We start from the raw sequence: 50,127 nt of genomic DNA, 5'->3' as shown, positions 1-50,127 counted from the left end.
TTAGTATATCAAAACCAGAAGCGTTTGTCAAGAACTTTTTTCGATTTATTTTTCAATCAATTTTCGTTCATCGACTCGATTCTATTTTGACCGCTGTCGAAACAGCTTATTCAGAATACCAAACTTTTCACCGTTTGTCAAGAACTTTTTTCAAATTCTTTTTGGTACGCTGAACCGCTGTTTGAAAACAACCTATTTAGAATACCATCGTCCCCCTGTTTTGTCAATAACTATTTTTCATTTTTCTGCATTTTATGCAAACCCTTGAGATACCGCCGTAAATCTGCTATACTGAATATATTATATAAAGATTTGTGAAGAGAAAAAGGAGGTGTCGGCTTGCCTATCAAGATAGCCGACAGTCTGCCGGCACGCGCCGTATTGGAAAGCGAAAACATTTTCGTTATGACCGAACACCGTGCCGCGACACAGGACATTCGTCCTCTTCGCATCGGTTTACTCAACCTGATGCCATTGAAAATCATTACCGAAACCCAGATCCTGCGCTGTTTATCCAACACGCCGATCCAGATCGAGGTCGATCTGATCCAGACCGAAACGTACCATTCCAAAAATACGCCGGAGGATCATCTTCTCACCTTCTACAAGACGTTCGACGATATCCGCGACCAGAAATATGACGGTTTTATCATCACCGGTGCGCCGGTAGAGACCATGCCGTTTGAGGAAGTCGAATACTGGAAGGAACTGACCGAGATCATGGACTGGACTAAAACGCACGTTCATTCCACGCTGCACATCTGCTGGGGGGCGCAGGCCGGTCTGTATTATCACTACGGTATTCCGAAGTACATGCTGCCCGAAAAAATGTCCGGTATTTTCAAGCACCATGTTCTGCTGCCGAAGGAGCCGCTGCTGCGCGGCTTTGATGATATCTTCTGCGCACCGCACTCGCGCCACACCGAGGTGCGTGCCGCCGACATCCGCAAAAACGATCGTCTGACCATTCTCGCGGAGTCGCACGAAGCCGGTGTGCACATCGTAGAGGCAATGAACGGCCGTCAGATCTTTGTGCTGGGCCACGGCGAGTACGACGCCGACACGCTCAAAAAGGAGTATGAGCGTGATCTGGCTAAGGGCATGAACCCGGAGGTGCCGCGCCATTACTTCCGCAACGATGATCCCAACGAGGACGTACTGGTGACCTGGAAGGCACATGCCAACCTGTTTTACACCAACTGGGTCAACTACTATGTGTACCAGACAACACCGTATTATCTGGACAAAATGTAACACAAAAGCCGCTCATCCATTGGATAGCGGCTTTTTCGCACAAAAAGGGAGTATCAAAAGATACTCCCTTTCGTTTTACAGGTTCTGCTCTCTTTCCTCGTCTGCTGCGCCGACCAGATGGCACAGTGTCATCAGGCTGTCCGATAGATGCACGTTTTCGACCGGAACGCCCAGTCCCTCCAAATGAAGGTCCTCGCCGGTGAAATTCCACAGACCGCGGATACCGCGCTCTACCAGACCGTGTGCGATACGCGGGGCATCTCCGCGCGGAATGGTGAGCACCGCCACATCCGGCTTGTTGCGCTCAATAAACTCCGCAAGCGTATCCGCGCTGCGTACCTCATGGCCGCCAAAGCGCTGACCGATGAGCTGCGGATTTGCGTCAAACGCACACAGCAGCTCAAAGCCGCTGGCAGAAAAGTTAAAGTTATTAAGCAGTGCACGACCGAGGTTGCCGGCACCCAGCAGAATCGCCGTGCGGCCGGTCCGCAGACCCATGATCGCACCCAGCTCCTCCTGCAGTTTGTCGATATTATAACCGTAGCCCTGCTGACCAAAGCCGCCGAAGCAGTTAAAGTCCTGACGAATCTGCGAAGCGGTCAGTCCCATGCGCTCTGCCAGTGCTTTGGAGGAGATACGCTGCTCCCCTTCAGCCTTCAGCTCACAAATATTCCGATAATAGCGAGGCAATCGCTGAATTACCGCTTTGGAAACCTCTTGCTTGTGTTCCACAGACCCTCTCCCTCTCTCAAATTCTATTTCTCGTGTAAATTACAGCTTAGCGATGGTATCCAGCACATAATCGGTAAATTCCTGTGCGGTTGCACCGGTATCACGACCGGTAACAACAACCTTGTGCTCCTCTACCATGCAGATATCAAGTGCGCGGTCGAGCTTCTTTGCCAGTTCGATTTCACCGATGTGCTCAAGCAGCATAACAGCTGCACGCAGTACGGAGGACGGATCCGCGTACTTTGCACGGCCTTCCTGTACCATACGCGGCGCAGAGCCATGAATTGCCTCGAACATCGCATAGCGCTTGCCGATATTGGCAGAGCCTGCCGTGCCGACACCACCCTGGATCTCAGCGGCCTCGTCGGTGATGATGTCGCCGTACAGGTTCGGCAGTACAACGACCTTAAAGTCACGGCGGCGCTTGTCGTCGAGCAGCTTTGCGGTCATGATGTCGATGTACCAGTCATCAAACTGTACTTCCGGATACTCCTTAGCTACCTTCTGGCAGGTATCGAGGAACTTGCCGTCGGTGGTTTTGATGATATTCGCCTTGGTGACGCAGGAAACACGATTCTTGCCGGTCTTGCGTGCATAGTCGAAGGCCAGACGAGCGATACGCTCGCAGCCCTGCGAGGTAGCTACGGTAAAGTCGATGAACAGATCGTCGTCGATCTGTACTCCCTGCGAACCGACAGCATAGCCGCCCTCGGTGTTCTCGCGGTAGAACGTCCAGTCGATACCCAGCTCAGGCACCTTTACCGGGCGCACGTTGGCAAACAGGTCGAGACCCTTACGCATTGCAACGTTCGCGGACTCTACGTTCGGCCACGGATCACCCTTGCGCGGAGTCGTGGTGGGGCCCTTCAGGATAACGTGGCACTTCTTCAGCTCTTCCATAACGTCGGGCGGGATTGCGCAGCCGAGCTCGGCACGGCGCTCGATGGTCAGACCGTCGATCACGCGGAACTCCACCTTGCCGGCCTTTACCTTGTCTGCCAGCAGAACCTCCAGCGCATGCTGGGCCATGCCGGTGATCATCGGGCCGATGCCGTCGCCGCCGCACACGCCGATGATCAGCTTGTCCAGCTTGGAGTAATCAATAAAATCGTCCTGCTCCTTCATATCCATGATACGCTTGCGCTGGCTCTCTACAACTGCCTCAAATTTATCCAGAACAGACTGGTCGATAGACATGGTTTTGTCCTCCTACACCATTGATATTATTTTAACAAAAGAAAATATGCCTGTCAAGTCCGACCAGAGAACCCGCTTGGCTCTCCGGCCGGCATAACGTCTTGACTTACTTGCTCTGCTGACGTGCGTACAGCAGCGTACCGCCTGCAAGCAGTGCGTGACGCTGGCGCTCGGAAACCTCACAGTCGGCCTTGAAGGTCTTGCCGCCGCAAACAACGGTGACCTGCTTGCCGTTCTTCACTTCCTCGAGCACGTTCGGCAGAGAGATTTCATCCAGCAGATTGATTGCATCGTAATCCGCCGGATCGGCAAAGGTCAGCGGGATGATACCGGAGTTGACCAGATTTGCCTTGTGAATTCGTGCGAAGGACTTGCACAGTACGGCCTTTACGCCCAGATACAGCGGAACGAGCGCTGCATGCTCACGGGACGAGCCCTGACCGTAGTTTGCGCCGCCGACAATCACGCCGCCGCCCTGCTCCTTGCAGCGGGACGGGAACTCCGGATCGACGTTGATGAAGCAGTAGTTGGAGTAGTACGGCACGTTCGAGCGGTACGGCAGCAGCTTTGCACCGGCCGGCAGGATGTGGTCGGTGGTGATGTTGTCCTCGGTCTTGAGAACGACCTTGCCGGTGTAGGATGCCTCGAGCGCCTTGCCCAGCGGGAACGGCTTGATGTTCGGACCGCGAACGACCTCAACCTCAGCCGGATTCTCGGCCGGCTTTACGATCATGTTATCATTGATGGTGAAATGCTCGGGCATTTCGATCTCCGGCATCTCACCGAGGGTGCGCGGATCGGTCAGCACACCGGTCAGTGCCGACGCTGCTGCAACCTCCGGAGATACGAGGAAGATCTGTGCATCCTGGGTGCCGGAACGGCCCTCAAAGTTGCGGTTGAAGGTACGCAGCGATACGCCGCCAGACTCCGGCGACTGACCCATGCCAATGCAGGGACCGCATGCGCACTCCAGGATACGAGCGCCTGCAGAGATGATATCTGCCAGAGCGCCGTTCTGCGCCAGCATATTGAATACCTGCTTGGAACCGGGGCTGATGGTCAGCGAAACCTCCGGGCTTACGGTCTTGCCCTTGAGGATGGAAGCGACCTTCATCATGTCGTAGTAGGAGGAGTTGGTGCACGAACCGATGCAGCACTGGTTTACCTTGATCTCGCCGATCTCGGATACCTTCTTGACGTTATCCGGCATGTGCGGCATAGCTGCCAGCGGCTCGAGTGCGGACAGGTCTACGGTGTACTCCTCGTCATACTCTGCGTCCGGGTCGGAGGACAGCGGTACCCATACGTCGCCGCGGCCCTGTGCTTCGAGGAACTTCTTGGTTGCCTCGTCGGACGGGAAGATCGAGGTGGTAGCACCCAGCTCAGCGCCCATATTGGTGATGGTGGCGCGCTCCGGTACGGACAGGGTCTTTACGCCCTCGCCTGCGTACTCTACGATCTTGCCGACACCGCCCTTGACGGTCATCTGGCGCAGTACGTCCAAGATAACGTCCTTCGCAGATACCCACGGCGACAGCTTGCCGGTCAGGTTGACGCGGACCATCTTCGGCATCGGGATGTAGTACGCGCCGCCGCCCATTGCGACTGCAACGTCCAGGCCGCCGGCACCGAACGCCAGCATGCCGATGCCGCCGCCGGTCGGCGTATGGCTGTCCGAGCCGATCAGGGTCTTGCCCGGTGCGCCGAAGCGCTCCAGATGCACCTGATGGCAGATGCCGTTGCCTGCCTTCGAATAGTAGATACCGTGCTTCTTAGCGACAGAACCGATATATTTGTGGTCGTCCGCATTCTCGAAGCCGGACTGCAGGGTATTGTGGTCAATGTAAGCGACCGAGCGCTCGGTCTTGACCTGATCGACGCCCATCGCCTCAAACTGGAGATAAGCCATCGTGCCGGTGGCATCCTGCGTCAGCGTCTGATCGATCTTAAGGCCGATCTCCTGACCCAGTGCCATTTCGCCGTCTACCAAGTGCGCTTTCAAAATCTTCTGCGCGATTGTCATACCCATGTGTGTTTCCTTCGCTCCTTTATGTCCCGACGCGAAAGTCTTTCGCTTTCGCGCCCCATTCTCGTCAGAATGGGTGGTTGCGGCTTCCACAGCCTTCTCCACGGTGCAGCTCGCACCGTGCCCCAAAAAACAAAAATAGAAGTGGTGTTCGCATACACGAAACCACTTCTATTTTACAACATTCTATCGGTTTTGCAAAGCACTTTTCACCGCAGTGATTTGAAAAAGTTCAAGCCTTTTTCTGCGTTTTTTCAGCAGAATTACTGTTTTCGTCAGAAAGTCACTTGTATTTGTCGAAAAAGCGGTTTCGCAGCAGCTCAACTCACTTGTTCTCCTGCCATGTACCTTCCTCGGTCACTTCGATGACGCTGCTGGTCATATCCAGCTTGCGGTTTTCAAACGCTTCGCGGTTGTTCTCGTAGATGAGACGCAGACCCTCGAGCGTCAGGTTCGGGTCCACATCGTCGATGAGGTCGCAGTATTCCGCCATCATGCGGCCCATGCCGCCGGTAGCGACTACTCTTGCCTTGCCGCCCAGTTCCTTCTGGATATCCGTGATGATGCCGGTCAGCGCGCCGACATAGCCGCGCACCGCACCGGACTGCATGGACTGCACAGTGGTCTTGCCGATGGCATTCTCCGGCCGCTCAATGTCCACGCGCGGCAGCTTGGAGGCCTTGAGGAACAGCGCTTCCATCGCCACCTTCAGACCCGGGAAAATCGCGCCGCCCTGATACGCGCCGTTCTCGTCGATGGCGTCAAAGGTGGTCGCCGTGCCGATATCCACGATGATGAGCGGCTTGCCGTACTTGCGAACCGCAGAAACCGCGTTGACCAGTCGGTCCGCACCGACCTCGCGCGGGTTGGCATAGCAGTTTTCAATGCCGATATCCGCATCGCGGCCCGCAATGACCGGCTGCACAAACAGATACTTGCGGATGGCATTGATCAGCGTATACATCACCGGCGGCACGACCGACGCGATAACGACCGCAGTCGTATCCGCACAGGCGATATCGTGGAAGTGATAATACTGCGCGATCAGCATGCCCAGCTCATCCGAGGTGCGCTCAGAATTGGTGGAAATGCGGAACGAGCCGCGCAGCTTGTCTCCGTCATATAAACCGAACACCATGTTGGTGTTGCCTACGTCGATTGCTAAAAGCATAATGTTCTCCTAATTTTCTATTTCTCTTACAGACGCTCTTTTCGCAGCAGACTGCCGTCCTCATCGACCAGCTCGAGCAGCGTAGCCCGTCCGTTCTCGACAGTCAGCCGAGCATAGCTGGCCGGACCGCCGCGCGGCAGACTGATGCTGCCCGGATTGCATACCCACACGCCGTTCTCCCGCTCGAGCATCATGCGGTGCGTATGCCCGAAAAAAGCAAGCGCGCAGTGCTCCTCGTAAGCCCGCTGCGGCACAATGCCGCTCGACAGCATGCCGACACGCTCACGGTGGCCGTGCGTGATATAAATCCGCACGCCGCCCGGTGTCACAACCGCATTCAGCGGCACATCGGGGTCAAAATCGTTGTTGCCCCGCACGCGGTAGATCGGCATGGCCGGGAACACGCGCTCGATCTCGCGAGCATCCTCGGCATGATCGCCTAAGTGAATGACCGCATCCGGTTCTTCCCTGTCTACCGCAAAGGCCATTGCCATGTTATAGCCGTGGGAATCTGCAAATATCAGCACTTTCATGTTGTTCCCTCTCTCTGCGCCGCACATATAGCTGTATTTTACACCGAGTATCCCGCGATGTAAAGTAATTTTCTTGCGATCAGCCACAATTTATTTCCCTGTGCACACACTTCTCCCCCCGGCGGCATATACTGTCATGAAACAACTTCTTATGAGAGAGGACGGGACGCGAATGAATCAGAACGAACTGCTCCGCAGACTTGCGGCACAGGCCGGTGGAGACGCGGCGCTCGAACGGCTTTCCGGTGCGCTCGGCACCGCAGACGGCAGACGTGCGGTCGAGCAGCTGTCCGCACAGCATGCCGCTGAGCTGGAACAGGCCGCAAAAGCCGCGCAAAGAGGTGACATGCGCAGCGCAGCACAGGCAGCGCAAAAACTCATGCAGACACCCGAGGGTGCGCGGCTTGCTGCTCAGCTGCGGCACATTTTCGGCAAATAAGGAGGCGTTTGGATGGAAAACGATATGCTTTCCTCGCTGCTGAGCGACCCGGAGACACTGCAAAACGCGATGAAAACCGTGTCCGATCTGCTCGGCGGTCAGCCGTCCGCACAGGCAGAGCCGCAGAGCACCTACGATCCGGCCTCCGAAATGATGCAGAAGGCGCTTCCGGTCATCGGCGCGATCGCGCAGAGCGGACAGAATGCCGTAAAACCGGAAAAACGCGCACTGCTCGGTGCGCTCAAGCCGTTCGTCGCCGAGGAGGTTTCCGGCCAGTTCGACCGTGCCCTCCGTCTCGTCAGCATGGCTCGGATGGCTCGAGCGGCGCTCGGACAGGTGAACCGCTCTGCAGACGATACCGCGCCGCGAGCCTTATAGGAGGTGCTGACCCATGTATAACCGCTATCTTGCTGCCGCAGAGCAGACCGCACCGGAAACAAACGAGCCGCCGCAGAGCAGCACCTTTTCCGGTCTCGGACGCACGCTGAATGAGCGTCTGCAGGGTGTCCGGCTGGATATGGATACTATGATCGCCCTGCTCATCGTGTGGTTCCTGCTAATGGACGATGACGGCGTGGTGGATTGGGAACAGTTTCTGCTCACCGCCGCCCTGCTCCTGTTTGGGCTGTGAGTACATGAAAAAAACTGCCGCACGGTTGATGTGCAGCAGTTTTTTATTGCATTCGCGTGCTATAATTGAGAATGAGCGCTATCCTTGCGCAAGTTCCGTCCGCGCTGCCGAGATTTCTTGCAATACGGCAAGTATTGCAAGAAACCGTGCCTCATCAGTACGCAGAATTTATTCGCAAATCGCTCTTGTTCCATTATGCGGTATTGCCTTAATCCGCGCCTTCGGTGCGCACATTCATTTTCCATTCTCCATTTTCAATTACAAAATAGGTCCCGACCCATCATCCTTCTCCTTGGTGATGGACTTGATCACAACGGTATAGCTGTCGCCCTCCTCAGTGGTGACATCCACCTGGTCACCGACCTTTTTGCCGAGCACCGCCTTACCGAGCGGTGCTTTGCAGCTGATTCTGCCGTTCAGTGGATCACACCGCACGGTCGTTACCACCTGAATGGTATCCGTGTCATCATCGTCCTCAAACAGCAGCTCCACCTTATCGAACAGACCGACCTCATCCGCGCCCGCTTTATCCTCAATCACATGCGCGGATTTAATCATGCGCTCCAGATAGCGGATGCGGCTGCGGTTGCGGTTCTGCGCCTGCTTGGCGGCTTTGTATTCAAAATTTTCACTCAGGTCACCGAACGCGCGTGTGCGCTTGACCTCCTCGATCAGCTCGGGCATCAGCTCCAGCTTGCGATGGTCCAGTTCCTTCTGCATCATTTCAATGTCCTGTGCGGTCAGATCGTCATGCATAGCTTTTCATTTCCTTTCATGCTTCCATGCTCATGCCTTAGATTATATGCTGTTTAGCGGAATTTTGCAACGCCTGTCCTCCCGTCAAATTTCCGCATGGTCAACTTCACGTGTTAACCGCGTAGAATGTTCAACATTTTGCACAATTTTCTATTTTTCTGCCATTTTTATTTGCTGTATCGTTTTCTATATGATATACTGTTGCTATACGCCTGTACACCACAAAGCAGGGTGCTGACGTTTTCCGTTGGCCGCCCTGCTTTTTTGCTGTGTACGGGAGAATCACGAAAAGGGGAATAAAAACATCATGGGAACTGCATTTTTGCGGCAGCTTCAGCAGGAATTCAAGGGCTACAACGGGCAAAAGCTGGCCAAGGACCTGATGGCTGGTCTGACCGTTGCGGCAGTGGCGCTGCCTCTGGCACTGGCGTTCGGCGTATCGGCCGGTGCAACAGCGGCCTGCGGCCTGGTTACGGCGATTGTTTCCGGTCTTATCATTTCGGCGCTGACCGGCGGCTATTATCAGATTTCCGGTCCGACCGGTGCGATGGCAGCCATTCTCGGCTCGCTGATCGCGACCTACGGCATGCAGGGCATGTTCGTGGCAACCTTTCTCGCCGGTGCGCTGCTCATCCTTGCGGCTGTGCTGCACCTCGGCAACCTGACCGCCTTCGTACCCGCGCCGGTTATCACCGGTTTTACCTCGGGTATTGCGGTCATCATCGCAATGGGGCAGATCGACAACTTCTTCGGCACGCACTCGGAAGGGGCCAGTGCGATTGCGAAGATCATCTCGTATAAGGATCTCGGCTTTCATCCGGATATTGCTACCACGCTGATCGCGCTTTTTGTCGTTCTGCTGATGGTGTTCTTCCCGAAAAAGTGGAACGCGGTCGTACCGGCCTCGCTCATCGGCATTATCATCGCAACTGCGGCAACGATGATTCTGAAACTCGATATAGCAACCGTCGGCGAGATTCCGAAAACGCTCATGCTGCCGGATCGTCTGTCTCCGGCACAGATTGACTGGAACACGGTTCCTGCTCTGCTGGCACCGGCATTCTCCATCGCGGTGCTGAACATGCTCGAAAGCCTGCTGTGCGGTGCGTCTGCCGGCCGCGCGACCGGCGTCAAGCTCAACAACGATCAGGAGCTGTTCGCACAGGGCGTCGGCAACATGGTGCTGCCGATGTTCGGCGGCATTCCGGCGACTGCCGCTCTGGCGCGTACCTCGGTAGCGGTTCGCTCGGGTGCGCAGACCCGTCTGACCGGCATCTTCCATGCGGTCGGTCTGCTGATCATGATGTTTCTGCTCGCGCCGGTCATTCAGAATGTGCCGCTGGCCGGTCTGGCAGGCGTGCTGATGGTCACTGCATGGCGCATGAACGAGTGGCACGCCATCAAGTACATGTTCAGCCACCGTTTCAAGGGTGCCATGGCGAAATTTATCGTCACCATGATCTGCACCATCGTATTCGATCTGACGGTTGCGATCGTAGTCGGTGTCGGTCTCGGCCTGATCCTGATGGTTGCCCGTCTATCCAAGCTGCAGATCAACTACGAGCGTGTTGACATGTCTCGTATCAAGAACAACGACGAGGCGCTGAGTGAACGTTACCGCAACGCAATGGTCGCTTACATCACCGGTCCGCTGATCTTCGCCAACATCGATACCATCGAGCAGCTGACCGAGCGTGTCGGCACCTGTGATACGCTGCTGCTGTCCATGCGCGGCGTGCCGTATATTGATATTTCGGCGGCACAGGCGCTGATGGATATTCTTCGTTCGCTGCACGAAAACGGCGTGGATATCGTACTGTGCGGCCTGCCGAGCAGTGCCATGAATATGATGCACCGCTCCGGTATTTATGATATGGTCGGTGAACAGGGCTTCTACTGGAGTGTGGAACGTGCTCTGCTGGATCTTCGTCCGTATACTGGCAAAAAGTAACAATGCACAAGGCGTATGTTTGAGGCATACGCCTTTTCTTTTATGGATATTGCATAAATTCTTTTCACTGTTTTAATGCAATATAACGAAATTGCGTCTTGCGTTTTTTCTGAAATGCGCTATACTAATATCGTAATCAGAAAGAACAGAAAAAATGTTAGCAGCACCCGTCAGAAGACGGATTAAAGGAGGCTCATTATCATGACTAAGAAGAATTACATCCGCACGCTCGGTACGATCGCTGAATCCATGTTTATGCAGAACCCCAGCTACTCCTGGAGAGGCAGCACGGCTTGCCGCGATTTCTCCAAGACCCGCAAGTAAAATAAACAATAGAAAGACCGCTGTATGATTGTACAGCGGTCTGAGGCTGTCGAAAAACTAACGTTTTCCGAGCAGCCTCTCGATCGAAACCACGCTTTCGATCGAATTTCGAAGAAAAACCGCGCCTTGCAGGCACATTTTTTCTTCCCTTGTATAAATTCCGAGGTACACGCCCCCGGAATTTATGAATTTGCTCCGCAAATTCTATTTTATGCGTGCTGCCGCACAAAGCACAAGAGTTGAAATGCTGCTTTTTCGACAGACTGAGACCGCTGTATGATTGTACAGCGGTCTTTTTTCCGGTTTGGGCGGTGAAAACACCACGTATTCCCCGTCCGGACACTTGACAAAAGTCCGTCAGACCTTTACAATAATACTGTTGTCTGCAGGGTTAGTTCATCGGTAGAACGGTCGCTTCCCAAGCCACAGAGGCGGGTTCGATTCCCGTACCCTGCTCCAAAAAACACAGCCATCCAAATGGATGGCTGTGTTTTTTTATATAACGGATGCCGAATCAAACGCACGGTTTCGCCCAAAGAGCAAGAGAAGCTCCTCGGAGAGACCCGTGTCACGCCGCTCGTTGATGCGAAAGCTGTCCTCAGCTTTATGTACTTAGCCTTTGCGGATATCCTTAATGAGCTTTTCCTTCTCCTTGGCTTCCTTCTTTTCTTCCTTGAGGCGCTTTTTCTCCGACTCATACTCCTTACTCGGACACTTGCCGCAGTAATGAACCTCATATCGCTCGATACATTCCTTGATCACCTTGACCGCTACCGAGCGCGTCAGCGCGTCCGATGTTGCGGTGTACTTGTGCTCCAGACTCTTGTAAATCTCGAAGAAATGCGCGATCTCGTTGCCGTGATGCGGCGGCAGCTGGTCGATATCATGATAATAGTTCCAGTTCGGATCCTCGAACGGAATGGCGATGATCTTATCGTCGATCTCATCATCATCAATCATGCGGATCACGCCGATCGGATAGCAGTCCACCTCGACCATCGGGTCAAGCGTTTCACTGCACAGCACGAGCACATCCAGCGGATCGCCGTCACCCGCATAAGTGCGCGGAATAAAGCCGTAATTTGCCGGATAATGCGTTGAAGTATACAGAATACGATCCAGCCGCAGCAGACCGGTCTGCTTGTCCAGCTCATACTTTTTCTTGCTGCCTGCCGGAATTTCAATGACTGCCGTAAAGCTCTCCGGCGTTACGCGACTCGGATCAATGTCATGCCAGATGTTGATCATATCTGATTTTCTCCCTCTTTCTTCTTATTTTATATCCAGTATAACAGAGCTTTTCATTTCCCGCAAGACCTGCGGACGAAAGAAACTTTTATACATTTTACATGAAACACATTGTTCCTTTACAAAAGCGCAGTATAATAGTAACTATAAAATGACGGCATATGCCAGCACGAAGGGGGATATGATATGACACAGAAGATTTGGGAACAAGGCTACACCCAGAACCGTGAGCTTTCGTGGCTGCAGTTCAACGCCCGCGTGCTCGCCGAGGCGGAGGATGAGAACGTGCCTCTGCTCGAGCGTTTCAAATTCCTCGCAATCTTTACCAGTAATCTGGATGAGTTCTTCATGATCCGTGTCGGCAGCCTGTGCGACATGGCCGCCGTGGACAAGGAGCATACCGACAGTAAATCCGGTCTGACCGCCAAAGAGCAGCTGCATCTGATCTACAAGGCGGTTGTGCCGCTCTATGCACGTCGTGATGCGGCGTTCTCCGATGTGGACAGCAAACTGAGTGTGATCGGTCTGCGCCGACTGACAATGGATTCGCTTGCGCCGGACGAACAGAAATACATCAAGCGGTATTTCAAGGATATCATTGCGCCGGTTCTCTCGCCGCAGATTGTGGACTCGCACCATCCGTTCCCGCACCTTGAGGGCAAGGTGCTGCATATTGCCGCGCTGCTCAGCCACAAGAAAACCGAGCGGCTCGGTCTGCTGCCCGTGCCCGCATCGCTGCCGCCGGTTGTGTTCCTGCCGGAGACACCGTCGCGCTATATTCCCACCGAGGACATTCTGCTCGCCTACGCTGACCATGTGTTCGAGATGTACGATGTACTTGAAAAGACCGTGCTCTGCGTTACCCGCAATGCGGATATTCAGGTGGACGACGAGACCTTCGGCGTAGAAGGCGGAGATTTTCGCAAAAAGATGGAAAAGCTGCTGCGGCAGCGCCGCCGTATGGCTGTCGTGCGCGTGGAAATCAACCGTCCCATCAGCAACCACTTCAAGGAGCACTTCCGCAGCCGCTTTGAGGTCAGCGATGCACAGATTTTCCTGTCGCGCACAGCACCGCTCAAGCTCGGATATGCGTTCTTGCTCGGCGGACACCTGCCGGAAAAAAAGCGTGCGTTTCTCAGCGACGCGCCCTTCACGCCGCAGCAGCCGGCTATGCTGTCTGCCGGTCAGAGTCTGCTCAAGGCCGCTCTGCAGCGGGATATTCTGCTGTCCTATCCGTATGAGAGCATGGAGCCGTTCCTGCAGATGATTCGCGAAGCGGCAAACGACCCGGCTGTACTGGCGATCCGCATCACGATTTACCGGCTGGCAAGCAAGGCAAAGCTGGTCGAATACCTGTGTGCTGCCGCCGAAAACGGCAAGGACGTTACCGCACTCATCGAGCTGCGCGCGCGCTTTGACGAGCAGAACAACATCGACTGGTCCGAGCGCATGGAAGAAGCCGGCTGCAAGATCATTTACGGCTTTGAGGATTACAAGGTGCACTCCAAGATCTGCCTGATCACCCGCAGAGAACGCGGAGCCGTCCGCCATATTACGCAGGTCGGCACCGGCAACTACAACGAGAAAACCGCCAAGCAATACACGGACGTGTCGCTCATCACGGCGGATGAGCGGATCGGTCAGGACGCAGGCGCGTTCTTCAACAACATGGCACTCGGCAACCTGTCCGGACGCTACAATCGCCTGTTCGTCGCGCCGACCAGCCTGAAAAACAACATTCTGGCTCTGATGGACAAGCAGATTGCCAAAGGCAAGGACGGTTACATCCTGCTTAAGTTCAATTCGCTGACCGATATCGATGTAATCGCCAAGCTGCGGGAGGCATCCTGCGCAGGCGTCACAGTCGAGATGATCGTGCGCGGCATCTGCTGCCTGCTGCCCGGTGTGCCGGTCCACACCGAGAACATCACAGTGACGAGCATTGTCGGACGTTTTCTTGAGCATTCCCGCATTTATGTGTTCGGCCGCGGTGACGAGGAAAAAATGTATATCTCCTCCGCCGATCTGATGACACGCAACACCGAACGCCGCGTTGAAATTGCCTGTCCGATCGACAATCCTGCCGTCCGCGCCCGCCTGCATGATATTCTCTATGCCATGCAGCACGATACTGTCAAGGCGCGTGTGCTGCAGCCGGACGGCACCTACTGCAAAAAGCCTGCCGTTCAGGACCCCATCTGCGCACAGGATCTGCTTATGCAGCAGGCCATTGAGAACGCCCGCAAGCAGGCCGCACAGCCTGCGCCGCATCCGGTTTTCCTCGAGAGAATCCGAAAATGGTTCTCCGGTTCCTGAACAAACGGACTGTCGAAAACTTCGCTTTCCCGACAGACTGAAAAAGAGAGGCTTCAAAGCCTCTCTTTTTCTATTTATTCTGCAGTTTTCTTTGCCGCCTTTTTTTCCGGCTTGCCAATCTTCTGATTGATGTACGCCGGAACTTCCTTGAGCGGAATACCGAGTGCAACCGAAAGCTCGCTGTTGAGCAGTTCCTCGGCACGCTTACGGTAGCGCTGATCGACCTGACTGACACGGCGTCCGTGCCGGCGCGACTTGGCGTAAACCGTCTTGATCAGCTGCACAAGCTCCTCGCAGTCGTGGCTCTGCAGTGCCGCCTGATAATGCTCATTCGCCATGCGGACGCTGTGACAGACAAAGTGGTCCTCTTCGATGTCAGGAATAGAGTTGATAAGTTCCTCTGCTTTTTCGCGGGAGATCACCGGACGGGTAAACACCGGCGAATCCGTCGGAATATAGATGGTCTCCGTACCCGTTACCGGTACCAGCGTATAGTACAGCTTATCCTCCTCGGTCTCGAACGGCGGCTTGCCGATTGACTCTACCCGGCACACACTGTTGGTTCCGTACACAATGAACTCTCCTGCCTGATACATCAAGATGCCTCCTCACACATCGTGTTTCATTCTGTTTCCGTTATCCACTTTTTCTGATATAATTATAGCACATTTTCCTGCAAATTGTAAGTTTTATTTACTCTTTTCCTCATTTTTCGGCAATTTGACGTATATTTTCGCTGTAAAACCGCACGTCCGTGCGCAAAATTTCTCCTGCATATGAAAAAGCACCGTACATAAAGTACGGTGCTCAGTCTGTCGATAAAGTCAATCTATCGTTTTTACTTTTCGTGCGGCAGCACGCATAAAATAGAATTTGCACAGCAAATTCATAATTCCCGGGGGCGTGGTCCAGACCACCCTCTCTTGCCGCTATGCGGCAATTCACCTTGTGTACCTCGGGAATTATACAAGGGACGAAAAATTGTGCCCGTGGGGCGCGGCTTTTCGTCAAGATTCGATTGAAAGCGTGGTTTCAATCGAGAGGCTGTCGAAAAACGGAGTTTTTCGACAGCCTCAGCACCGTACATAAAGTACGGTGCTGAGGGTTTCAGCTTTTAGCCTTCGATTGCCGTATAATCATCCGGAATGGTGATGCCCAGCTTCTCGCAGTTAGCCTTGTTGTACATCTTCGTGAAGTTCGGTGCAGACTGTACTTCCATATCGCCCGGGTTTGCGCCGTTGGCGAGGATCTCGTAAGCCATCTCGCCGGTAGCCTGACCCAGCTCGTAGTAGTCGATCGACAGGGTAGCTACGCCGCAGCCGTTGCAGATACCCTGCTCGCCTGCGATAACCGGAATATTTTCCGGGATAACAACGTTTGCAATTGCCTCGGTGCAGGAAGCAGCGGTGTTATCGGTCGGGATATACATAACATCGCTTGCCGCAGCAGCCTTCTGCGCTACGGAAGCAACGTCGTTGGAGTCGGTGAACGCATACTCGGTGCAGGTGTAACCCAGCTTCTCAAGCAGCGGCTTGATGGTATCGATCTGGTACTTGGAGTTCGGCTCAGCGGAGCAGTACAGCAGACCTACGTTCTTGGCATCCGGGAACAGCTCCTTGAGCATGTCGGCCTGACCGTCGAGCGGTGCAAGGTCGGTGGTGCCGGAGATGTTGGTGCCGGTCTTGCCGGTCCAGTCGGATACGCCGAGTGCGGTGCCGTAGTCGGTTACCGAGGTGCCGAGGATCGGAATATCAGAGGTGCCGGCCTGTGCTGCCTGCAGTGCTGCGGTAGCGTTCGCCATGATCAGGTCAACGCCTTCGGAAACAAAGCCGTTTACAATCGTGGTGCAGTTTGCGGACTCGCCGGAAGCATTCTGCGGATCAAATTCAACCGAACCGCCGTCAGCCTCAACCAGCTCCTTCAGCTTATCCTGAAAACCCTGCGTAGCCGCATCCAGTGCCTCGTGCTGAACCAGCTGAACAATGCCTACCTTGTAGCTGCCAGCCGAACCGGAATCGCTGCCGGAGGCTGCATTGCTGTCATCGCTGCCGGAGCTGCTGCCGCCGCAGGCAGTCATCGTGAGTGCCATGGCGCCAGCCATCAGCGCTGCGAGTAATCTCTTCTTCATGGGAAACCCTTCTTTGTTCAAATTTTACTTTTCACAGACCTTTTGCACTTCTGTTACTTCATCATTTTAGCAGTTAAAAGAGTGCAAGTCAAGTATACCGTTTAATTTTCTTACGATAAGAATTATCTATCCGTCATTTTTTACAATATCAACTTTGCAATTTGTTAACAATCTGTAAGGAATGTCAAATTCCAGTTGACCGCCGCTCCTGTCTATCGTACAATAGAGGTAACTAAAGCAGCACCGGTGAATCCGCTTCACGGTGCTGCTCTGCTACGATTTATATTACAATTTTTAAGGAGCGATACTATGAATATTTCGTTCTTCCTGAAACCCAAGGTAGAGGTTTCCTACTTAACCGAAAGCTGCCCGGTGCAAAAGGCCATTGACGACATGCTCCGCAGCGGCTTCACAGCGATTCCGGTGGTAGACGCCAAGGGCAAATACGCCGGAACGATCACCGAAGGTGATTTCCTGCGGCTGGTGCTGCATTACCCGAAGGAAACCCTCGAACAGCTGACCGTTGGTCAGGTTGAACTGCGGATACATCACCGCTCGGTAAGCATTGATGCACGCATGGAGGATATGGTCGATCTGGTCACAGCGCAGAATTTTGTACCTGTAGTGGACGGACGCGGTATCTTCTGCGGCATTGTCACCCGTCGGGATGTGATCACCTATCTGTGCAAGCAGCTCGGTAATTAGCGCAGCAGTTCGCGATATGTATCCTCGCTGTCCGGCTGACCGACAACGGCCAGAGAAGCCTTCGAGCGGTCGAACACACGGCGGGCAAGGTTCAGGATATCATCTGCGGTCACACTGTCGTAGGAATCGAGCACTTCCTCGATCTTGGATACCTCGCCGCGCAGCAGCTCGCTGCGGCCAATGGTCATCATGCGGTTGCCGGTGTTCTCCAGACCCATGAGCAGCGTTGTCTTGACCTGCTCACGGCAGCGCGACAGTTCATCCGGCGCCGGGCCGTTCTGGCAGAATTCATCGAGTTCACGCAGGATGAGATCGAGCGCCTTTCGCTCGGTTTCCTGTCCCAGACCGGTGTAGATGGACAGCAGGCCGGTATCCAGATGCGGCGTGGTGAACGTGTAGATGGAGTAGCACAGGCCGTTCTGCTCGCGCACGCTCTGGAACAGGCGGGACGACATGCCGCCGCCAAGGATGGAGCTAAGCAGGTTCATTGTAAAGCGGTCCTCGCTGACAAGCGATACGCCCGGAAAGGACAGGCACAGGTGGTTCTGCTCGATCTCCTTATCCCTCAGGAACAGGCTCGGCTGGTAGGCTGCCGGTGTGATAACGTTTTTGCCCTCGCCCTCCATCTCGGAGAACAGCTCCTCGATAAAGTCGAGATCATCATCGGTAAAGTGACCGGAAACCGCAACAACTGTATCCTGCGGGCGGTAATATTCGCGCATATACTTGTGCAGTGTTTCCGAGGTCATCGGCTCGAGCGTTTCCGCCGTGCCGAGGATTGGGCGGCCGAGTGCCGAACCGTCGTAGCAGCGCTCGAACAGCTTGTCGATGGCGACATCCTCCGGAGAATCCTCGTACATGTCGATCTCCTCGAGAACGACACCGCGCTCCAGCTCCAGATCCTCCTGTGCAAAGCGGGAATGCAGGAACATATCCGCCAGCAGAGCCACTCCGTTTTTCAGCCGGCTGTCCAGAACCTTCATATAGTAGCAGGTGCATTCCTTATCTGTGAATGCATTCGCCTGCCCGCCTAATGCGTCGATCGCGATTGCAATATGGCGGGCAGAGCGTTTTTCTGTGCCCTTGAAGATCATGTGCTCGATGAAATGCGATACGCCGCCGAGCTCTGCGGGTTCGTATCGGCTGCCGTTGCCGACCCAGATGCCGACCGACACCGTGCGCATGTTGTCGATCCGTTCGGTAATCAGACGCACACCGTTCGGGAGAATTCGTTTTACATACATCGGTTTTTACCTGCTTTCTGTTTGTACCCTTTCTCTCTATTTCTTATAGCACTTATTCCCATATAAGAACAGGGGACATGATCGTCGTCATGTCCCCTGTTTCGTTCTCTAACGATCACAAGTTTAATAATACACCTTATTCCCGTTTTCGTCCAGACTGTATCGGTCACCATCGCAATCATAATAGTCACCGGTGTCGGAATCGTACCAGCCGCCTTCCTCCACAAGGGATTCCGGGTCCACCGCAGTGGTATTCGACTTGGTATCCGTGCGCTTGGACGAATCGGTCGTATCCGTCCCGGTATCCGTATCGGACTTGCTGTCCGTACCGGTATCATCGTCGGTCGTGCCGCTGCCGATATCCGCGTCATCATAGATGTATGCGTGGATATGGTCGGCTGCAACGTCCAGATCGTAGGTGATAAACTCGCTGGAATTACCGGAATAGCTCCACTCGCCATCCACCGGAATACGGGTGTGCTCAAGTGTCGGAATGCCGTTCTTGACCGCGCCGACGATCAGCGACGCCATATCAGTCGGCGAAAGCGAGGTCGTAACATACGGAACCAGCTTGCGCATGCTGCCGATCAGCTCGGTGGCGCTTGCGCTCTGCAGCTTGGTGAAGATGGCGTTCAGCACAACGCTCTGACGCTCCACGCGTGCCCAGTCATCGCCGGTGTCGCCCTTGCGGATACGGCCGTAGCACAGCGCCTGCACGCCGTCCAGCGTCTGCAGGCCGGTCTTCTCCACGCCGGAGAACTCCTTGCCCCGCTCTGTGCCGTAGTCCTTGATGACACGGTTGAGCTCCTTCAGCTCGTTATCGTTCTGCACGTCGATGTCCACGCCGCCGATCGCGTCTACGATCTGCACCAGCTGCTCGAAGTCTACGGCAACGTAATCCTTGATATCCGTGCCGAAATTCTCGTTGATGGTGCGGATAGCCAGACTGGGACCGCCGCGGAAATACGCCGCATTCAGCTTGTCCTCACCGTAGCCGTCGATATCTACCAGAGAATCGCGCATCAGGCTGATGAGCTTGATCTTGCCGCGCGTGTTGTCCACGGTGACGATCATCATGCAGTCCGAATGGCTCTGCTTGTCGCCCTCGCGGGTATCCAGACCGAACAATGCAATATTCGTAATATTTTCGTCCGCTGTGACGCTCGCCGCCAGATCTTCATCGGACAGCGAGGAGTCATAGGTATAGCCGAACATCGTGCGGTAGCCGTACAGTCCGATGCAGAACAGGATTGCCAGCGCCACAACAGCGGCCATCGTGCGGAACAATGCACGCTGCAAGCGTTTGAAAGACATAGTGTTAGTCCTCGAAAGACTTCTCGGTCAGTTCGTGTACACGCAGGGTATTGGTGTAGTAAACCTCGCCTACCGGCATACCTGCGGTGATGGTGATAACGTCGCCAACGCGCAGATCGAGCGCAGTTACCGCTGCCTTCTCGGACAGATGGTACAGCTCAGTGCCGGACTGCGGGCGCTTTTCAACCAGAATCGGCTTTACGCCCCAGGACATGGTCAGGCGGTTAAAGGTCTTTTCGTTCGGGGTAGCGGCGATGATCGGCGCGCCCGGACGGTAGGTGGATACAGCGCGAGCGGTAGAACCGGACTCAGTGAACGCTACAATGCCCTTAACGCCCAGATCAGCGGAGGTAGAGCAGGTTGCGTGCGAGATTGCCAGCGTCTTCATGTCGCCGTCTACATTCATGTTCTGGAACTCAAGACGGGTTACACGGCGGCGGTCGTAGTGGATGGTCTTCTCTGCGTTCTCTGCGATGCGGCTCATGGTGCGAACGGTCTCTACCGGATACTTGCCGACAGAGGTCTCACCGGACAGCATGATAGCGGAGGTGCCGTCGTAAACAGCGTTTGCAACGTCGGAAACCTCTGCACGGGTCGGGCGCGGGTTCTTAGCCATGGACTCGAGCATCTGGGTAGCGGTTACAACGCGCTTGCCGCGGGAAATGCAGGTCTTGATGATGGACTTCTGAATCTCCGGCAGATCCTCAAACGGAACCTCAACGCCAAGGTCGCCGCGGGCTACCATGATGCCGTTTGCCTCGTCGAGAATCTCCGGTACGTTGTTTACGCCTTCCATGTTCTCGATCTTGCAGATAATCTCAACATCTTCCTTGCCGTGTGCCTTGAGGATCTCCTTGATGTCGCGGACGTCCTGTGCGGAACGGGTGAAGGAAGCAGCGATAAAGTCGATGTCCTGAGACAGACCGAACTCAATATCCTCACGGTCCTTATCGGAAACGAACTTCATGTTCAGCTTGATGCCCGGTACGTTGATGGACTTGCGGTTGGAGAGCGGGCCGCCGTTGAGCGCCTTGCACACAATGTCGGTGCCGTTCTTGATCTCCTCGACCTCGAATGCAACCAGACCATCGTCGATCAGGATGCGGGTGCCCGGCTGAACGTCGTTCGGCAGGCCTTCGTAGGTGATGGAAACGATGGTGTTGTCACCCTCGATATCGCGGGTGGTCAGCGTAAACTCCTGACCCTCAACAATCTCGATCTTGCCGTCCTTATAGGTCTTGGTACGGATCTCCGGACCCTTGGTATCCAGCATAATGCCGACCGGCATGCCAAGCTCCTTGCGGGCTGCCTTAACGGCGTCCATGCGAGCCTTGTGCTCCTCGTGAGAGCCGTGGCTGAAGTTCATACGGGCAACATTCATGCCTGCCTTGATCATCTCGGGCAGTACAGCATCAGTTGCGGGACCAAGCGTGCAGATAATCTTCGTTTTGCGCATCGAAACATATTCCTCTCTATAACAATATGGTTTTAATAATAAAATTCTCTATACGTATACGGTCTTTATTTTAGCAGTTTTCCCGTCACTTTGCAATCGTCACCCGAACCCCATTCGGATTTTCATGCTTTTCGACAAAAAAGCAGACCTGCACCGCAAACATCTTGTGTTTTATGATACGCTCTTGTATAATAAAGGAGTATTCCCGTTTGAGAGTATGAAAAACATGAATGAAATGCTTTATTTATTATAAATAGATAAGGTTCTTTAGGAGGATATAGACTATGGCAAATCCGGTTTTGGTGATCATGGCGGCAGGTATGGGCTCGCGCTACGGCGGACTCAAGCAGATCGACCCGATCGGTCCGAACGGACAGATTCTGCTCGATTATTCCATCTACGATGCACACCGTGCAGGCTTTGACCGCGTGGTATTCATCATCCGTCCCGAGCTGCACGAGGCATTCGAGAACGCCATCGGCAAAAAGGCGCGCCGCTTCATGCAGGTGGACTATGCTTATCAAACACTCGACAATCTGCCGGACGGCCTGACCGCACCGGAAGGCCGTGAGAAGCCGCTCGGCACCGCGCATGCCGTGTGGTGTGCAAAGGAGCTGACTGCCGGCTGCCCGATCGCCGTTATCAACGCGGATGACTTCTACGGCGCAGATGCATTCCGCAAAATGTATGATTATCTCGCTTCCGCGCAGGATGACGACAAATTCCGTTACTGCATGGTCGGCTATCAGGTCGAGAACACGCTCACCGAAAACGGCACGGTCTCCCGCGGCGTATGCACCGCAGACGAAAACGGTCTGCTCGCACACATCATTGAACGCACCGCCATTCACCGCGATGCGGACGGCGTCATCCGCTACGATGCGGACGGCGATGCACCCGCCGGTGAGATTGCGCCCGGCACGCCGGTGTCGCTCAACCTCTGGGGATTCACCCCTTCCTTCCTGCCCTCGCTTGATGACGGCCTGCGTGAGTTTTTCGCAGGCAAGCTGCCGAACAATCCGATGAAGGCGGAGTATTATCTGCCGTTTGCGGTGGACGCGCTCATCAAGGACGGAAAGGCGACCGCAAAGGTACTCACCACGGATTCCCGCTGGTACGGCGTCACCTACCGCGAGGACAAGCCGACTATCTGCGCTGCCGTTGCAGCTATGACGGAAAGCGGCGATTATCCCGCCGATCTGTAAAAAAGCGAGGCTGTTTATGGACTTTTCTACTGAATTTGTTGCCTTGCGCGACAAGCTGCTGAACGGGCAGGATCCGCATTTCCGTTCCCAGCAGAACGTGCAGGTTTCCGGCCGAATGGCGGCGCTGCTGAGCGTTTTCAACTCCCGCACGCCCCGCAAAATCCTCGGTCTGATGCCGACCGGCGGCACGAGCCACGCACACGAATACCGTCTGCTGTTCGCCGTGCCCTCGCTCGATGAGCAGACGCTTGATGACTGGTGGCAATACGCGCAGCAGGTCAGCGCCGAGCTGGTAAAGCCGGACGAAAACCACGATTTTTCGCTGCTTTCGGTCATTCTTGCCGCCGGCGAGACTGACAAATCCGTGCTCAAAAAGCTGAAAAAGCTGTCCGACGAGCGCAAATACCAGAGCGGCAAGCACGGCTGGTCGTCCATCCGTCTGGCGGTCGTGGATCTTGATACGCACAAGGTGCACACCAACCGCATGGGCGATTCGCTGAAAAACATTCTCCAGCCGCTTGTCTGAGACAAATTCCCGGATGAAAATACGGAAAACCTCTTGAAAAAGTACATTTAATATGATATAGTATCATGTACGCATATTGCGCGCATAGTCTCGTTATGCGCGATAAGAAAAATGAAAAGCAGTGGAGGAAATTACCTATGACTACCGCACAAATCGCTCTCTCGGTCATCATGATCGTTGCAAGCCTGTTCCTGATCGTTGTTGTTCTGCTCCAGCATGGTGCACAGCAGGGTCTGGGCGCTGTATCCGGCTCCGCAGACACCTTCTACGGCTCCGGCAAGGCAAGCGCATCCGACCGTATCTTTGCTCGTCTGACCTCGATTGTTGGCGTTGTTTTCGTCATCATTGCAATCGTCCTGAACCTCATCCACTAAGATGCAGACGGTTCAGCGACTGCTCCTGCTGCTGTTTGCCGCGTTCGCCGCGCTGACAGTCCTGCAGCAGATCCGCTACGGCATGATCTGCGGACGCAGTGAGCAGGAGGACAAACAGGATGATCCCAAGGCCAAGGCGTGCCGTCAGCAAAGCACGATCTACGCGATCGCAGCCGCGGTCAGCCTGATCGTCAATATCATCATCGGCGCACTCAGCAAGTAAAGCAAAAGCTGTCCTTTCGGACAGCTTTTTGTTTTGAAAAATGTCAAGTAAATCGGGCAGCCGTCTTCCATTGTCAAGTGGAAGGCGGCTGTTCTTTTTTACGCAAAAACCGCCTCGATATACGGCTTCGCGCCCTGCCACTCGTCCGCATGCAGGCAGCACAACGAATCATGCGGGATTTCCACGTTTTCGCCCTCTGCAGTATGCCCGAAGAGAGATGCACCGTTCTCCTGCGCGCCCGCAAAGTCGGTCAGCGGCACGAACATCATCTGTGCGACCTCGGGTCCCGGCTGAAACGGTGGAATGCCGTCGATACGCGCCAGAAATGTATACGCCAACTCATCATCAAAGCCGACTTCGCCGCGCGAGTAGCGCTGACGATAACTGCCGCCGTCGATCAGGTCGGCTGCTGTCAGCTGCAGTCCGCTCTCCTCCCGCGCTTCGCGCAGAACAGCGGTCTGCGGCGTTTCGCCCGGGTCGATATGTCCGGTCGAAGTCAGGTCGAACCCACCCGGAAACAGCGGCCGGTCAAACTGCCGCTGCTGCAGCCAGATGCCGCACACACCATCCCGCTTACCGACCACCCACAGGTGGCACACATGGTGGAACAGCCCCTGCGCATGCACGACGGCCCGCGGGCGTTCTCCGCAGGCGCGTCCGTCTGCATCGTAAACAGTGAGCAGTTCTCCGCCGTTCTGACTGTCAATCAGCGCCTGCTTCTGCGGCCGCGTGAGCTTTTTAATTGCCGCTTCGCGCTGCATGGCCTCGCTCTGCGTGTCGAACATTTCGCTGTACACCAGCGTCACCGGGCCGCGTCCGCGCGTGTATTTCGCACCTTTTCCGCTGTTGTGCGCTGCCAGCCGAGCCGTCAGATCGTTCGTCCAGCCGCAGTACAGCGTATCATCCGCACAGCGGAGCACATAGGTATACCCTTTCATCGCATATCCTTTCCGCTCATCGACTGGCCCGGATGTCACGCTGCGCCGTGAGCGTACAGCCGCGTTTTTTGATCTGCAAACGTACTTTCGCCTTGCTTTTTTCACTGTTGCCGCTGCCGGAAACCAGTATTACTTCGACCTCCGTACCGGGCGGCAGCAGTTCCACCGCGCTGTTGAACGGCGGCGCGGGATAGCCCGCCCAGACCGGCGCCATCAGCACCACTTTGTCATAGCCGACAAACAGCGGCATGCCGTCCAGCGCGACCGCCTTCTGCTTGACAGCCTCCAAGCAGCCGCGCACAAACGCGGTGAATCGGTTGTACGGCGTTTTCGGCGTAAGCTCGATCAAATCGGCGTTCCGCGCCTTGGCTTCCGCGCGGGCGTATGACCGTGTTGTGCCGCCGAGCGAGTAATATGCTACTGCGGTTTTCATCAAAACCAACTCCTTAGATGCGTTTTCCGTTGAATTTCTGCGCGGCAGCGGCACAGTCCTCCGCGATGATGCAGGCAGCCGCGTTCACTGCGTCCTCGCACGTCTTGTCGATAGCCTTCTGATCCTCCGCCGGGAACTTGCCAAGCACCCACGCCGCCAGATCGTAATCCGGACGCGGCTTTTTGCCGACGCCGATCTTCACGCGCGGGAAGTCCTCGCTGTTCAGATGATAGATAATGTTTTTCAGGCCGTTCTGTCCGCCTGCCGAGCCCTTTGCGCGCACGCGCAGCGTGCCCACGTCGAGTGACACATCGTCCGACAGCACGATAACGTGCTCCGGCGGGATTTTGTAGAACGAGGCCGCGTCACGAACCGCCTCGCCGGACAGGTTCATAAAGGTCTGCGGCTTGAGAAACAGCACGCGCTTGCCGCCGAGCATACCCTCACCCGCCAGTGCCTTGAACTTCATGCGGTCGATCTTCTGTCCGCTGCGGGCGCAGTAACCCTCAAGCGCACGGAAACCCGCATTGTGACGGGTGTTGTCGTACTTCGCGCCCGGATTGCCCAGTCCGACCACGATCCACTCGATCGGCTGGGATGCCTTTGCGGCTTTTTCTTCATCCAACTTCTTAAAAATATCGAATATTGACATATTTTTCTCTCTCCGATGTCTGTTTAGTATGCCATGTTGCTGCCGAGCGTGTCGTCATTCTCCACCCAGTCGTGCACGTTCACAGTGTCGTATGTATCCACATCACGGCGGATAACCACCTTCTCAATGCCCGCGTTGATGATGAGGCGCTTGCACATCGTGCAGGAGTTTGCGTCCGACATGATCTTTCCGGTGGACATATCGCGGCCGACCAGGTACAGTGTCGCGCCGATCATCTGGTCACGCGGAGCGGCAATAATGGCGTTCATCTCCGCATGCACCGAGCGGCAGAATTCGTATCTTTCGCCGCGCGGAATGCCCATCTTCTGACGAATGCAGGTGCCGATGTCGATGCAGTTGGCACGACCTCTCGGCGCACCGTTGTAGCCGGTGGATACGATGACATCGTTCTTGACGATGACCGCGCCAAAGTTGCGGCGCAGACAGGTTCCGCGCTCAAGCGCAACCTGCGCCATGTCGAGGTAGTAGTTTGTTTTGTCCCGACGGTCCATTTCTGTTTCCTCCTTCTATATAGGAAAACCTGTTAGGTTTGATTGCGTTATTTTCATGCACTGATTATCCGGTGTCGGATTATCTCACCCGAAAATGCACCCATTTTCAAGATACATCCGCCTTGCGGCGCACTGCGCTGCCCGCTCATCGTGTGTGATGAGCACCAGCGTATGCCCCGACCGGTGCAATCGGTCAAACAGCTCCAGCACGCTGTCCGCCGCGTCAGGATCCAGTCCTGCGGTCGGCTCATCCGCCAGAATCACGCACGGTTCTGTCACGACCGCCCGTGCGATCGCCACCCGCTGCTGCTGTCCGCCGGAAAGCTGGTGCGGTCTGTGATTCGCCCGATCAGACAGGCTAACCCGCTCCAGAACCGCCAGTGCGCGTTCGCTCCGCTCATGCCGCGGAACGCCCTGTAGCGCCAGCGGCAGCGCAACATTTTCCAGTGCTGTCATGCCCGTCAGCAGCCGGAACTGCTGAAACACAAAGCCGATCTTCTCACTGCGCAGACGCGCCCGCTGTTTTGCCGGCAAATGCGCGACTGCTGCTCCATCGAGCAGGTATTCGCCGTCGGACAGGCTGTCCAGCAGACCCAGAATGTGCATGAGTGTGCTTTTACCCGAGCCGGATGCACCGGTCACCGAAATATAGTCACCGTCCTGCACGGTCAAATCGACTGCATTCAGCGCACAAATACCGTTCTTAGCATATATTTTACTCGCATGAATCAGTTTTAGCAATGCCGATTCACTCCTTCCCACCCTATCTTTGGCAGGAAGCATACTTATCATACCATGAATATGCGCTTTCCGCAAATTTGTATTGACATTGATCGGCATTGACCTTACTATTATATAGTAATCCGATAGGAATACATCACGCGAAAGAAGGCTCCCCTATGAAAAATCCGCTGCGCTACCAGCTTTCCGAATATGACTGCGGTCCAACCTCCATGCTCAACGCGCTCGCATTTCTGTTTGAGCGCGAGGATATCCCGCCGGAGGCTGTCCGCAGCATCATGCTGTACTGTCTGGACTGCTACGGCTCGGACGGCGTAAGCGGCAAAAGCGGCACCTCCTGTGCGGCGATGATGTTCCTCAGCAACTGGCTGAACGGCTTTGGCAAGATCGGCCGCCTGCACATCTCCACGCAGTATCTGTCCGGTCCGGCGGTGAATTTCGGGCAGAACAGCCGTCTGCGCGATGCACTCCGCTGCGGCGGCGCTGCCGTGGTGCGCCTGCACTTCGACGGAGAGCACTATGTGACGCTCACCGGCATTGACGAAAACGACATGGTGCGCGTGTTCGACCCGTATTATCTTGATCAGCCGCTCGATACGGACGGCGTGCAGATGGTGTACGACCACCCGTGCGAATACAACCGGCTCGTGCCTCGCCCCTGCTTCGAGCGTGCAACCCACGAGGTTTACGCGCTTGGCGAGATTGACACCCGCGAAGCCATTCTCCTGTTTAATGACCAGACGCGCCTGACGGCAGAGAATACCATCGAATACATGATTTAACGCCAAACAGCGGAACGATTTATATCGTTCCGCCGTTTCAGTCTATAAAAAGTTATATCCCTGCCATTTCAAATAATCCGCGCGACAGCGCGCGTTAAATAGCATTTACTTGCAAATGCCAAAAAAGTCAGGGCGTGTACCTGACTTTTTTGACTTCTATAGGGAGAAAGTTACCGTATGGGAACTTTCGGACAACTTTGGAACGGCCCACGACCCGTTCCCGCTTGTCGGCGAAGCTGTAGTTTCATGACAGCCTCCGCCGTTTTCATTTCTGCTGCTCCTCACAGTATTTCTCCGTGTAGGCCGTTGCTTTGGGATCGCCTTTCGGCTCGCGTGTCTGCTCCCACGGCGGCAGCTCGGCCACTGCTGCCGAGTCAATATGCGCCGCATCGTCGTACTGCGGGAAGGCCTTTGGCTCACGCTCTTTGTGATCGTGCCTGTACATATAGAGAACGCTCCTTTCACACTGCAATGCGTTTGGACAAAAACTGCGCCGCCGACTGACACAGCTTGAGCAGCACCTCATCCGCCTTTTCGTCCTCTTTTTCGCTGACAAACGCGACACAGCCGCTGACATCGCCGTCTGTGATGATTGGCGCCGCCGCAACCACCGCGCAGCCGTCCTGAGAGGAGATAAGCACCTCCGGCTGCTCGTCCACACCGCGTTCGTAACATTCGCGGCGTTCCATCAGCTGCTCCAGCTCGGATGAAATACTCCGCTCCAGAATATCCTTTTTCGCACCGCCTGCTGCCGCAATCACCGCATCCCTGTCGCAGATGGCACAGCTCATGCCCGCTGTACGCGCCATAGCCTCCGCCAGCTCGGCGGATACCGCGCCCATCTCTCCCATCGGAGAGTATTTCTTGAAAATCACTTCGCCGTCGCGGTCGGTATAGATTTCTAACGGGTCACCGCCGCTGATAACATTGACATCGAAAACTTTGTCCTTCTGATTGCGCGAACGCTGGACAATACGGCATTTTTCGCTGTTTTCGATGCCTGAATTAAAATTTACGACGTTCTCCTCTCTCGTGCTCTGCAGCAGCGCGTCAATGTCACTTTGCAGATGTACTTCCAGATGATCCTCGTAAACCGTGATCTTGTCTATCATGAGTTCCAGATCATTGCGCTCCATCTTGGGCTTGTGCAGCAGATCATCGAATACTTCAAGTGCGGTCTTGGCCGTGCGGTTGACCTCGATGATCGTGTTGCGTTTGCTGGACAGCAGTTCGATCTGGTGATTCAGACCGTTGATCTTGCTTTGCAGCTCAGCTTCCATTTCGTCATAAAGATCGCCCAGCGTTTCCTCGTTCTCCGGGTGCTTCATAATGTCGCGGATACGCTGCCGCTTGGTAGCCTTGAGTTCTGCCGTCATGTCGTCCAGCACCTCGGCCAGATTGTCCGCCGACTGCTCGGTTTCCACAATCTGATTATCCTCGCGGGCCAGTTCCGCGTTCAGCCTGTCGAGCATCTCCGCAGAGCCGTCCATCACACGGCGGATGTACAGACGCATAAGCTCGTCCAGCTTGTCCACGCGGATATGGTGGCTGGTGCAGCCCGCTCGTCCGCGGCGATGGTAAGTGCCGCAGGTATACGCCGGAGCGATGTCCGAACGGCTCATCGAGAACATCGGTGCGCCGCAGTCGCCGCACTCAAGGAAGCCTGAGTAGACGTTATCGTACTTCTTGATACCACGGTAGTTCGAGCGCGTGCGCTTCTCCCGCAGAGCACGGGTGGTCGCAAACGTGCGGTAGTCGATGATCGGCTGATGGTGGTTCTCGATGACGATCTGCTCGTCTTCGTCTCGCCGCACATCCTTGCCGTTGATCTTTGCCCGTGTAAACTTGCCCTGGCGCAGTGTGCCGATATAGAAATCGTTGTCGAGGATGCCCTGTACGGTGACGATCGCCCATGCAGCCTTGGCTTTTCGCGTCACCTGCTTGCCCTCCGCTTCCTTGCGCATGCACTCGGACATGCGCGGCGTCGGAATGCCCTGCTCGGTCAGGTGGTTCGCGATTTTCTTGTAGCCCCAGCCCTCGTCGTTGTACAGATGAAAAATCTGGCGGACGGTTTCCGCCTCGGTCGGTACAATCTCAAACTGCTGCTGATTGTTGATGATGTAGCCATACGGCGCGGCACACAGCCATTTGCCGTCCGCCTGCCGCCGTTTGATGACGTTTCGCACCTTGCGCGAGGTATCCGTGACCGGCATTTCGTTGACGAGGAACTGAAACTGGATTTTCAGCCAGTCATCGTCGTTCGGAAAGTCAATGCCGTCGCCGATGGATATGATGCGGACACCTGCATCACGCAAGTCTTCGAGTTCCACTAATCCGCGGCTGTTGCGGCGGGAGAATCGGGAAAAGTCCTTGATGATGAGGATATCGTACTTGTGGCTCATCAAGCCGCGGCGCATCTCCTGATAGCCCTCGCGCTGCTCAAACGTGTAGCCTGAGCGGTCGCGATCCTCGAAAAAGGTCAGGCTGCTGCCCGGGAACTGCGTTTTTACGAAGTCCTCGATGATGGCTTTCTGGTTCTCGATGGATACGTTGTCGCGGTCAAGCTCATCATCTACGGAAATGCGGGTGTAGCCCGCTATGTTAAAGGTTTCGGTCATGGTTATTCCCCCTTGAGGTATCGCTCGGTCTGACGGTCAAACTCGGAAATGTACGCGGCATCCTGCTTCTTGCGGAACTCCTCGTAAATACCGCTGATCTTTTTCACTGCTGCGTCACGCGAAATATGTCCCTTGTTATTCAGCACTTTGCGGCGGTTGTTCGCCAGGAAACGGTCGGTTTCGTCCAGCCAGTCCTGCATGGACATCAGCTGTTCGTCCTCAGCCATCAGTTCTGCATAGTCGATAAACATGGTAACGAGCCGATTCAGACGCGACAGTTTTCTGATATGCACGGCGCTCACTGGCGCGAATCTCACGGATACGTTCCAGCAACTCGTCAAAGTAATCCTTACCGAATGGATGGCCGTTTTTCATCATCTCATCATTAAGTACAAAGCCTTTCTGGATGTACTCCTTGAGCGTTTTAGTCGCCCACTGGCGGAATCGGGTCGCTTTCTTGGAATTGACCCGGTAGCCGACTGCGATAATGGCATCAAGGTTATAATGCTGTGTCTGATAGTTTTTACCGTCTGCGGCAGTTACCGAGAATTTCTCGGTAACTGAATCCTTGTCCAGTTCACCATCCGTAAATATGTTTTGAGGTGCCGTGAGATATTATCTGTCGTACAATCAAACAGTTCAGACATGGCTTTCTGCGTCAGCCAGAATGTCTCATCTTTGAATATAACATTGACAAATTCTCTGCCATTTTCATCGCTGTACAGCAGAATCTCGCCGCGATTGGCAATATCGTGACTCATTCTTATCTTTCTCCTTATTCCGTTCCGGCAAAGCTGCCGTATCGACTACAATGTCCGTGACCTGCTCCAGATCACTCATATTGTCGCCAAGGTTTTCCTTTTTCAAGCTCTTGAGGTTCTTATACTGTCTGGTGCTCATCCCTGTCCATGCATGCATGATCTCGTCCGTGAGAATCGCGTACTCTCTTCCCTTTTGCACGCCGTGCATGCGCCATTCATCCGTCAACTCGTTGCGGATGCGGATAGCAAGCAGCCGCTGATGTACCCACTCCCCAGTGTAACCCTTTTTGAGATATGTTTCAAGCGCTCGGTCGATAGCCTGTTCTGGGTCGATGGTTTCCTCGATACGCTCACGGCTCACCATGGCCAGCCATGCCTTGAACGGCTCAGCCTTCTTCGACGGCACGGACTGGATAAAGCGGAGAAGCTGCTCGGTGTTGACAACATCGGTGAGGCGTTTTTTACCGTCAGCCGCCCGCATTTTCAACCGTGACAATTTGTCACGGTTTCACTTCCCTCTGCTTTGAGCCGCTGCTTCAGCTTGCGCCAGTATGCTGCTGAGTCAGCGCTTTCTGTCAAAACGGCAATAACATCTGCATTGCCATATATATCTGCATTCAAATATATCTTTGTAGATAATATTGTACATCAGTTCATTCATCATTGCAAGCGGCAAAAAATTTGGCAGAGGAGGAAGCGGAACCTCCTCTGCCTGACCGCACTCACTGCCCTGCCGCCTTGCGTGCCTGCACTGCCCGCTCGGCAGCACGGCGGCGATTGAACAGCAGCAGATCGCGTGTATCCCCATACAGATCCCGCTTGCCGGACAGGAATACCACAACGGTGTATTTGGTGCCCTTGTACTGTGCGTACAGCTCCTTGAGCTGCTTCTTGACCGCCTCGTCTGCCTGCTCGGCGTGGGTGAGCATGACTTCAACGATTTGGGTCGGTTCGTGGATTTTGGTTTGCATAATTATCCCTCCTACAGGTGCATTGTTCCAAATTCAATACAGGTTTATACTGCTTCATTGTTATAATATATAGCCGCTCATTCAACGTTTTCAGAACGCTTGATTTTGCAGTTTTTGCCCGAACCCTCGGTTTCGATATGCTTGAACGCTTCCTTGACAGCCGCGTTCTTCCGAGCTTCTTTCCATTGCCCCGGCTTCATACCGAGCTGTCCCTGGACCTCTGCAATCAAGATTGGGGAACCGTCCCAATCCGCGAGCCATTTGAGCAGCTTTGAGGCATGGGTCGGTTTTCCTTGAAAGGTTCGGCCGGCTGCCAGTTCGGACAAGCATTCGAACGGTAATTCGGAAATCTCGTCATGTTGGCAGTCTCTGAACGATTCACGAACGTGCATGACAACCTCTTCGGGCGGCTGAATCAGCCACAGAGAAACTGGTTCTTTACCGCCATGATTGCGCAGCGTACTGCGGAATACAAGCTGAACCAGATCGCGCGCCATCGTTAGATTTCTCATTTTCTGTACGCACGCCAGATCGTCTGTATTCCGGAAACTCGGATCGAGACACGCCTGCTCGAATTCGCCCCACGCACTGCCGTCGAAATCGAATGCCAGTGCTCGATTGAAATATTCTTCCGAGTCGAAACGGCCCAAACCGGCACAAATCACGCAATCCGCTTCATTGTATCGATTCGATCCGTTCATGCCTCCGAAATACGGCAGACTCTCTTTGGGTCCACTGTTGTCATCCGCTTGAAGCGGAATCAGACGATCGTGGAACTCGCTCAGGGCATCCCAAAGCTCTTTCGCGTAGCCCTTGTATGTAACCACAAGGACCTTGTGCCCTGCCATACCGGACAGCTTGTTCTTCAACCATACCGTCAGTACGTTCCGAGTCGGTTTATGCGCCATCGCGGTCTTGCTGACGCTGAACCGGGAGTCGGAACGCTGCACATGAATGGTGAGCCGCTGATACGATTCCTGCACATTTGCCGAAGGTATATCGACTTCAGGATTCTCATACAATTCAGGCGAGAGAAACGCTGAACCGCTCAAAATGAACGTGCGCAAGTCATCTCGTATGTCGAACGGGCGGCAGTGCGGAACCGTTAATTCGTGTTCCTGACCGATTTGATAGGCAGAGGGCTGCTTTGATAGTACGCTGACCGTCTCAATAATTTCGTCGGAACGCGAACCGGCATAGCGCTCCAGCTGATCGCAGAACGGATCCAGCTTGCTCCAATCGAATGCTGCCGCATTGAAATCGTCCGATGTTGTCACTGCAATGCGACTTCCGTTCGCTTTATACTGCCGAAGCAGTTTTTGAAACGGAATACGGAGCGAATAGTTCAGCGTGCTCAGCAGCGTCTGTTTTTGCTTGTCCCAGCTCAGATTATAGCTGGGTTCGTGCGTCGAAATCATTCCTTCACAGGCAGCGATCACACTCGTTGAAAGCTTAGAAACTTTCATCAGATTCGGTGCTTCATCAACAATCAGCAGCTTGCGCGTGTAAATCGTTTCCTCGCCGGAACTCCACTCACGCAGAGCAGACAGATTCTCGATATAATATTGATCGTATCGAGCGTGCATAAAGACGAGGAACGGTGTCTGATTGGCCTTATCAGCGGCATGCAGCAATCTGCATTCTGCCGCCTGAGGGCAATCTTTTCCAGGACATTCTGCACGCGTCTGCACATCGCTGCGCTGACAGCCGCCATGGGCAATATTAAAATCGTTCGGGCTCTCGAGCACGCGAACGAGATCGCGGTTAGGAGCGTTCTCCTGTATCAAGTCGCGCAGCTCGTACGCCTCGGCGGTTTTCTCAACGACAAGGATAACGCCGCCGAGCGACTTGGCGTAATCACTCATACGAACGAACTCGCGCGTCAGCACCTTGACAAGCGCACGCACTAGCGTAGACTTGCCCATCCCCGGCAGGAGCGGAATGGTTGTGACTGGCACCTCCGCCTCGCCAAGCATCAGGCGGACAGTATCTCTGAGCAGCTCGCGCTGCCCAGATATATATGTTACCCCGCGTGTAGAAAAGTACTCGTCAAGCTCGTCCATCACTTGTCCCGTCAAGTCGGAAATACAGTGCGGAGAATGCGCGCTCCACTCCAATGCCCGAAGCTCTTCGTTTTCACCGAAACTCGAATCAGCAGATTTTTTGATATCTTTCATACCTCATTCTCCTCCGATTCATCAATTTCTGCAACAAAATCAGCTTCGGCTTTGCAGTCGTCCGATTCGAGTGAAAACAGGCTCCCAAGGTCATTCCCGATGCTGATTTCATGCTGTTTGAACAGCGAAAGCAGGTCATTGAGAGCGACACCCATACAGGGCAGCGGCTTGTCAGCAGGTGACAGCTTGTACTTCCACGTCGTATCGCGTCCGCCAGTGCGGAACGGAATGCCGTCCTCTGCTAAAGCTGCCTGCAACGCCGCTTCGGCAGAAATGTCGAGTTCCACGTCCCTCTCTTGCAGCCAGTCCTTATATGCGGTGAGCAAGCTCCTGCGACCACAGATCAACAAGAGAGTTGTCTGATTCTTGAGCGTACGCAGCCATGCCACCGACTGCGAATCCCATGTTTCCCCTTCCTTACGGATACCTGCAATGTGGTCATGCAGATACTTCTTGAAAAACAGGAGGAAGGTGTACGCATTTTCCGGATTGAGCTTTGCAGTGGTGTCTTCCGGCGGTTTGGGAGACGTTTCGGGGAGAATCGCGCCCCAAACTGTGCGAAAGAACACATCAGCATCCTGCCTGGTACAGTAATCCTGTTCGATACTCCAAAGTATGAATACTTGCAGTACCGCCAATAGAATGGCTTTAATCCTCGTTTCGGCATCGACCGTTTCGCAGATATACCTTCCGTTCTGTTCGCGCGGAACAAAGTGCGAGACAAGCTTTGTAATATTATTGACAAACCGTTCGACATCTCGATTGCAGTACTTCGCAAAGTCTCGCAAAACACACGGAATACTGGAGCTGTACTCGGTAAATTCCTGCAGCACTGCAGGATCGTATACCTGCAGTTCACTGCCGTCCAACGTAAACGTCATGCGTTCACTGCCCGACACTTTACGTCCCAATACCACCGGAATAGAGAACGGATAATTCTTGTTTACCGCGTTAACGACAGACTGTGGAATGCCGTTCTCTAATGCAACCAGACGGTTGACAACCGGTGCCGGGAGCGTCATACTTTTCTTGTGGATAGTAATTTCCAGCACTGCATAATCTACAAGGTCATCGCTCGGCTGAAGCGCACCAAGTTCACAGTGCGGCTGCCAGATGTGCGGTACACTAGCCACCCAATGCTTGTCCTCGTATTCGTCCGGACCGCCGCAAGCCCACAGGAGTTCCTGCAGAACCTGGGGCGCAGTCTGAAGTCCGGTAAGTACAGCGGCAATGCTGCCGCCGAACAGCGGGTACAGAATAGAGAGCAACGGTGCAGCAATGCACAGGACGAACAGCATTAGCAGCGTGGCGTTCTTCTGGCACAGCTCCGGCAGCTGGAACAGCGCCCGGAATGCGTCCGAATCTCTGGCGCGCCAGCAGTACGGCGGCAGCAGCGCCGCGTCCGAGTCAAGCGAAACATTGATATACTCAATGTCTGCGTGCTTTTGACGCTTGTTGAACTCCTTCTTGGGAATCTCGACAAGGCACTTGCCGCCGCGTGCAGCATACGCGAGCGTTAAATCGCCTTGGGTGATGACATAGAGGTGGTCGTAATCGCTGGGCGCACCGAAGTTTGCGATGTCACCACCATTCTTTTTATGAATAGCTATTATCTCACTAGCTGAGTTGTACATGAGTAAATACCTCCTAAAAGTGATTCAGGCGCCTGTTTTTTTGAGCTCACAAGTATCTTACCATACGCATCGTTAACAACGCCTTACGAATACTTACGAAAAAATAAAATATGAAAGAGGCAAAAATGGTATGTATGAAAATTCAAAGTCATTAATTACTATTACCGAAGAACTATTTTCTGAGTTTCAACAAATCAAGACAAATAATTATAATTATTCTCGTATTCTGTCGAAAACGAAGGAATTAGAAACATATATTGTTCACAAAAAATGGATATATCGACAATTGAGAGAACCAGGTTCTTTATCCATTAGCATTTTACTCCTGTTGATATTGGCTGAAACAAGCAAAATGCAACCGAATAATCATTGTTTTTTATCTGTATTTTGGCAACTAAAATCTTGGGTAGAAACGGTTTGTTTTGCACAAAGCAAAAATATATTAAATGCTACACACATTGAATTCCTTCAAGATCAATATAAAATGTTCCGAGTTTACTATGACCATACCAAAAGGAAAATCAAAAGATTTCGAACAGCAAACGGTGAAAATGAAGAACGCAAAGCCTCCATACAGCGCAAGCTCCTCGCCGAAGGCCAAGACATGCTTTATGAGCTTGCTAAACTGTTTTGCGCATATCACAAGCAGATATATCATAATGACATTACCCGCATGACAACTACTATTTTTGAACATTTGAAGTTACTGGTTGCAGCAATTGCAAATTGCTCATGGTATTTACCTGTACTCAATTATTATTTCTTCTTCATGTTTGTGAAAAGACATGAGTTTATATTAACCTTTAATCCCGCAGAACAATCGATTGATGAGCAGCCGAGCAATGTCTTGTATCCTAATTTGTCGTTCACTGCAATCGAAAAAGATCGATATTCTTCAACTATATACTATGAATTGTTCAATGATATTGCTAAAACACTGGCTCTTGTCAACCATGCGGATAGCCCAAACACTGAGACACTACGCAAATCCAATATCTGGCAAGAAATATCCGGGTACGCTACTGATAATATGGATATGCGCATACAGCTATTCATGATTAGTCAAGAGATCCGTAATTGCGAAAACACGATAGAGCCCGAAATATATAAAGATGACTATCATGATCCACAATATGAAGATCAAGACATCATGTCTGACTCTTGGATTGATAACACAGCAGACGAAACATATGATATAGATGAAATATCGTCTCTCCATATTTCAAACTTTTGTTATGAAACGTTATCCAGCGATGAGAGAAATGCGGTGAAAAACTGGCTCCATCACGATGAATTCGGAGAACTCCTTTTGTCATTAAACCGAATTTTAGAGCCCAGAACCCAATTGGCAATCAGCTGCGATGTGACGCCGTCAGCATCCATTGAGAATTCTATTGATAATTGCCACTCTATGCTATTCACTTTGCAAAAACAACGTATTCCCGCAAACAATGTATGGACACTGAGCATAAGGACAGACAACATTGAAGAGAGTTCACAAGAAAAACTCGAATTAGCAGAAAAATATAAAGAAATATGCGATTTTTTTGATATTCGTCGAACTAATTTATCGGCAGTTGCGATGCGAAAGGAACTAAATATTCCTACGGGCATATTCCTCGAAGGTGACACCGCCAGAAACAAATTAGAGCAAAATTTTACAAAATTTATTGAAATGCTTGAAGCACACAGAGATTTACTCTATCCTCAATGGTTCAGAAATTATCTGTCCAATCATTCCGTTATATCACCGAATGAGCAAATTGACATTTTGCATATGCGGAACGAGCTTGTAAGACGTGACTGGACAGCAAATGAGTATATTGAATTCATAAAGATTTCTGTCAATAAACTTGCCTTTTTAGCATGGATCAGCAAATATATTAATTTACTAGACTCTGAGACTTCATCAAAAGAATTGCGCAACCACATCGCTGCCGCTGCCTTCTACCAAATGATCAGCAACTTAATCTACTTCCTGCGCGAGGAGATGCTGTCGCTGCTCTAAATCCTTGCAGTGCGCGAATATCTATCAAGGGGGGATATCTGTTCCTTATACTCAATAGCAAGACCCCCTTCAGTGGCATGAATCATCAAGCCGATCTACGGCTATGCTAATTGCACAAAACATATTTAATTATATAATTTGTGCATTACATAGCATAAGCTTGAAATTTAAAATCATTTATGCTATGCTTTTATCAGGAGGGTTGCCGTATGATCGCTTCGCACAAGCTCAGAAAACGAGATATCTATCTAAACAAGCTCATCGCCTTTCAGGACACAGAGCCGATCAAGGTCGTGACCGGCATCCGCCGCTGCGGCAAATCCAGTCTGCTCAAGCTGATGGCTGCCCATTTGCGTGAGAACGGTGTCAATGATGAACAGATCATCGAAATAAACTTCGAATCCTACGAGTTCATCAAAATGACCTCAGATGACCTGTATCAGTATGTGAAAGAGCGTTCGCTGCCGGGCAAGCGGATGTATCTGTTTTTCGATGAATTGCAGCGTATGGCAGGCTGGGAAAACACGATCAATGCGTTTCGCGTGGATTTGGATTGCGACATCTACATCACCGGCTCCAACGCCTACCTGCTTTCGTCGGAATATTCCACCTATCTGTCCGGCCGCTGTGTGGAAATCAAAATGCTGCCGCTGTCGTTTGCAGAGTTTATCGATTTCCATGGTTTCACTATTCAAGAGGTCAAAAGCGCGCTCGGCGGTACGAAAAAGCAGGCAGTTGATGCCGACGGTACCCATTACGAGCTGCGTGAGATTTTTGACGCCTATATGCGGTACGGCGGCATGCCGGGTATTGCAGATGTCGGGTTGGAACAGGACAAGGCCCTTACCCTGCTGGACGGCATTTATTCGACCGTTATTGTGCGCGATATTCTAGAGCGCGAAAAGCGCAGAGGTCAGCGACAGATCACAGACGCCATTCTGCTCAAAAAAATTATTCTGTTTTTAGCAGATAATATCGGCAGTTCGGTTTCCGTATCCTCCATCGGCAATACGCTGGTCAACGAAGGCCTGCTCGACGAGGGCCACCGCAAGACAAAGCCCAGTGCGCATACGGTTCAGGCCTATGTGAATGCGCTGCTTGAAGCATACTTTTTCTACGATATCAAGCGTTTTGATATCAAGGGAAAGGAATTTCTGCGCACACTGGGCAAGTATTACATCGTAGATATCGGTCTGCGCAATTATCTGCTCGGTTTCCGCAACCGTGACAGCGGCCACGCGATTGAGAACGTCGTTTACTTCGAGCTGCTGTGCCGCGGCTATGATGTTGCCATCGGCAAAGTCGGCACTGCCGAGGTGGATTTCATTGCAACCAAGGCCGATGAGAAGCTGTATGTGCAGGTAACGGAATCTATGGAGAGTGAAACCGTACGTACACGTGAGCTTGCTCCGCTGCAAAAAATCGCAGACAACTACGAAAAAATCGTGCTTTCACTCAATCCAGGCCTAGATTCGTCCTACGAAGGAATTAAGTCGCTGAATCTGATTGATTGGCTGCTGGAAAGTAAATAACAAAAGATAACCGCCAGGTTCCTCATGTCGGAGAAACCTGGCGGTTACTTTTGAATATCAAATTTATCCGATGTGGCGCTGTGACGGTGTATCGCCGGGAACAGCCTTCACTGCCTTGCTCATCTCCTGCATCAGCGAAGCATAGCTGAGGTCAGTCGGATCGTCCGCATAGCGAATCCAGTAATGATCGTGCGCGACAATACCGTGTGTCTTACGACAGATCAGCTTCGGCTGGTAGAGCGTCAGTCCGGCGATGGCGAGCAGCTCTTTGGCATTCTGCCGCGTGGATGGGAAACACCGGTCGGCGAAGAATTTATCCAGCCGTGCAGCCGTCGGCGTCGCCTTGCCGTTCATGCCGAACAGCAGCACCGGCAAATGGGAAGGATTGAGCACCGTAAACTGCGGCTTGTTATTCTCATCATAGCAGACCTGTACTACGGGCGTCTCTTCCCAATAGATTGTGAAATCAACAGGTTTCATGCGAAATACTCCTTTAGCTGCTGCAATCTTATCTGCAGAATCGTACGGCAATAGTCGAGCATCCGTGCAGACAGCGGCAGACCATCGAATACGGTATCCGGAATGCTGTCCGGCAGGACAATCCCGCTCGGGAGCTGATTTACCAAGTGCAGCTGTTTGGAAAAGCTCGTAGAGAATGGTTTTGCTTTGCAGGAATACAGGTACTGCTCTACCGGACGATGCTCCGCCTGCATGAAACCAAGTGCATAACCGCTGTCAAACAACGGTGGAAAACGGTATGAACCATCTGTTTCGTCCTTGAGAACGCCAAAATTATTCAAATGACGATCCTCATTGCAGATCAGGAAATCAAACAGCAGCATGGTGTTCAGATAGTCTCGCGCATCCAGCCCGGTCAGCGTACGAAACAGGTCAATGACGAGCGCATAGTTTTCTTTTGCGGAAACAGCCCATTGAATTGGCTCATCCGAACTTTCCACCATAGTTTCAAACGAAATAAAACTCTCGTTCTTGTAACAGAAGTTGTGTGAGATCGTACCAAGCAGAAGTTTTTCATCGTCTATCCGAATATGGCATAGCTGATATTGCACGACAAGAATATGCAGCAGTTCACCAACACGCGAAGCAATGACTTCTGCAATGGCATCCTGATATTCACGCCCATGATCGACGCGGTTCGCTTTCAGATAGCAATTCGTTTCCGGCTGATACCATTTCATTGCGTCACCCTTGCTGGTGCTGGATAACATCAGCGGAATACCGGGTGTGATTTCGAGGATTTCGTTCAAACCGTCCACCTGCCTTTTCCTATATTATATCGTTTTAGACTGTTTAGGCGCAAGAGATTTCTTTGTCGAGCAGCGGCACAAACAATATACTTCGAGAAAACGCTCATGAATATCCAGAAAGTCAGCTCTCTTTTTGAGAGAAACAAATGATTGCCGACCGTCAAGGTCAGCCTGGAGTAGAGCGTGCTGAAAGCTGGGATTATGAAGTTTTGAGAAGAAAATCTGTAATTCAATCTATAACTAAAAATCGGAGCGAAGGCGATATCTGCACTGTGTAAACACGAAATACATAATCTGCGTTATGCCTTTACGCGCCACAGCACTTCGTACAGCTTGATAATACGTCCGAGCATCAGCGCAGACAGCACGGTTCCTACACCGATGCCGTAAAACGGGCTGTGGTTGATGATACACAGCAGGGCGCTGATTGCAACCATAGAAAGGTCAAACGAGTTCTTGACCGCGGAAAACCGCAGATGAAATACCTCGGAAATGGTGTTCACAATACCGTCTGTCGGCGTGAGCACCATTTTGCTCCTCACGCACAGAAATACGCCGGCCGCGGTGACAAACATGGTCAGCGTAAAGCAAAGCAGCCGCGTGGGCAGCGCGAACGGCAGCACAGGAATGAGCCAATCGTACACATCGGTCAGCACGCCGAATGCGAACGAAAGCGGGATTTCGAGCAGATAAGTAAGTGTAATTCTGCGCGACAGAATGCACTGCATCACTACAAAAATCAGATAACAGATGATAGACGCGGTGCCGAGTGAAATGCGATAAATCTCCGAAATGGCATACATAACCGAGCTGAATGCCGCCACACCGACGTTGTAGCGCACGTTCAGCACAACGGCCACCGCGATCAGATTAAGACCGACAATGTACCAAACGGCACGCTTACCGGTGCTTGCAGTTGTTTCCATGTGCATTCTCCTTTAGCTGTTTTTCAGATTGTCCAACGTCTGAGTAATGAGTTTGAGCAGTGTATCCCGCTCCTCCGCGCTGATATGATCGAGCAGCACATCGCCGAAGTCGGTGCAGTTGCGCTGCATGGTCTCGTGCAGCTCCTCCCCCTGCGCGGTAAGCGTAACCACTTTGTACCGCGCGTCATGCGAAGACACACGTGTGATGAGCAGCCCCTTGTTCACCATGCGTTCCACAATGGCACGTGCTGCCTGATGCGTCACACTGAGGTGCGTTTTCAAGTCTGCGGCGGCGCTTTCCGGATGGGCGTGGAAGAACAGAAGCGCGTCTGCCTGCTCGGCAGTCAGACCAAGTTTTTTCAGATCGCGATTGCGCCGCTGTGTAATGGTATTCGATAGTTTCTGTATCTTTCGAGATAGAATATAGGTTGACTGCATGAATATCACCAGATTTTTATATAATATACAATACGTTGTATATTATCAGAAGAGTGCCGTTCTGTCAAGACGAATTCTTCCCCCGCCGAACAATTCCGGTTGTCAAATCTGCTGAAGCTGTGTTATGCTGTTGCTATCAGCAAGGCACTGCGGCAGGAGGCGTTGAATAATGGATCAGGGGCATATCATATTCCGTGTACTGCATCACGAGAATATTTCGATCACAATGGATGCAGGCGTATCGCTGTTTTTCGGTCTGCATGGACAGTACACGATTTCCACTGCGCAGGAAAACTACACCATCGGTGCTTCTGAGGTATACGCCGTATCTCCGTTCACGCTGTACCGCACTGTTAGCGGAGAGGATGCAGGCGTGCTGCAGATCACGCTTTCGCCTGAAATTCTGCAAAAGGCTGACTGGCCGCAGCGGCAGATGATCGACTGCTATCTGTCCCGCAGTACACTGACGGATTCGGTCGCGCAGGACATTCGCAGACGGTGTGCGACACTGTTCCGGCTGTATTTTCAGCAGACTGATCAGGTGGAACTGCAGCGGCAGGCGGTATCGCTAGCCTCTCTGCTGTGGAGCCGCTTTTCCACAACCGACTCGGTTCAGCCGGAAGATAGCATCAACACGCTGAAACTGCTGGAATCCGCACTGAAAATGATCCATACGCAGTGGAACCAGTCGATTTCCCTGTCCGAGACAGCGGCACAGCTGTATGTATCGGACAGCTATATCTCGCGTGTGTTCAAAAAGTATGTGGGAACCACATTTACCAAGTATCTGGTCGATCTGCGGCTGTCTCATGCGGTCAATGATCTGAAAGGCACGGACTCAGTAACCGAAATTGCCTATCGAAACGGTTTTAAGAGCGATAACTCGTTCATCGACTTTTTCAAGAAAGCCTACGGGTGCACACCGGGCAAATACCGTCAGCAGCTGAAACAGTCTGCCGATACACCGGAGCCGCCTAAAGAGGATGTTTCGGACTGGCTGCAGGAACTGCTGCAGTATGCAGACGGCGCAAGCCTGTATTCAAAGAGTGCACCGACTGTCATTCGCAAGACGGTTCGTCTGCCTGAGACGCAGGATGGCGAACCGATTTGCCAGAGTTGGCGACAGATGGTGAACATCGGCTACGCGCATGACGGTCTGATCGGCTCGGTGCAGGAGCAGCTGCGTCGTGCGCAGAAGGAGATTGGCTTTACCTATCTTCGGTTTCACGGCATTTTCGATGATGATATGCATATTTATCAGGAAAACGAGGATGGTTCACCGTGGTTTAATTTTGCCTACGCCGACCTGCTGTTCGACTTCATTCAAGAGATTGGGCTGATTCCGTATGTGGAGCTCGGTTATATGCCGTCTAAATTGGCAAAAACGCAGTATACCGTGTTCGACAATCCGGCAATTTGTATCAGCATGTACAATGATTCGGAAAAGTGGCAGGCGTTGGTGCAGGCATGCCTGTCGCACTGGATTGACAAATACGGTCTGGCGAACGTGCGCAAATGGCGATTCACCGTGTTTTCGATGAATTACAGCAGACTGCAGTATACCGCGCCGGTCATGTCACACGAGGACTACTGCAAGATGTTTGAAGCGACCTATCAGACGATTAAAATGATCGATCCCGAACTAAAGCTGGGAGGTGCCGGATGCTTTCCGGGTATTGCACTTGCACCGGACGGTCTGCGTCGGTTTCTTCTCGATGTTAAGGAGCACGGCTGTCCGCCGGATTTCATCACGGTACAATGCTATCCGCACGAAGACTTTTCACAAGATAGTGATTTCTTCTATTTTACCTCTAAACAGACCTCGATGCCGTCGGTGCTGAGTAAGGACAAGAATTTTACCCTGCACTTTCTGCAGTGGCTGAACCGCATCCGACAGGAAATTGGCTTTGCAGACTGTCCGGTTGTAGTTGAGGAGTGGAATTCTACCCTGTGGCAGCGTGATCTGTCAGGCGATACCTGTTACAAAGCGGCATGGCTCATCAAAAATGTTCTGCAGAATTATGATCAGGCGGAATATCTCGGCTACTGGCTGCTGACCGACTTTCTTGACGAATGGCTGGTACCGGGCGGCGTATTTCATGGCGGATACGGTCTGTTTACTATCAACGGAATACCCAAGGCCGGCTATCAGGCCTTGCGGATGCTGGGTCGAATCGGTGAGCGCAAAATCGCTTCCGGTGAGGGATGGTTTGTCTCCCGAACCGAAAACACGATTCAAGTCTATCTGTACCATTACTGCCATTATGATGCGCTGTACCGCTACCGCTATCAGAAGCTGACCGACCCACACGATGCCTACAAGGTGTTCGAGGTTGACGGACGGCTCAAAATCGAGCTGGAACTCTGCGGATTGGACCCGGGTGTATATCGGCAGGAAAGCTGGACGCTCAACCGGTCGGCAGGCTCAGCATTTGACAAATGGCTGGAAATGGAAGCGCCCAGAGTCATGACGCCGGAGGATTTAAACTACTTAAACGATATGGCACAGCCGCTCTGTAAAATTCGAGATGCGGATACCGCAGGTGCGCTACACCTGCAGACGGAACTGGAGCCGCATGAGGTACGTCTGATTGTGCTGAAAAAGCGGGATGGATAAGATACCCGCGCAAGGAAATCCGTCATTTTTGCAGTCTGATATCGAAAAACTGAACTCCATCATACAGAAATACTCTGTCACGCAGAGAAACCGCCGGAATATCGGGAGCGATATTCCGGCTTTTCTGTATTCCTTCTCCGCATTTGCGAGTAAACTGTAAGCATGAAAACGAGCAGACCTGCAGGAAAACGCTCACATAAGAAAGAAAAAGAAAAGGGGAGAAAAACATGGCAGCAACAAGACAGACTGTGCAGAGCAATGCAAGCACAAATGTAAAAACCAGCATCTTTGAAAAGATCTCCTACGGTATGGGCGATGTTGCATGCAACGTAGTATTCGCACTCACCAGCGGTCTGATCACGTACTTCTACACCAACGTCATGAGCGTATCGGCGGCTATGGTCGGTATGATAATGCTCATTTCGCGTATTTTTGACGGTATTTCCGATGTGGCGATCGGCCTCATCATGGACAAGGTGCATTCCAAGCACGGACGAGGCCGAGCGTGGGTTCTCTGGATGGCACTTCCGTACGGCATTTCCGCCGTAGCGCTGTTCTGTCTGCCCGCAAATGCAACAGCGGCTGTGCAGGCCATCTACATTTTCATCACCTATAACCTGTGTACAACGGTTGTCTACACTGCACTGAATCTGCCCTACGGCGCAATGGCTCCGCTGATGACCAGTAACGAGCAGGATCTTGCCCGCATCAACCTGTTCCGCATGGCGATGTCGCCGATTGGCAACATGATCGTTTCTGCGGCCTCCCTGCCCATCATCAACCGCATGGGCGGCGATCAGGCAGCGTGGATCAAGGTAACGCTCATCTACTCGGTAGTCGCTATCGGCCTGCTTCTCTGGTGCTTCTTCGGCACCAAGGAACGCGTCAACACCCAGGCAGCACAGGAAGCAGAAAAGCTGCCGGCAAGCGTTCGTTTTGGCGCACTCATTCACAACAAGTACTTCCTTATGATCCTGTTCGCATCCCTGTTCCTTGCGGTTTACCAGACCGTCAACGGCACGGTTGCAACCTACTACGCGCAGTACATTCTCGGCAACAACGAATATTACAGCGTGCTCAATCTGGCGGAAAACATCCCGCAGGTAGTCGTTATCATGATTCTCGCGCCGTTCATCAAGAAGTTCGGCAAGCGCAATCTGGTTCTCGCCGGTGCAATTCTGACCATGGTCGCTCAGCTGACGCTGCTGGCGGTCCCGGCAAATCCGGCGTTTGTTGCCGCTGTTGCTGCAATCCGCGGCATCGGCAAGGCCCCGCTGTTCGGCTGTGTATTTACCATGATGGCTGACGTTGTCAACTACGGCCACTGGAAGACCGGCGTTCGCGTACAGGCTCTCATTTTCAGCGCTGCAACGGTCGGCCAGAAATTCGGCGGCGGCATCACCGGTGCAATTATCGGTCAGCTGATGGACAAGTCCGGCTTTACCGGTCTGGCGCAGGAAATTCCGTCCGCAGTAGCAATGGTCGAGAATCTGTACATCTGGGGCACGGTATTCGCCTGGGCGATTATTATCGCGCTGATGCTGGCGTACAAGCTGGAGAAAAACTATGACGGCATGATTCGTGACATGGAGAACAAGGGTATGCTCAAGCAGGCAGACTGACAAGGAGAATCGCAATGTATCAGAACTATCAATATGAAGTAGACCCGAAAGACCCGCTCAAGCCGCTCTATCAGGGTACATTTGAAGAAAAAGTAACGGTTGGCGGAAAAGAACGTCGCTATCTGGTGTATATTCCGAAGGGTGCGCGTCCTTCGACGGCAGGCGTGTTTATCCTGCCGGAAAATGGCAAGACCGCCGATGATCTCTGGCGCGACAGCTGGTGGCGCATGATTGCGGACACCGAGGAGACCAAGGAAAAGCTGATCGTATTCTTCCTCGAGCCGGAGAACGGTGTGTGGAACACAGACGAAGCATACGGCAAGCCGAACGGCGATGTAGCCTATATCGAGCAGGTGTATCTCGCCGGTGCGCAGCGCTTCAAGTTCTGCGTACACGAAGCCAAGTTCTACCTGACCGGCTGCCGCGAAGGCGGTGTGCTGGCAAATATGGCCGCGATGTATAATCCGGCGGTATGGGCCGGCGTGGCAACGGTCGGCGGCTCGCAGGTGAACGAGAATTACCGTCAGGCCGCGGCAGAGGACTTCTGCACCAATCTGGATGGCTTTATCGACGAAACACATCGTCTGAACCTCAAAAAAAGCGATATCCCGATGCCTGCATGGGTGATTAACGATCCAGAAAGCCCGGTCGGCACAGACAACGGCACCGCGGACTACTGGAAGCGTTCCTGCGGCATCACCGAAGATGGCAAACAGACTTCGCCGGATACGGTAACATATATTCGTTCGGCTGAGCCTCCCTATGCGCCCAATCAGGAGAAGGAAGCATTCCGCGTCTGCATGAGCACGATTCCCGGCGGTTCAGCCGATTACGCCAATCTGTTGCTGCGCCGTATTTGGAAGGATTTCCTCTATCGGCAGCGCCGCTGGATGAGCGGCCCAGGCGGCGACCTGCGCGTGACAAAGGATCCGGTAGCCGATCTCGGCATGGAATACCACTGCGAGGAAATCGGCGGCTGGATGCGCGAATGGTACGTTTATGTGCCGGAACAGGTCAAGCAGAATCCTGGAAAGCCGGTTCCGCTGGTGTTTGCGATGCACGGCTATACCTGCTCGGCAGAAATCTACTGCGGCAACTCGGAGTGGTACAAGGTAGCTGACAAGCACGGCTTCATCCTTGTACATCCGACCGCAACACCCAGCACCATTGAAGCAACAACTGTGGCCAGCAGTCCGGATAATGTTGCACTGCCAGCGTGGAATTTCATGCACACCGCGCCGAATGGTCCGGATGAACTGCTATTCTTCCGCACACTGCTCGAAAAAGTATGCACAGACCATGCTATCGACCGTACCCGCGTATACGCGACCGGTCATTCGCATGGCTCGGTAATGACGCAGGTGCTTGCCATGACTATGCCGGAGGTGTTCGCAGCAGCGGCACCGTGCTCTGGTGTGCTGTTCCAGGGATTTGGCATGGATATCCGCGTATTGCCGGAAATCCATAACCGCAAGGATTGTCCGATCCCAATCTGGATGTTCGGCGGCGAGCAGGAGCCGTGGCTGCTGCCCAATATCCCGACCGATACCAACTCGACCGGCGACAGCATCCGCATCTGGCGCGGCAACAACCATCTGACACCCGAACTTCCCGCAAACTGGGAGGACGGCTGGCAGGTAAACGGTCGCTGGCACGATCTGCATTATGCTCGCGAGGACGGTGCACCGATGGTCAACTATACCTGGGTAGATTACATGCCGCATGCGACCATGACCGAGATGAGCTTCCGTATCTGGGAGGAGTTCTTCAGCAAATTCTCCCGTGTGGACGGCGAGATCAAATATAACCCAGGAGTATAGATGAGCAAAACTTGTTTTGCGCCGCTGTCATATAGGTAAAATACAGCTTGCCTTCGCCGCGTTTCTTATCAAAAAATATTCTGATTCTCCGACCGCAAGCGGTTCGCTGGACAGCTTCTCCGACTCTGCAAGCGTAAGCAGCTATGCTGTAAACGCAATGCAGTGGACGGTTGCCAACGGCATCGTGAATGGCTCTAACGGTAAGCTGAACCTGAAGAATAACGCAACCCGTGCAGAGGCAGCCGCAATCCTTATGCGCTACTGCGAAATGGGCAAGTAAAAAAGTAAATTCTACAGCACAATACAGCCGGGCCTCTCAATCACGGAAGACCCGGCTGTATTTTTTCCTGAGATTCAAGATAAAAGCTATCGCATTATAGTGCTATTTGAGTATAATATTCAATCTTGCGTTCGAGTGTTTTCGCAACAGAAAAGTGTCGTAAAATGCTGTTTGGTAAATGAGATCTGCTCATTTATCAGATTAAAGACGCACGGGACTTTGTCGAATATGTGATTGACGGATGACAGAATTATCAATGGCTGATTCAGTAAAATCCCAATACATCATTGACGAGCGCAGGCTGAAATTTCTACGTTCGTTCTATAACTTTCTCATTATCTGGATTTCATGCGTTTAGGTAAAGAAGAAGCCTTGGAGCACCGACGGTAGAAAGTATTTGGCTTTAGTCCGGTTTGCCGCATGGCCTCAGCCGCGGTAACCTCTCCTGCACGCCAGCGAGCGACCACCCGCTCAAAGTTGTCCGGCAAGGGCTGTGGCTTGCGACCGGTGTACTTGCCCTGCTCTTTGGCGATGGCAATTCCCTCGCGCTGGCGCTGCAAGATATACTCGCGTTCAAGCTCCGCGACCGCTGCGAATACAGTCAGCATAAACTTGCCGGTCGGCGTGGTCGTGTCGATAGCCTCTTTGCGGCTTACAAACTCCACCTGTTTCTCGGTCAGCCGTTCCACAAGGTCGAGCAGGTCGCGCGTATTGCGTGCGAACCGGCTGATTGACTCCACGATAACCGTATCGCCGCGCCGGACGTACTCCATCATGCGGGTAAGCTCTGGACGGTCGGCGTTCTTGCCGCTGGCCTTGTCGATGAAAATCTCATCAACGCCGAGTTCGCGCAGCAGGACTTCCTGCCGAGCGGTGTTCTGCTCCTCGGTGCTGACGCGAATGTAGCCAATTTTCATTGTGTATCTCTCCTTGAATATATGGTATAATGAAAATAATAAGGACGGTGACGCTGATGGATAAGACAATCGAACAGGTAAAACGGTTGGCGCACCGCTTTGGTGTGCCGAAGCTGGTATTATTCGGTTCGCGCGCCCGCCGCGATCATCATGCTCGCAGCGACTACGACTTTGCGGTATGGGGCTGCACACCGCAACAGCGTGCGCAATTCAGCGATGCTGTTGAAAACGATTTGGACTCGCTGTATTCGGTCGATCTGGTGTTTGTCAGCGAACACACCGATGCCGCATTGCTGGAAAATATAGAGAAGGACGGGATTTGCTTGCTGGACCGTTACAATACGAAATTCGAAAATCTCACCAATGCTGTAGAGCGCTTGCGCGAAGGCGTGCAGGCGCATCAAGAGAATCCGGCCAAAATCATTCGCGATGGTGTAATCCAGCGCTTTGAGTTCACCTGTGAGCTGGCGTGGAAAACCACACGCGAGTTTTTGCTCGATCAAGGTTTTACTGAACTAAACAGCCCGAAAGCAACGATGCGCAAGGCGTTCTCGTACGGCCTGATTGACGATGAACAGGCGTGGATTGCACTGCTGAATGCCCGCAACCAGACCTCGCACATTTACGATGATGCAACCGCGCAGGAAATTTACTCGCAGATTGAGAGCGAGTTTGTGTCGCTGTTTGATAATCTTATTGAGCAGTTGAAACGTGGTTAAGTGCAATA

At 53.1% G+C, this 50,127-nt stretch carries 49 protein-coding genes, 1 tRNA gene and 1 pseudogene; 21 read left to right on the top strand and 30 right to left on the bottom strand.

Features of this window, described 5'->3' with window-relative positions; translation table 11 throughout:
• Positions 1 to 339 precede the first annotated feature (339 nt).
• Positions 340 to 1,254: a homoserine O-acetyltransferase MetA gene (gene metA / locus PGS25_RS13055; RefSeq protein WP_118360959.1), complete on the top strand. Its 915-nt coding sequence runs from the start codon at positions 340 to 342 to the stop codon at positions 1,252 to 1,254.
• A gap of 75 nt (positions 1,255 to 1,329) precedes the next feature.
• Here the strand turns inward: metA and PGS25_RS13050 are convergent, their stop codons facing one another.
• From PGS25_RS13050 to PGS25_RS13030, 5 genes are all read right to left on the bottom strand, one after another.
• Positions 1,330 to 1,986 (bottom strand): redox-sensing transcriptional repressor Rex, encoded by a 657-nt coding sequence (locus PGS25_RS13050; protein ID WP_270418997.1) that lies wholly within the window; start codon positions 1,984 to 1,986, stop codon positions 1,330 to 1,332.
• Between the two features lie 39 nt (positions 1,987 to 2,025).
• Complete coding sequence (locus tag PGS25_RS13045; protein WP_270418995.1) at positions 2,026 to 3,183, bottom strand: isocitrate/isopropylmalate family dehydrogenase; 1,158 nt, start codon at positions 3,181 to 3,183, stop codon at positions 2,026 to 2,028.
• A 106-nt stretch (positions 3,184 to 3,289) separates the two neighbouring features.
• On the bottom strand, positions 3,290 to 5,212 hold the full coding sequence (locus PGS25_RS13040; protein ID WP_270418993.1) for an aconitate hydratase: 1,923 nt from the start codon (positions 5,210 to 5,212) through the stop codon (positions 3,290 to 3,292).
• A 322-nt stretch (positions 5,213 to 5,534) separates the two neighbouring features.
• Complete coding sequence (locus PGS25_RS13035; RefSeq protein ID WP_118564595.1) at positions 5,535 to 6,380, bottom strand: type III pantothenate kinase; 846 nt, start codon at positions 6,378 to 6,380, stop codon at positions 5,535 to 5,537.
• Positions 6,381 to 6,406: 26 nt separating this feature from the next.
• The gene (locus tag PGS25_RS13030) at positions 6,407 to 6,913 is read right to left on the bottom strand and encodes a metallophosphoesterase family protein (RefSeq protein ID WP_270418991.1); all 507 of its coding nucleotides are present in this window, start codon (positions 6,911 to 6,913) and stop codon (positions 6,407 to 6,409) included.
• Positions 6,914 to 7,085: 172 nt separating this feature from the next.
• Between PGS25_RS13030 and PGS25_RS13025 the strand changes: the two genes are divergently transcribed.
• From PGS25_RS13025 to PGS25_RS13015, 3 genes are read left to right on the top strand one after another with little or no spacing between them, the layout of a single operon-like run.
• Positions 7,086 to 7,352, top strand: coding sequence for a hypothetical protein (locus PGS25_RS13025; RefSeq protein WP_118729698.1), 267 nt, complete (start codon positions 7,086 to 7,088; stop codon positions 7,350 to 7,352).
• 12 nt (positions 7,353 to 7,364) lie between these two features.
• The gene (locus tag PGS25_RS13020; RefSeq protein ID WP_270418989.1) at positions 7,365 to 7,730 is read left to right on the top strand and encodes a hypothetical protein; all 366 of its coding nucleotides are present in this window, start codon (positions 7,365 to 7,367) and stop codon (positions 7,728 to 7,730) included.
• Between the two features lie 13 nt (positions 7,731 to 7,743).
• On the top strand, positions 7,744 to 7,983 hold the full coding sequence (locus PGS25_RS13015) for a hypothetical protein (protein ID WP_118360973.1): 240 nt from the start codon (positions 7,744 to 7,746) through the stop codon (positions 7,981 to 7,983).
• Between the two features lie 258 nt (positions 7,984 to 8,241).
• Here the strand turns inward: PGS25_RS13015 and PGS25_RS13010 are convergent, their stop codons facing one another.
• Positions 8,242 to 8,739, bottom strand: coding sequence for a GreA/GreB family elongation factor (locus PGS25_RS13010; protein ID WP_110436066.1), 498 nt, complete (start codon positions 8,737 to 8,739; stop codon positions 8,242 to 8,244).
• A 307-nt stretch (positions 8,740 to 9,046) separates the two neighbouring features.
• Here PGS25_RS13010 and PGS25_RS13005 point away from each other — a divergent pair, with 307 nt between their 5' ends.
• The 3 genes from PGS25_RS13005 to PGS25_RS12995 all read left to right on the top strand — a co-directional run bounded on the left by PGS25_RS13005 (position 9,047) and on the right by PGS25_RS12995 (position 11,473).
• A complete protein-coding gene (locus PGS25_RS13005; protein WP_270418987.1) occupies positions 9,047 to 10,690 on the top strand; it encodes a SulP family inorganic anion transporter in 1,644 nt (547 codons plus the stop codon).
• Positions 10,691 to 10,891: 201 nt separating this feature from the next.
• Complete coding sequence (locus PGS25_RS13000) at positions 10,892 to 11,014, top strand: hypothetical protein (RefSeq protein ID WP_256372144.1); 123 nt, start codon at positions 10,892 to 10,894, stop codon at positions 11,012 to 11,014.
• 385 nt (positions 11,015 to 11,399) lie between these two features.
• A tRNA-Gly gene (locus PGS25_RS12995) sits at positions 11,400 to 11,473 on the top strand.
• Between the two features lie 153 nt (positions 11,474 to 11,626).
• Here the strand turns inward: PGS25_RS12995 and PGS25_RS12990 are convergent.
• On the bottom strand, positions 11,627 to 12,259 hold the full coding sequence (locus PGS25_RS12990; RefSeq protein ID WP_117488381.1) for an inorganic diphosphatase: 633 nt from the start codon (positions 12,257 to 12,259) through the stop codon (positions 11,627 to 11,629).
• Positions 12,260 to 12,448: 189 nt separating this feature from the next.
• On the opposite strand from PGS25_RS12990, the gene ppk1 reads away from it, so the two are divergent.
• Positions 12,449 to 14,578, top strand: a complete 2,130-nt coding sequence (gene ppk1, locus PGS25_RS12985; protein WP_270418984.1) for a polyphosphate kinase 1 — start codon at positions 12,449 to 12,451, stop codon at positions 14,576 to 14,578.
• Between the two features lie 74 nt (positions 14,579 to 14,652).
• Here ppk1 and PGS25_RS12980 read toward each other — a convergent pair whose 3' ends face one another.
• Together PGS25_RS12980 and PGS25_RS12975 are read right to left on the bottom strand one after the other, a co-directional pair.
• A complete protein-coding gene (locus PGS25_RS12980) occupies positions 14,653 to 15,174 on the bottom strand; it encodes a CarD family transcriptional regulator (RefSeq protein ID WP_270385656.1) in 522 nt (173 codons plus the stop codon).
• A gap of 518 nt (positions 15,175 to 15,692) precedes the next feature.
• Positions 15,693 to 16,706: an ABC transporter substrate-binding protein gene (locus tag PGS25_RS12975; RefSeq protein WP_270418983.1), complete on the bottom strand. Its 1,014-nt coding sequence runs from the start codon at positions 16,704 to 16,706 to the stop codon at positions 15,693 to 15,695.
• 309 nt (positions 16,707 to 17,015) lie between these two features.
• On the opposite strand from PGS25_RS12975, the gene PGS25_RS12970 reads away from it, so the two are divergent.
• Positions 17,016 to 17,411, top strand: a complete 396-nt coding sequence (locus PGS25_RS12970) for a CBS domain-containing protein (protein ID WP_118360983.1) — start codon at positions 17,016 to 17,018, stop codon at positions 17,409 to 17,411.
• Here PGS25_RS12970 and PGS25_RS12965 read toward each other — a convergent pair.
• From PGS25_RS12965 to pyk, 3 genes are all read right to left on the bottom strand, one after another.
• Positions 17,408 to 18,655 (bottom strand): M16 family metallopeptidase, encoded by a 1,248-nt coding sequence (locus PGS25_RS12965; protein ID WP_270418982.1) that lies wholly within the window; start codon positions 18,653 to 18,655, stop codon positions 17,408 to 17,410. The two genes, PGS25_RS12970 and PGS25_RS12965, sit on opposite strands and share 4 nt — an antisense overlap.
• A gap of 123 nt (positions 18,656 to 18,778) precedes the next feature.
• Positions 18,779 to 19,969 carry an LCP family protein gene (locus PGS25_RS12960; RefSeq protein WP_270418981.1) on the bottom strand — a complete coding sequence of 397 codons (1,191 nt, stop codon included), beginning with the start codon at positions 19,967 to 19,969 and terminating at the stop codon, positions 18,779 to 18,781.
• A gap of 4 nt (positions 19,970 to 19,973) precedes the next feature.
• Positions 19,974 to 21,425 carry a pyruvate kinase gene (pyk, locus tag PGS25_RS12955; RefSeq protein ID WP_270418980.1) on the bottom strand — a complete coding sequence of 484 codons (1,452 nt, stop codon included), beginning with the start codon at positions 21,423 to 21,425 and terminating at the stop codon, positions 19,974 to 19,976.
• A 284-nt stretch (positions 21,426 to 21,709) separates the two neighbouring features.
• On the opposite strand from pyk, the gene PGS25_RS12950 reads away from it, so the two are divergent.
• The 4 genes from PGS25_RS12950 (at position 21,710) to PGS25_RS12935 (ending at position 23,753) form a co-directional block, all read left to right on the top strand.
• Positions 21,710 to 22,630, top strand: a complete 921-nt coding sequence (locus PGS25_RS12950) for a nucleotidyltransferase family protein (RefSeq protein WP_270418979.1) — start codon at positions 21,710 to 21,712, stop codon at positions 22,628 to 22,630.
• A 16-nt stretch (positions 22,631 to 22,646) separates the two neighbouring features.
• Positions 22,647 to 23,156, top strand: coding sequence for a hypothetical protein (locus PGS25_RS12945; RefSeq protein WP_270418978.1), 510 nt, complete (start codon positions 22,647 to 22,649; stop codon positions 23,154 to 23,156).
• Between the two features lie 137 nt (positions 23,157 to 23,293).
• Positions 23,294 to 23,530 carry a preprotein translocase subunit SecG gene (secG, locus tag PGS25_RS12940; protein ID WP_110436055.1) on the top strand — a complete coding sequence of 79 codons (237 nt, stop codon included), beginning with the start codon at positions 23,294 to 23,296 and terminating at the stop codon, positions 23,528 to 23,530.
• Between the two features lies 1 nt (position 23,531).
• Positions 23,532 to 23,753 (top strand): hypothetical protein, encoded by a 222-nt coding sequence (locus PGS25_RS12935; protein ID WP_118286113.1) that lies wholly within the window; start codon positions 23,532 to 23,534, stop codon positions 23,751 to 23,753.
• A 98-nt stretch (positions 23,754 to 23,851) separates the two neighbouring features.
• Here the strand turns inward: PGS25_RS12935 and PGS25_RS15770 are convergent, their stop codons facing one another.
• From PGS25_RS15770 to PGS25_RS12905, 5 genes are all read right to left on the bottom strand, one after another.
• On the bottom strand, positions 23,852 to 24,691 hold the full coding sequence (locus PGS25_RS15770; protein ID WP_442865303.1) for a GIY-YIG nuclease family protein: 840 nt from the start codon (positions 24,689 to 24,691) through the stop codon (positions 23,852 to 23,854).
• A 16-nt stretch (positions 24,692 to 24,707) separates the two neighbouring features.
• Entirely contained in the window at positions 24,708 to 25,124 is a 417-nt protein-coding gene (locus PGS25_RS12920) for a flavodoxin (RefSeq protein WP_270418977.1), read from the bottom strand.
• Positions 25,125 to 25,137: 13 nt separating this feature from the next.
• Entirely contained in the window at positions 25,138 to 25,776 is a 639-nt protein-coding gene (pth, locus tag PGS25_RS12915) for an aminoacyl-tRNA hydrolase (protein ID WP_270418975.1), read from the bottom strand.
• Positions 25,777 to 25,799: 23 nt separating this feature from the next.
• Positions 25,800 to 26,288 (bottom strand): deoxycytidylate deaminase, encoded by a 489-nt coding sequence (locus PGS25_RS12910; RefSeq protein WP_270418974.1) that lies wholly within the window; start codon positions 26,286 to 26,288, stop codon positions 25,800 to 25,802.
• Between the two features lie 84 nt (positions 26,289 to 26,372).
• Positions 26,373 to 27,029, bottom strand: coding sequence for an ABC transporter ATP-binding protein (locus tag PGS25_RS12905; RefSeq protein WP_270418972.1), 657 nt, complete (start codon positions 27,027 to 27,029; stop codon positions 26,373 to 26,375).
• 158 nt (positions 27,030 to 27,187) lie between these two features.
• Between PGS25_RS12905 and PGS25_RS12900 the strand changes: the two genes are divergently transcribed.
• Positions 27,188 to 27,811: a peptidase C39 gene (locus tag PGS25_RS12900; RefSeq protein WP_270418970.1), complete on the top strand. Its 624-nt coding sequence runs from the start codon at positions 27,188 to 27,190 to the stop codon at positions 27,809 to 27,811.
• Positions 27,812 to 28,076: 265 nt separating this feature from the next.
• On the opposite strand, the gene PGS25_RS12895 is transcribed toward PGS25_RS12900, so the two are convergent.
• From PGS25_RS12895 to PGS25_RS12860, 8 genes and pseudogenes are all read right to left on the bottom strand, one after another.
• On the bottom strand, positions 28,077 to 28,256 hold the full coding sequence (locus tag PGS25_RS12895; RefSeq protein ID WP_270418968.1) for a hypothetical protein: 180 nt from the start codon (positions 28,254 to 28,256) through the stop codon (positions 28,077 to 28,079).
• A gap of 16 nt (positions 28,257 to 28,272) precedes the next feature.
• Positions 28,273 to 30,429: a stage V sporulation T C-terminal domain-containing protein gene (locus PGS25_RS12890; protein WP_270418966.1), complete on the bottom strand. Its 2,157-nt coding sequence runs from the start codon at positions 30,427 to 30,429 to the stop codon at positions 28,273 to 28,275.
• Positions 30,430 to 30,431: 2 nt separating this feature from the next.
• The gene (rhuM, locus tag PGS25_RS12885; RefSeq protein ID WP_270418965.1) at positions 30,432 to 30,722 is read right to left on the bottom strand and encodes a RhuM family protein; all 291 of its coding nucleotides are present in this window, start codon (positions 30,720 to 30,722) and stop codon (positions 30,432 to 30,434) included.
• Complete coding sequence (gene rhuM / locus PGS25_RS12880) at positions 30,649 to 31,005, bottom strand: RhuM family protein (protein WP_270419000.1); 357 nt, start codon at positions 31,003 to 31,005, stop codon at positions 30,649 to 30,651. Before rhuM (PGS25_RS12880) ends, rhuM (PGS25_RS12885) begins: the two co-directional genes overlap by 74 nt.
• A 189-nt stretch (positions 31,006 to 31,194) precedes the next feature.
• Positions 31,195 to 31,784 (bottom strand): annotated as a pseudogene (locus PGS25_RS12875) (BRO family protein); the annotation flags it as partial.
• A gap of 128 nt (positions 31,785 to 31,912) precedes the next feature.
• The gene (locus PGS25_RS12870; RefSeq protein WP_270418963.1) at positions 31,913 to 32,161 is read right to left on the bottom strand and encodes a hypothetical protein; all 249 of its coding nucleotides are present in this window, start codon (positions 32,159 to 32,161) and stop codon (positions 31,913 to 31,915) included.
• A gap of 77 nt (positions 32,162 to 32,238) precedes the next feature.
• The gene (locus PGS25_RS12865; protein ID WP_270385672.1) at positions 32,239 to 34,338 is read right to left on the bottom strand and encodes a hypothetical protein; all 2,100 of its coding nucleotides are present in this window, start codon (positions 34,336 to 34,338) and stop codon (positions 32,239 to 32,241) included.
• Positions 34,335 to 35,972: a hypothetical protein gene (locus PGS25_RS12860; protein ID WP_270385673.1), complete on the bottom strand. Its 1,638-nt coding sequence runs from the start codon at positions 35,970 to 35,972 to the stop codon at positions 34,335 to 34,337. The genes PGS25_RS12865 and PGS25_RS12860 overlap by 4 nt, the downstream gene beginning before the upstream one ends.
• 130 nt (positions 35,973 to 36,102) lie before the next feature.
• Here PGS25_RS12860 and PGS25_RS12855 point away from each other — a divergent pair, with 130 nt between their 5' ends.
• Together PGS25_RS12855 and PGS25_RS12850 are read left to right on the top strand one after the other, a co-directional pair.
• Entirely contained in the window at positions 36,103 to 37,980 is a 1,878-nt protein-coding gene (locus tag PGS25_RS12855) for a hypothetical protein (RefSeq protein ID WP_270418961.1), read from the top strand.
• A 209-nt stretch (positions 37,981 to 38,189) separates the two neighbouring features.
• Positions 38,190 to 39,512, top strand: coding sequence for an ATP-binding protein (locus PGS25_RS12850; protein ID WP_270418959.1), 1,323 nt, complete (start codon positions 38,190 to 38,192; stop codon positions 39,510 to 39,512).
• Between the two features lie 63 nt (positions 39,513 to 39,575).
• Here the strand turns inward: PGS25_RS12850 and PGS25_RS12845 are convergent, their stop codons facing one another.
• The 4 genes from PGS25_RS12845 to PGS25_RS12830 all read right to left on the bottom strand — a co-directional run bounded on the left by PGS25_RS12845 (position 39,576) and on the right by PGS25_RS12830 (position 42,144).
• Positions 39,576 to 39,992, bottom strand: coding sequence for a hypothetical protein (locus tag PGS25_RS12845; protein ID WP_117488325.1), 417 nt, complete (start codon positions 39,990 to 39,992; stop codon positions 39,576 to 39,578).
• Positions 39,989 to 40,789, bottom strand: a complete 801-nt coding sequence (locus PGS25_RS12840) for a hypothetical protein (protein ID WP_117488322.1) — start codon at positions 40,787 to 40,789, stop codon at positions 39,989 to 39,991. Before PGS25_RS12840 ends, PGS25_RS12845 begins: the two co-directional genes overlap by 4 nt.
• Before the next feature lie 290 nt (positions 40,790 to 41,079).
• Positions 41,080 to 41,706 carry a YczE/YyaS/YitT family protein gene (locus PGS25_RS12835; RefSeq protein WP_117488320.1) on the bottom strand — a complete coding sequence of 209 codons (627 nt, stop codon included), beginning with the start codon at positions 41,704 to 41,706 and terminating at the stop codon, positions 41,080 to 41,082.
• 12 nt (positions 41,707 to 41,718) lie between these two features.
• Positions 41,719 to 42,144 (bottom strand): MarR family winged helix-turn-helix transcriptional regulator, encoded by a 426-nt coding sequence (locus PGS25_RS12830; protein ID WP_270418957.1) that lies wholly within the window; start codon positions 42,142 to 42,144, stop codon positions 41,719 to 41,721.
• A 169-nt stretch (positions 42,145 to 42,313) separates the two neighbouring features.
• On the opposite strand from PGS25_RS12830, the gene PGS25_RS12825 reads away from it, so the two are divergent.
• The 4 genes from PGS25_RS12825 to PGS25_RS12810 all read left to right on the top strand — a co-directional run bounded on the left by PGS25_RS12825 (position 42,314) and on the right by PGS25_RS12810 (position 48,483).
• Positions 42,314 to 44,761 carry a GH39 family glycosyl hydrolase gene (locus PGS25_RS12825; RefSeq protein WP_270418956.1) on the top strand — a complete coding sequence of 816 codons (2,448 nt, stop codon included), beginning with the start codon at positions 42,314 to 42,316 and terminating at the stop codon, positions 44,759 to 44,761.
• A gap of 227 nt (positions 44,762 to 44,988) precedes the next feature.
• Positions 44,989 to 46,383 (top strand): MFS transporter, encoded by a 1,395-nt coding sequence (locus PGS25_RS12820; protein WP_117488314.1) that lies wholly within the window; start codon positions 44,989 to 44,991, stop codon positions 46,381 to 46,383.
• 14 nt (positions 46,384 to 46,397) lie between these two features.
• The gene (locus PGS25_RS12815; protein WP_270418954.1) at positions 46,398 to 48,203 is read left to right on the top strand and encodes a PHB depolymerase family esterase; all 1,806 of its coding nucleotides are present in this window, start codon (positions 46,398 to 46,400) and stop codon (positions 48,201 to 48,203) included.
• A 16-nt stretch (positions 48,204 to 48,219) separates the two neighbouring features.
• Positions 48,220 to 48,483, top strand: a complete 264-nt coding sequence (locus PGS25_RS12810; RefSeq protein WP_118361718.1) for an S-layer homology domain-containing protein — start codon at positions 48,220 to 48,222, stop codon at positions 48,481 to 48,483.
• A 335-nt stretch (positions 48,484 to 48,818) separates the two neighbouring features.
• On the opposite strand, the gene PGS25_RS12805 is transcribed toward PGS25_RS12810, so the two are convergent.
• Entirely contained in the window at positions 48,819 to 49,400 is a 582-nt protein-coding gene (locus PGS25_RS12805) for a recombinase family protein (protein WP_270385823.1), read from the bottom strand.
• A 56-nt stretch (positions 49,401 to 49,456) separates the two neighbouring features.
• Here PGS25_RS12805 and PGS25_RS12800 point away from each other — a divergent pair, with 56 nt between their 5' ends.
• On the top strand, positions 49,457 to 50,119 hold the full coding sequence (locus PGS25_RS12800; RefSeq protein ID WP_270385824.1) for an HI0074 family nucleotidyltransferase substrate-binding subunit: 663 nt from the start codon (positions 49,457 to 49,459) through the stop codon (positions 50,117 to 50,119).
• Positions 50,120 to 50,127: the final 8 nt, after the last annotated feature.

It is taken from the genome of Butyricicoccus sp. AM78-15b2TA (assembly GCF_027665985.1).
Classification (GTDB): Bacteria; Bacillota; Clostridia; order Oscillospirales; family Butyricicoccaceae; genus Agathobaculum; species Agathobaculum butyriciproducens.
Note: the sequence above shows the minus strand (reverse complement) of the source record. Positions and strands in the feature narration are given on the sequence as shown.

Excerpts from the sequence above, each read along its gene's own strand:
- PGS25_RS13045 (WP_270418995.1), bottom strand. The coding sequence starts at position 3,183 with ATGTCTATCGACCAGTCTGTTCTGGATAAATTTGAGGCAGTTGTAGAG.
- PGS25_RS13040 (WP_270418993.1), bottom strand. The coding sequence starts at position 5,212 with ATGGGTATGACAATCGCGCAGAAGATTTTGAAAGCGCACTTGGTAGAC.
- PGS25_RS13035 (WP_118564595.1), bottom strand. The coding sequence starts at position 6,380 with ATGCTTTTAGCAATCGACGTAGGCAACACCAACATGGTGTTCGGTTTA.
- PGS25_RS13030 (WP_270418991.1), bottom strand. The coding sequence starts at position 6,913 with ATGAAAGTGCTGATATTTGCAGATTCCCACGGCTATAACATGGCAATG.
- PGS25_RS13025 (WP_118729698.1), top strand. The coding sequence starts at position 7,086 with ATGAATCAGAACGAACTGCTCCGCAGACTTGCGGCACAGGCCGGTGGA.
- PGS25_RS13020 (WP_270418989.1), top strand. The coding sequence starts at position 7,365 with ATGGAAAACGATATGCTTTCCTCGCTGCTGAGCGACCCGGAGACACTG.
- PGS25_RS13015 (WP_118360973.1), top strand. The coding sequence starts at position 7,744 with ATGTATAACCGCTATCTTGCTGCCGCAGAGCAGACCGCACCGGAAACA.
- PGS25_RS13010 (WP_110436066.1), bottom strand. The coding sequence starts at position 8,739 with ATGCATGACGATCTGACCGCACAGGACATTGAAATGATGCAGAAGGAA.
- PGS25_RS13005 (WP_270418987.1), top strand. The coding sequence starts at position 9,047 with ATGGGAACTGCATTTTTGCGGCAGCTTCAGCAGGAATTCAAGGGCTAC.
- PGS25_RS13000 (WP_256372144.1), top strand. The coding sequence starts at position 10,892 with ATGACTAAGAAGAATTACATCCGCACGCTCGGTACGATCGCTGAATCC.
- ppk1 (WP_270418984.1), top strand. The coding sequence starts at position 12,449 with ATGACACAGAAGATTTGGGAACAAGGCTACACCCAGAACCGTGAGCTT.
- PGS25_RS12980 (WP_270385656.1), bottom strand. The coding sequence starts at position 15,174 with ATGTATCAGGCAGGAGAGTTCATTGTGTACGGAACCAACAGTGTGTGC.
- PGS25_RS12975 (WP_270418983.1), bottom strand. The coding sequence starts at position 16,706 with ATGAAGAAGAGATTACTCGCAGCGCTGATGGCTGGCGCCATGGCACTC.
- PGS25_RS12970 (WP_118360983.1), top strand. The coding sequence starts at position 17,016 with ATGAATATTTCGTTCTTCCTGAAACCCAAGGTAGAGGTTTCCTACTTA.
- PGS25_RS12965 (WP_270418982.1), bottom strand. The coding sequence starts at position 18,655 with ATGTATGTAAAACGAATTCTCCCGAACGGTGTGCGTCTGATTACCGAA.
- PGS25_RS12960 (WP_270418981.1), bottom strand. The coding sequence starts at position 19,969 with ATGTCTTTCAAACGCTTGCAGCGTGCATTGTTCCGCACGATGGCCGCT.
- pyk (WP_270418980.1), bottom strand. The coding sequence starts at position 21,425 with ATGCGCAAAACGAAGATTATCTGCACGCTTGGTCCCGCAACTGATGCT.
- PGS25_RS12950 (WP_270418979.1), top strand. The coding sequence starts at position 21,710 with ATGGCAAATCCGGTTTTGGTGATCATGGCGGCAGGTATGGGCTCGCGC.
- PGS25_RS12945 (WP_270418978.1), top strand. The coding sequence starts at position 22,647 with ATGGACTTTTCTACTGAATTTGTTGCCTTGCGCGACAAGCTGCTGAAC.
- secG (WP_110436055.1), top strand. The coding sequence starts at position 23,294 with ATGACTACCGCACAAATCGCTCTCTCGGTCATCATGATCGTTGCAAGC.
- PGS25_RS12935 (WP_118286113.1), top strand. The coding sequence starts at position 23,532 with ATGCAGACGGTTCAGCGACTGCTCCTGCTGCTGTTTGCCGCGTTCGCC.
- PGS25_RS15770 (WP_442865303.1), bottom strand. The coding sequence starts at position 24,691 with ATGAAAGGGTATACCTATGTGCTCCGCTGTGCGGATGATACGCTGTAC.
- PGS25_RS12920 (WP_270418977.1), bottom strand. The coding sequence starts at position 25,124 with ATGAAAACCGCAGTAGCATATTACTCGCTCGGCGGCACAACACGGTCA.
- pth (WP_270418975.1), bottom strand. The coding sequence starts at position 25,776 with ATGTCAATATTCGATATTTTTAAGAAGTTGGATGAAGAAAAAGCCGCA.
- PGS25_RS12910 (WP_270418974.1), bottom strand. The coding sequence starts at position 26,288 with ATGGACCGTCGGGACAAAACAAACTACTACCTCGACATGGCGCAGGTT.
- PGS25_RS12900 (WP_270418970.1), top strand. The coding sequence starts at position 27,188 with ATGAAAAATCCGCTGCGCTACCAGCTTTCCGAATATGACTGCGGTCCA.
- PGS25_RS12895 (WP_270418968.1), bottom strand. The coding sequence starts at position 28,256 with ATGTACAGGCACGATCACAAAGAGCGTGAGCCAAAGGCCTTCCCGCAG.
- PGS25_RS12890 (WP_270418966.1), bottom strand. The coding sequence starts at position 30,429 with ATGACCGAAACCTTTAACATAGCGGGCTACACCCGCATTTCCGTAGAT.
- PGS25_RS12870 (WP_270418963.1), bottom strand. The coding sequence starts at position 32,161 with ATGCAAACCAAAATCCACGAACCGACCCAAATCGTTGAAGTCATGCTC.
- PGS25_RS12865 (WP_270385672.1), bottom strand. The coding sequence starts at position 34,338 with ATGAAAGATATCAAAAAATCTGCTGATTCGAGTTTCGGTGAAAACGAA.
- PGS25_RS12860 (WP_270385673.1), bottom strand. The coding sequence starts at position 35,972 with ATGTACAACTCAGCTAGTGAGATAATAGCTATTCATAAAAAGAATGGT.
- PGS25_RS12855 (WP_270418961.1), top strand. The coding sequence starts at position 36,103 with ATGTATGAAAATTCAAAGTCATTAATTACTATTACCGAAGAACTATTT.
- PGS25_RS12850 (WP_270418959.1), top strand. The coding sequence starts at position 38,190 with ATGATCGCTTCGCACAAGCTCAGAAAACGAGATATCTATCTAAACAAG.
- PGS25_RS12845 (WP_117488325.1), bottom strand. The coding sequence starts at position 39,992 with ATGAAACCTGTTGATTTCACAATCTATTGGGAAGAGACGCCCGTAGTA.
- PGS25_RS12835 (WP_117488320.1), bottom strand. The coding sequence starts at position 41,706 with ATGGAAACAACTGCAAGCACCGGTAAGCGTGCCGTTTGGTACATTGTC.
- PGS25_RS12830 (WP_270418957.1), bottom strand. The coding sequence starts at position 42,144 with ATGCAGTCAACCTATATTCTATCTCGAAAGATACAGAAACTATCGAAT.
- PGS25_RS12825 (WP_270418956.1), top strand. The coding sequence starts at position 42,314 with ATGGATCAGGGGCATATCATATTCCGTGTACTGCATCACGAGAATATT.
- PGS25_RS12820 (WP_117488314.1), top strand. The coding sequence starts at position 44,989 with ATGGCAGCAACAAGACAGACTGTGCAGAGCAATGCAAGCACAAATGTA.
- PGS25_RS12815 (WP_270418954.1), top strand. The coding sequence starts at position 46,398 with ATGTATCAGAACTATCAATATGAAGTAGACCCGAAAGACCCGCTCAAG.
- PGS25_RS12805 (WP_270385823.1), bottom strand. The coding sequence starts at position 49,400 with ATGAAAATTGGCTACATTCGCGTCAGCACCGAGGAGCAGAACACCGCT.
- PGS25_RS12800 (WP_270385824.1), top strand. The coding sequence starts at position 49,457 with ATGGATAAGACAATCGAACAGGTAAAACGGTTGGCGCACCGCTTTGGT.